Source organism: Cellvibrio sp. KY-GH-1, from assembly GCF_008806975.1.
Classification (GTDB): domain Bacteria; phylum Pseudomonadota; class Gammaproteobacteria; order Pseudomonadales; family Cellvibrionaceae; genus Cellvibrio.
Genome location: NZ_CP031728.1, coordinates 2,918,186 through 2,975,856, shown reverse-complemented (window position 1 = coordinate 2,975,856; position 57,671 = coordinate 2,918,186). Strand labels below are relative to the sequence as shown.

At 43.1% G+C, this 57,671-nt stretch carries 55 protein-coding genes and 1 tRNA gene (2 of these 56 running past the window's edge); 40 read left to right on the top strand and 16 right to left on the bottom strand.

What is annotated here, in order from left to right:
* From D0C16_RS12800 to D0C16_RS24030, 18 genes are all read left to right on the top strand, one after another.
* Positions 1-2,170 carry the 3' portion of a transglutaminase family protein gene (locus D0C16_RS12800; RefSeq protein WP_151032739.1) on the top strand. 806 nt of this gene lie to the left of the window's left edge, so only the last 2,170 of its 2,976 coding nucleotides appear in the window; its start codon lies off the left edge, out of view; it ends in the stop codon at positions 2,168-2,170.
* Between the two features lie 5 nt (positions 2,171-2,175).
* Entirely contained in the window at positions 2,176-2,376 is a 201-nt protein-coding gene (locus D0C16_RS12795) for a hypothetical protein (RefSeq protein WP_151032738.1), read from the top strand.
* 456 nt (positions 2,377-2,832) lie between these two features.
* Positions 2,833-3,006 (top strand): hypothetical protein, encoded by a 174-nt coding sequence (locus D0C16_RS24040; protein WP_191968477.1) that lies wholly within the window; start codon positions 2,833-2,835, stop codon positions 3,004-3,006.
* A gap of 56 nt (positions 3,007-3,062) precedes the next feature.
* Positions 3,063-3,728 (top strand): hypothetical protein, encoded by a 666-nt coding sequence (locus tag D0C16_RS12790; RefSeq protein ID WP_151032737.1) that lies wholly within the window; start codon positions 3,063-3,065, stop codon positions 3,726-3,728.
* Positions 3,729-3,964: 236 nt separating this feature from the next.
* Complete coding sequence (locus tag D0C16_RS12785; RefSeq protein ID WP_151032736.1) at positions 3,965-7,351, top strand: transglutaminase domain-containing protein; 3,387 nt, start codon at positions 3,965-3,967, stop codon at positions 7,349-7,351.
* Between the two features lie 10 nt (positions 7,352-7,361).
* On the top strand, positions 7,362-7,910 hold the full coding sequence (locus D0C16_RS12780; RefSeq protein WP_151032735.1) for a DUF6714 family protein: 549 nt from the start codon (positions 7,362-7,364) through the stop codon (positions 7,908-7,910).
* An 89-nt stretch (positions 7,911-7,999) separates the two neighbouring features.
* Entirely contained in the window at positions 8,000-9,832 is a 1,833-nt protein-coding gene (locus tag D0C16_RS12775) for a hypothetical protein (RefSeq protein WP_151032734.1), read from the top strand.
* Positions 9,833-10,236: 404 nt separating this feature from the next.
* A protein-coding gene (locus tag D0C16_RS12770; RefSeq protein ID WP_225318661.1) for an IS3 family transposase occupies positions 10,237-11,396 on the top strand; the annotation gives its coding sequence in 2 pieces (ribosomal slippage) (positions 10,237-10,492 and positions 10,492-11,396; 1,161 coding nt in all).
* A gap of 362 nt (positions 11,397-11,758) precedes the next feature.
* On the top strand, positions 11,759-11,932 hold the full coding sequence (locus D0C16_RS24035) for a hypothetical protein (protein WP_191968476.1): 174 nt from the start codon (positions 11,759-11,761) through the stop codon (positions 11,930-11,932).
* Between the two features lie 56 nt (positions 11,933-11,988).
* Entirely contained in the window at positions 11,989-12,714 is a 726-nt protein-coding gene (locus tag D0C16_RS12765) for a hypothetical protein (RefSeq protein ID WP_151032733.1), read from the top strand.
* Between the two features lie 639 nt (positions 12,715-13,353).
* A complete protein-coding gene (locus D0C16_RS12760) occupies positions 13,354-13,722 on the top strand; it encodes a glutaredoxin domain-containing protein (RefSeq protein WP_151032732.1) in 369 nt (122 codons plus the stop codon).
* A gap of 96 nt (positions 13,723-13,818) precedes the next feature.
* On the top strand, positions 13,819-14,637 hold the full coding sequence (locus D0C16_RS12755) for a hypothetical protein (protein ID WP_151032731.1): 819 nt from the start codon (positions 13,819-13,821) through the stop codon (positions 14,635-14,637).
* Positions 14,627-15,172 carry a hypothetical protein gene (locus D0C16_RS12750; protein ID WP_151032730.1) on the top strand — a complete coding sequence of 182 codons (546 nt, stop codon included), beginning with the start codon at positions 14,627-14,629 and terminating at the stop codon, positions 15,170-15,172. The genes D0C16_RS12755 and D0C16_RS12750 overlap by 11 nt, the downstream gene beginning before the upstream one ends.
* A gap of 66 nt (positions 15,173-15,238) precedes the next feature.
* On the top strand, positions 15,239-15,370 hold the full coding sequence (locus D0C16_RS24630) for a hypothetical protein (protein WP_255481916.1): 132 nt from the start codon (positions 15,239-15,241) through the stop codon (positions 15,368-15,370).
* Positions 15,371-15,549: 179 nt separating this feature from the next.
* Entirely contained in the window at positions 15,550-16,701 is a 1,152-nt protein-coding gene (locus D0C16_RS12745; protein ID WP_151032729.1) for a hypothetical protein, read from the top strand.
* A gap of 409 nt (positions 16,702-17,110) precedes the next feature.
* Complete coding sequence (locus tag D0C16_RS12740) at positions 17,111-17,488, top strand: hypothetical protein (protein WP_151032728.1); 378 nt, start codon at positions 17,111-17,113, stop codon at positions 17,486-17,488.
* 172 nt (positions 17,489-17,660) lie between these two features.
* The gene (locus D0C16_RS12735; RefSeq protein WP_151032727.1) at positions 17,661-18,347 is read left to right on the top strand and encodes a hypothetical protein; all 687 of its coding nucleotides are present in this window, start codon (positions 17,661-17,663) and stop codon (positions 18,345-18,347) included.
* A gap of 651 nt (positions 18,348-18,998) precedes the next feature.
* The gene (locus D0C16_RS24030; RefSeq protein WP_191968475.1) at positions 18,999-19,394 is read left to right on the top strand and encodes a hypothetical protein; all 396 of its coding nucleotides are present in this window, start codon (positions 18,999-19,001) and stop codon (positions 19,392-19,394) included.
* 22 nt (positions 19,395-19,416) lie between these two features.
* Here D0C16_RS24030 and D0C16_RS12725 read toward each other — a convergent pair whose 3' ends face one another.
* Complete coding sequence (locus D0C16_RS12725) at positions 19,417-20,625, bottom strand: IS256 family transposase (RefSeq protein WP_151031701.1); 1,209 nt, start codon at positions 20,623-20,625, stop codon at positions 19,417-19,419.
* Between the two features lie 594 nt (positions 20,626-21,219).
* Here D0C16_RS12725 and D0C16_RS12720 point away from each other — a divergent pair.
* The 6 genes from D0C16_RS12720 to D0C16_RS12695 all read left to right on the top strand — a co-directional run bounded on the left by D0C16_RS12720 (position 21,220) and on the right by D0C16_RS12695 (position 25,490).
* Entirely contained in the window at positions 21,220-21,720 is a 501-nt protein-coding gene (locus tag D0C16_RS12720) for a hypothetical protein (RefSeq protein ID WP_151032726.1), read from the top strand.
* Positions 21,721-21,871: 151 nt separating this feature from the next.
* Complete coding sequence (locus tag D0C16_RS12715; RefSeq protein ID WP_151032725.1) at positions 21,872-22,582, top strand: hypothetical protein; 711 nt, start codon at positions 21,872-21,874, stop codon at positions 22,580-22,582.
* Positions 22,579-23,010: a hypothetical protein gene (locus D0C16_RS12710; RefSeq protein ID WP_151032724.1), complete on the top strand. Its 432-nt coding sequence runs from the start codon at positions 22,579-22,581 to the stop codon at positions 23,008-23,010. Before D0C16_RS12715 ends, D0C16_RS12710 begins: the two co-directional genes overlap by 4 nt.
* Before the next feature lie 58 nt (positions 23,011-23,068).
* Entirely contained in the window at positions 23,069-23,323 is a 255-nt protein-coding gene (locus D0C16_RS12705) for a hypothetical protein (protein ID WP_151032723.1), read from the top strand.
* A 1,010-nt stretch (positions 23,324-24,333) separates the two neighbouring features.
* Positions 24,334-24,723 (top strand): hypothetical protein, encoded by a 390-nt coding sequence (locus D0C16_RS12700; RefSeq protein ID WP_151032722.1) that lies wholly within the window; start codon positions 24,334-24,336, stop codon positions 24,721-24,723.
* A gap of 308 nt (positions 24,724-25,031) precedes the next feature.
* A complete protein-coding gene (locus D0C16_RS12695; protein WP_151032721.1) occupies positions 25,032-25,490 on the top strand; it encodes a hypothetical protein in 459 nt (152 codons plus the stop codon).
* Between the two features lie 380 nt (positions 25,491-25,870).
* Here D0C16_RS12695 and D0C16_RS12690 read toward each other — a convergent pair whose 3' ends face one another.
* The 9 genes from D0C16_RS12690 to D0C16_RS12650 all read right to left on the bottom strand — a co-directional run bounded on the left by D0C16_RS12690 (position 25,871) and on the right by D0C16_RS12650 (position 37,734).
* Positions 25,871-27,109 carry a thiolase family protein gene (locus D0C16_RS12690; protein ID WP_151032720.1) on the bottom strand — a complete coding sequence of 413 codons (1,239 nt, stop codon included), beginning with the start codon at positions 27,107-27,109 and terminating at the stop codon, positions 25,871-25,873.
* Between the two features lie 8 nt (positions 27,110-27,117).
* Entirely contained in the window at positions 27,118-28,248 is a 1,131-nt protein-coding gene (locus D0C16_RS12685) for a radical SAM protein (protein WP_151032719.1), read from the bottom strand.
* Between the two features lie 150 nt (positions 28,249-28,398).
* The gene (locus D0C16_RS12680) at positions 28,399-29,145 is read right to left on the bottom strand and encodes a Phenylacetic acid catabolic protein (protein ID WP_225318662.1); all 747 of its coding nucleotides are present in this window, start codon (positions 29,143-29,145) and stop codon (positions 28,399-28,401) included.
* 64 nt (positions 29,146-29,209) lie between these two features.
* The gene (locus D0C16_RS12675; protein ID WP_151032718.1) at positions 29,210-30,043 is read right to left on the bottom strand and encodes a DUF1684 domain-containing protein; all 834 of its coding nucleotides are present in this window, start codon (positions 30,041-30,043) and stop codon (positions 29,210-29,212) included.
* Position 30,044: 1 nt separating this feature from the next.
* On the bottom strand, positions 30,045-31,421 hold the full coding sequence (locus D0C16_RS12670) for an MFS transporter (RefSeq protein ID WP_151032717.1): 1,377 nt from the start codon (positions 31,419-31,421) through the stop codon (positions 30,045-30,047).
* Positions 31,414-31,674, bottom strand: coding sequence for a hypothetical protein (locus D0C16_RS12665; RefSeq protein WP_151032716.1), 261 nt, complete (start codon positions 31,672-31,674; stop codon positions 31,414-31,416). Before D0C16_RS12665 ends, D0C16_RS12670 begins: the two co-directional genes overlap by 8 nt.
* On the bottom strand, positions 31,664-32,533 hold the full coding sequence (locus D0C16_RS12660) for a diiron oxygenase (protein ID WP_151032715.1): 870 nt from the start codon (positions 32,531-32,533) through the stop codon (positions 31,664-31,666). Before D0C16_RS12660 ends, D0C16_RS12665 begins: the two co-directional genes overlap by 11 nt.
* 3 nt (positions 32,534-32,536) lie before the next feature.
* A complete protein-coding gene (locus D0C16_RS12655; protein ID WP_151032714.1) occupies positions 32,537-33,478 on the bottom strand; it encodes a 3-oxoacyl-[acyl-carrier-protein] synthase III C-terminal domain-containing protein in 942 nt (313 codons plus the stop codon).
* On the bottom strand, positions 33,475-37,734 hold the full coding sequence (locus D0C16_RS12650; protein WP_151032713.1) for a non-ribosomal peptide synthetase: 4,260 nt from the start codon (positions 37,732-37,734) through the stop codon (positions 33,475-33,477). The genes D0C16_RS12655 and D0C16_RS12650 overlap by 4 nt, the downstream gene beginning before the upstream one ends.
* A gap of 601 nt (positions 37,735-38,335) precedes the next feature.
* On the opposite strand from D0C16_RS12650, the gene D0C16_RS12645 reads away from it, so the two are divergent.
* The 7 genes from D0C16_RS12645 to D0C16_RS12615 all read left to right on the top strand — a co-directional run bounded on the left by D0C16_RS12645 (position 38,336) and on the right by D0C16_RS12615 (position 46,698).
* Positions 38,336-38,695, top strand: a complete 360-nt coding sequence (locus D0C16_RS12645; protein ID WP_151032712.1) for a nuclear transport factor 2 family protein — start codon at positions 38,336-38,338, stop codon at positions 38,693-38,695.
* A 62-nt stretch (positions 38,696-38,757) separates the two neighbouring features.
* Positions 38,758-39,738 carry a 3-oxoacyl-[acyl-carrier-protein] synthase III C-terminal domain-containing protein gene (locus D0C16_RS12640; RefSeq protein WP_151032711.1) on the top strand — a complete coding sequence of 327 codons (981 nt, stop codon included), beginning with the start codon at positions 38,758-38,760 and terminating at the stop codon, positions 39,736-39,738.
* A gap of 22 nt (positions 39,739-39,760) precedes the next feature.
* Positions 39,761-40,966 carry a cytochrome P450 gene (locus D0C16_RS12635; RefSeq protein ID WP_191968474.1) on the top strand — a complete coding sequence of 402 codons (1,206 nt, stop codon included), beginning with the start codon at positions 39,761-39,763 and terminating at the stop codon, positions 40,964-40,966.
* Positions 40,966-41,769, top strand: a complete 804-nt coding sequence (locus tag D0C16_RS12630) for a hypothetical protein (RefSeq protein ID WP_151032709.1) — start codon at positions 40,966-40,968, stop codon at positions 41,767-41,769. Before D0C16_RS12635 ends, D0C16_RS12630 begins: the two co-directional genes overlap by 1 nt.
* 45 nt (positions 41,770-41,814) lie before the next feature.
* Positions 41,815-42,339 (top strand): DUF2938 family protein, encoded by a 525-nt coding sequence (locus D0C16_RS12625; RefSeq protein ID WP_151032708.1) that lies wholly within the window; start codon positions 41,815-41,817, stop codon positions 42,337-42,339.
* A complete protein-coding gene (locus tag D0C16_RS12620; RefSeq protein WP_151032707.1) occupies positions 42,336-43,493 on the top strand; it encodes an efflux RND transporter periplasmic adaptor subunit in 1,158 nt (385 codons plus the stop codon). The genes D0C16_RS12625 and D0C16_RS12620 overlap by 4 nt, the downstream gene beginning before the upstream one ends.
* 106 nt (positions 43,494-43,599) lie before the next feature.
* Positions 43,600-46,698: an efflux RND transporter permease subunit gene (locus D0C16_RS12615; RefSeq protein WP_255481914.1), complete on the top strand. Its 3,099-nt coding sequence runs from the start codon at positions 43,600-43,602 to the stop codon at positions 46,696-46,698.
* Between the two features lie 58 nt (positions 46,699-46,756).
* On the opposite strand, the gene D0C16_RS12610 is transcribed toward D0C16_RS12615, so the two are convergent.
* Entirely contained in the window at positions 46,757-47,110 is a 354-nt protein-coding gene (locus D0C16_RS12610) for a nuclear transport factor 2 family protein (protein WP_151032705.1), read from the bottom strand.
* 510 nt (positions 47,111-47,620) lie between these two features.
* On the opposite strand from D0C16_RS12610, the gene D0C16_RS12605 reads away from it, so the two are divergent.
* Both D0C16_RS12605 and D0C16_RS24780 read left to right on the top strand, forming a co-directional pair.
* Positions 47,621-47,989 (top strand): 4'-phosphopantetheinyl transferase superfamily protein, encoded by a 369-nt coding sequence (locus tag D0C16_RS12605; RefSeq protein ID WP_151032704.1) that lies wholly within the window; start codon positions 47,621-47,623, stop codon positions 47,987-47,989.
* Between the two features lie 11 nt (positions 47,990-48,000).
* Positions 48,001-48,270 (top strand): 4'-phosphopantetheinyl transferase superfamily protein, encoded by a 270-nt coding sequence (locus D0C16_RS24780; RefSeq protein WP_370458221.1) that lies wholly within the window; start codon positions 48,001-48,003, stop codon positions 48,268-48,270.
* A gap of 522 nt (positions 48,271-48,792) precedes the next feature.
* On the opposite strand, the gene D0C16_RS12595 is transcribed toward D0C16_RS24780, so the two are convergent.
* Positions 48,793-49,952, bottom strand: a protein-coding gene (locus tag D0C16_RS12595) for an IS3 family transposase (protein WP_225318661.1) whose coding sequence is annotated in 2 segments (ribosomal slippage) — positions 48,793-49,697 and positions 49,697-49,952 — 1,161 coding nt in all. Because the reading frame shifts where the segments join, the coding sequence is not laid out codon by codon here.
* A 203-nt stretch (positions 49,953-50,155) separates the two neighbouring features.
* Between D0C16_RS12595 and D0C16_RS12590 the strand changes: the two genes are divergently transcribed.
* The 5 genes from D0C16_RS12590 to D0C16_RS12575 all read left to right on the top strand — a co-directional run bounded on the left by D0C16_RS12590 (position 50,156) and on the right by D0C16_RS12575 (position 53,206).
* The gene (locus D0C16_RS12590; protein WP_151032702.1) at positions 50,156-50,524 is read left to right on the top strand and encodes a hypothetical protein; all 369 of its coding nucleotides are present in this window, start codon (positions 50,156-50,158) and stop codon (positions 50,522-50,524) included.
* Between the two features lie 129 nt (positions 50,525-50,653).
* Positions 50,654-51,334, top strand: a complete 681-nt coding sequence (locus D0C16_RS12585) for a hypothetical protein (RefSeq protein ID WP_151032701.1) — start codon at positions 50,654-50,656, stop codon at positions 51,332-51,334.
* Between the two features lie 86 nt (positions 51,335-51,420).
* Entirely contained in the window at positions 51,421-51,585 is a 165-nt protein-coding gene (locus tag D0C16_RS24025) for a hypothetical protein (protein ID WP_191968473.1), read from the top strand.
* 37 nt (positions 51,586-51,622) lie between these two features.
* Complete coding sequence (locus D0C16_RS12580) at positions 51,623-52,105, top strand: conjugal transfer nickase/helicase domain-containing protein (RefSeq protein WP_191968472.1); 483 nt, start codon at positions 51,623-51,625, stop codon at positions 52,103-52,105.
* A 156-nt stretch (positions 52,106-52,261) separates the two neighbouring features.
* Positions 52,262-53,206, top strand: coding sequence for a site-specific integrase (locus D0C16_RS12575; RefSeq protein WP_191968471.1), 945 nt, complete (start codon positions 52,262-52,264; stop codon positions 53,204-53,206).
* Positions 53,207-53,377: 171 nt separating this feature from the next.
* Here D0C16_RS12575 and D0C16_RS12570 read toward each other — a convergent pair.
* A tRNA-Met gene (locus D0C16_RS12570) sits at positions 53,378-53,454 on the bottom strand.
* Between the two features lie 179 nt (positions 53,455-53,633).
* On the opposite strand from D0C16_RS12570, the gene aroA reads away from it, so the two are divergent.
* On the top strand, positions 53,634-54,920 hold the full coding sequence (gene aroA / locus D0C16_RS12565; protein WP_151032698.1) for a 3-phosphoshikimate 1-carboxyvinyltransferase: 1,287 nt from the start codon (positions 53,634-53,636) through the stop codon (positions 54,918-54,920).
* A gap of 86 nt (positions 54,921-55,006) precedes the next feature.
* Here the strand turns inward: aroA and D0C16_RS12560 are convergent, their stop codons facing one another.
* Together D0C16_RS12560 and D0C16_RS12555 are read right to left on the bottom strand one after the other, a co-directional pair.
* A complete protein-coding gene (locus D0C16_RS12560) occupies positions 55,007-55,477 on the bottom strand; it encodes a nuclear transport factor 2 family protein (protein WP_151032697.1) in 471 nt (156 codons plus the stop codon).
* A 45-nt stretch (positions 55,478-55,522) separates the two neighbouring features.
* A complete protein-coding gene (locus D0C16_RS12555; protein WP_151032696.1) occupies positions 55,523-56,134 on the bottom strand; it encodes a glutathione S-transferase family protein in 612 nt (203 codons plus the stop codon).
* 212 nt (positions 56,135-56,346) lie between these two features.
* Between D0C16_RS12555 and D0C16_RS24020 the strand changes: the two genes are divergently transcribed.
* A complete protein-coding gene (locus D0C16_RS24020) occupies positions 56,347-56,487 on the top strand; it encodes a hypothetical protein (RefSeq protein WP_191968470.1) in 141 nt (46 codons plus the stop codon).
* Here D0C16_RS24020 and D0C16_RS12550 read toward each other — a convergent pair.
* A protein-coding gene (locus tag D0C16_RS12550; protein ID WP_151032695.1) for a M48 family metallopeptidase crosses the window boundary here: on the bottom strand, positions 56,480-57,671 show its 3' portion. The gene runs 1,139 nt beyond the window's last position; 1,192 of the gene's 2,331 nt are visible here — the last part of the coding sequence; its start codon lies beyond the right edge, outside the window — the gene reads right to left on this strand; its stop codon occupies positions 56,480-56,482. The two genes, D0C16_RS24020 and D0C16_RS12550, sit on opposite strands and share 8 nt — an antisense overlap.

Below are 57,671 nucleotides of genomic sequence, written 5' to 3'. Positions count from 1 at the left end.
GGTTCACAACAACATCCGATTTATTCCCAGCTACGGTTCCATCCAGGGCGCACAACACACATTGGAAACCAAACAAGGTAACGCGATTGATACCGCCAGTTTATTAATCGCCTTGTTGCGTGCTGCCAATATTCCAGCCCGTTACGCATACGGTACTGTAGAAATTCCGGCCACTAAAGTTATGAACTGGGTAGGTGATGCAAAAACCCCTGAAGCCGCACAAGCCATTCTGGGAATGGGTGGTGTGCCAACTATTGGCCGTGTTGAAGGCGGAAAAATTACCACGTTTAAGTTGGAGCACGTGTGGGTAGAAGCCTATGTGGATTACTTCCCCAGTCGCGGTATGAAAGAGCTGGCGGGTGATAGCTGGATTCCAATGGATGCTAGTTTTAAACAATACGAATTCACCGAAGGTATGAACTTAAAAGACCAAGTGCCGTTCAATGCAGAAGCATTAGCCAATACCATCCAAACCAAATCCATCGTTAATGAAACCGAAGGCTGGGTACAAAATGTGCCGCAAGCGGATATCGAGGCGCAGCTCACACAATTCCAGAATCAATTAAAAACCTATATTGAAAATCAGAATCCAGATTCCACCGTGGGTGAAGTGCTCGGCTTGCAGGAAATTAAAATATTACCTCCGCGTCCATTAGCCGCAGGCTTGCCCTACAACCGCATTATCACAAGCCAGACCTTTAATGAAGTCCCCAATAACCTGCGCCACAAATTTAAATATTCATTGGCGACAGAAAGCATGGGTTATGCGGATTCACCCTTCATCACCATTGAAGAACCCACCGCAAAGCTCGCTGGCAAATCCATCGCATTAAGTTTCAAGCCAGCCACCAAAGCCGACGAAGATATTATCGCCAGCCGTTTACCCGCACCGGAAGCGAATGGCTCGATTGACCCCAACAAACTGCCCAAAACATTACCCGGTTATTTAATTAACCTCACCGCAGAATTCACTATTAATGGTGAAACCATCAAGGCTGGTGCAGCCGGGAAAATGGGTGGGGAACTCTACGAAGAAATGGGCTTATGGAGCCCGAAAGAAGGTTGGGAGACCAGCATTAACCACCCAACTGCTGGCAGCTACAGAGCAATCGGATTAGACCTGCAAGGCGCCAGCCCGGAACAAGCCGCGCGTTTAAAACAACAACTCGAAGCGACAAAAGCAAAACTTGAAAGTGCAGATGATGTGCAGTTAGCCACACTCACCAAACACAGTCTGGTGGGTGATTTACTCTACGGCACGGTATTTAACTACTTCGCGCTAAATGATTTGCAAGATCAGATCGCTGCACAAAGCTCCGGCATTATCAGCTATCGTTTGCCCAGCTACGGAACCTTCAGCACCAATTTGCAAACACAGTATTGGTATGGTCTTCCGCGCAATGTGACTTTCGCTGGCTTGAGTATGGACATAGACCATATGAAACAGCATCGCGTCAGTAAAAGTAACAACAAGGATGAATCCTTTGCTTTCAGCCAATCCATCGGCGCACGTATGAGTGCAATGGAACACTTAGTGCCTGAGCAAATGTTCTCCACTGAAACAGAAAAAGCCCAAGGCATCTCAGCTGTAAAGGCATTAGCGATTGCATCACAACAAGGTCAAAAAATCTGGACAATCACCAACGATAATTTGAATCTTGCCCTCAGCCGAATTAATTTGGGTGCCGATGCAGAAAACGATATTCGTAATGCAGTAAATGCTGGCAAGATTGCGACTGCCCACGAAACTCGCATTAATTTTAATGGTTGGGTTGGTGAGGGTTATACGCTGATTGACCCGAATACTGGTGCTGGGGCGTATATGATTTCGGGTGGGGGGAATGGGGGACTAATTTTTTTAGGTTTATTGCTCGTTATGAGCTCAATTTTCTTAATGTCTTTTTTGGTTGTTGGGGCCCCAATTACAGCCACGATAGGATTGGTTGTTTTACAACAAATTGTGGCTACTATGGCTGTAGCTGGGGCTATGTTTATAGCAGCAGGTATTGCCGCTACAATGGGAGAAAAGTTTTTATGTAGTAAACTTGTTGGTGCAGCAATGGCACTGTTGACGTTTGGGCTAAATAAATTGCTGCCCTTTACGGGAGGGGCTATAGGCGTGGCTTTGTTAGGTGCTTTCTTTTCTGATGTAACTGGAGTCTGCGGGTAGTAACAATGAAACTATTCATTAATAAATTCATAAAGAAGGGTGGAGAAACCGCTTTTTTTGTGCTGATATTTCTTGCTATAACATTGGCTTTTTTCGGTGGCGAAGATGTTACAAAAGATGACCTTATTATAAGGATTAATGCTCTACATGGAGTGGTTTTAGCTTGGATTTTTTGGGTTTTTTTAAGTTGTCTTTTCGAAAAATGATGTTTTCAAAGACGAAGTTGCATTGCTTTTTCTTTTTTTTGCAAATTTTATAAATTAGTTAATCCTTTCCCGAAATCCAGCGATCAAGGGGGTGAAGACTCCTTGATAGTTGATCGTTAACTAAAAGCAACAATCCTCTGTATTTGTTGTTATCGCAAAGCCCAACAGGTGAAAGCTGGTTGGGCTTTTTTATGATGGGACGTTCATAGTAATAGCGCTAAAATTTAAGGCACAAAAATCTATATTCCAAGGAGAGGTATATGGCAAGGTTGCCGAGTTTGTACGACGCCTACTTTCTCACCGTCAGACGTTACATTGAACTGATTCTCGTGCGTGCCAACATGGTTGCAAGCCGAAGCGAATATGTTTTGTCGAGCTATCGAGGAAATGCGATGGGTAAAGATATTGAATCATTAGAGCGAGGTTGTCCTCCGGGCCAGCTAAAGCTGTCCAAAATTGCTCCCGGCAATTTTGTGGTTTGGTTTACCGCGCAATGTCACCTTCGGTGGTCTGAGTATGGATGTCGACCACATGAAACAACAGCGCAACAGCAAAACCAACAACAAACAGGAATCGATAGCCTTCGGCCAAAGTATTGGTGCACGTATGAGTGCGATGAAAAAACGGTAGGAAAACCGTTTTGCACAGCGAAGCTGCCCTAAGGGCGAGGTACATGGATGTACCGAGTGAACCATTTGGTACCAGAACAAATGTTCTCCACTGAAACAGAAAAAGCCCAAGGCATCTCAGCTGTAAAAGCGTTAGCGATTGCAAGCCAACAAGGACAAAAAATTTGGACAATAACCCAATCCAACCTTGACCTTGCGCTGAGCAGAATTAATTTAGGTGCGGATGCAGAAAACGATATTCGCAATGCAGTGTATGCTGGAAAGATAGCAACTGCTCACGAAGCCCGAATTAATTTTAATGGCTGGGTTGGCGAGGGGTATACGCTGATTGACCCGAATACGGGAGCTGGTGGGTATATGATTTCGGGTGGGGGGAATGGGGCAATATTTGTAATGCTTGGCCTAGCTGGGCTTCTAATGGTTGGTATCGGATTACTTGCATTTGGTTTTGTTGGGATTGCATTGGCTGCCCCACTTATATTTGCTGCAATTGCGATTTCACTTGCCAATCTATTTAGGGGATTAAGTTTATTGTCGGATTCACTGGGTTTTAGTGAATTAACAGAAGCGAAGCTGTGTAACTTGGCAACATATTCATATACCGCAGGACTTTTTGCTTTGTTGGGGAGAATACCTATACTAGGAAGGCTATTAAATAATATGTGGGCCGCATTTGTTGCTGGTGCTGGAGCAACGGTATTTCTGACACCTGTTTGTACTTAATAGAGGTTTACATGAAGAGCAGCCAGTTAGCATCTTTTTTAGCAGGGTGCACACTTATTTTTTTCGTAAAAGCTATGTTCTTTGATGATCAATCATTTTTTAGCTCGGTGCGTGAAACGCTACCATTAATAGCGTTGGGTATTTTTTTCATACTGCTCAATTATTTTTTAACTAGAAAACGGTGAATTAAGTTGGAAAATACAAGTGTGGCCACATGTTGTTGAGCAAACTCCGTAATGGCCTATTTTTACAATCTATTGCCATACTCAAGCTTTTTTACCTTTGTGTTTTACGCCAACCCAGCCGCTGCTGCTGTTGCCAATGAAATGAATAAAGACGACCAGCGCGAAGCGGCGCTGGAGGCTGCCATCGAAACCACACCCGAGAAAAAACTCAGCAATCGCCTTGCAAAACTGCGCGATAAAATCGTGTTGGAATTACCGCAAGCGATTGAGCAGCGCGAAGCCGATCAAAACTGGTTCCAAAGTGCCTTCGCCAGCGTATTTGGTGATGGGCCAATCACCGGTGAGGAGCTGGCTGAATTACAAACCCTGAGCAACAGCATCGATACGGCTTATCAGGAAGCGATTACCGAATTTGAAACCGAAGCAACGCAATTTGAGCAGGAGGCCGCAGCAGCTGGCAACGCGCTCAGCGACGATGTTAAAAAATTAATTAAAGAGCGCCACACACAAGCGCTGGATCACATCAAAACCCGCTACACGCAAACCAAAGAGCAACTCACCGCATTGGTTAGTGCCCAGTCGGCCAGCGCGCAAGAACAAGCGCTTGAGCAATTAAACGAAACACTTGAACAGGAACAATTTAAGCCAACCCATACTCCTGCCACACCGGATGATTTACCTTGGGGTGCGCCCGATGAAACGGTGCGTGAACCTGTCGATAACCCGCAAGATCTGCAAGCGACTTTAGGTTTAAACCCCTACGCCAAATACGCACAGTTTGCGCAGGCGGGTGATACCGATCCCGGTGTAATCGCGCAAGCAATGTCCAATGCTGCTAACGCAGAATTACAAGCCGCACTCAACGAATCGATTGAAGTCCAACTCACGCCAGAAATTAAAGCACTAGCGGCACAACTGCATAACAACAGCATCGACATTTATACCTGGGTTCACAACAACATCCGATTTATTCCCAGCTACGGTTCCATCCAGGGCGCACAACACACATTGGAAACCAAACAAGGTAACGCGATTGATACCGCCAGTTTATTAATCGCCTTGTTGCGTGCTGCCAATATTCCAGCCCGTTACGCATACGGTACTGTAGAAATTCCGGCCACTAAAGTTATGAACTGGGTAGGTGATGCAAAAACCCCTGAAGCCGCACAAGCCATTCTGGGAATGGGTGGTGTGCCAACTATTGGCCGTGTTGAAGGCGGAAAAATTACCACGTTTAAGTTGGAGCACGTGTGGGTAGAAGCCTATGTGGATTACTTCCCCAGTCGCGGTATGAAAGAGCTGGCGGGTGATAGCTGGATTCCAATGGATGCTAGTTTTAAACAATACGAATTCACCGAAGGTATGAACTTAAAAGACCAAGTGCCGTTCAATGCAGAAGCATTAGCCAATACCATCCAAACCAAATCCATCGTTAATGAAACCGAAGGCTGGGTACAAAATGTGCCGCAAGCGGATATCGAGGCGCAGCTCACACAATTCCAGAATCAATTAAAAACCTATATTGAAAATCAGAATCCAGATTCCACCGTGGGTGAAGTGCTCGGCTTGCAGGAAATTAAAATATTACCTCCGCGTCCATTAGCCGCAGGCTTGCCCTACAACCGCATAATCACCAGCCAAACCTTTAACGAAGTCCCCAATAACCTGCGCCATAAATTTAAATACACCCTGGCGACAGAAAATATGGGTTATGCGGATTCGCCCTTCATCACTATTGAAGAGCCCACCGCAAAACTCGCGGGCAAAACCATTGCACTCAGTTTTAAACCGGCAACCAAAGCCGATGAAGATATTATCGCCAGCCGTTTGCCTGCCCCTGAAGCAGATGGTTCTATTGACCCGGCAAAACTCCCCAAAACATTACCGGGTTATTTAATTAACCTCACCGCCGAATTCACCATCAACGGCGAAACCATTAAAGCAGGAGCCGCCGGAAAAATGGGTGGAGAACTCTACGAAGAAATGGGCCTATGGAGCCCGAAAGAAGGTTGGGAAACCAGTGTTAACCACCCGGCCGCTGGTAGCTATCGCGCAATTGGTTTAGACCTGCAAGGCGCAAGCCCGGAACAAGCAGCGCGTCTAAAACAACAACTCGAAGCCACCAAAGCGAAACTCGAAAGTAATAGTGAAGTGCAACTCGCTACACTCACCAAACACAACCTTGTAGGTGATTTGCTGTACGGCACAGTATTTAATTATTTCGCCTTAAACGACCTGCAGGACCAAATTGCCGCAAAAAGCGCCAATGTACTCAGTTATCGTTTACCGAGTTACGGAACATTCAGTACCAGCCTACAAATACAGTATTGGTACGGTCTTCCGCGCAATGTGACTTTCGCTGGCTTGAGTATGGACATAGACCATATGAAACAGCATCGCGTCAGTAAAAGTAACAACAAGGATGAATCCTTTGCTTTCAGCCAATCCATCGGCGCACGTATGAGTGCAATGGAGCACCAGGTCCCAGAGGAAATGTTCAGAAGTCCTGCCGGAACAGCTGAAGGTGTTAGTACGATAAAGGCTTTGGTCATCGCATCACAGGAAGGGCAAAAAATCTGGACAATTGATAAAAACAATTTAAATGTCGCGCTAAACAAAATTCAGTTGGGTGCAGAAGCAGAGCTGGATATTCGTAATTCGGTCAATGCAGGAAAAATAGTCACTACCCATGAGAACCGTATCAATTTTAACGGTTGGATCGGTGAGGGATATATGGTAATTGATCCGAACACGGGAGCTGGAGGCTATTTAATTTCAGGTGGGCGTAATGGTTTTGATGGTGATACACCAGAAGATGACTCTTCGGGTGTCAATATGGTTGCGGCTGTTGCGCCAGCTCTAGTAATGGCTACTTTACCTGGAACCTCTTTGCAAGCAACTGCAACTTTCTTTGGTTCCGTGAAATGTAATCTAACGGAAGTTGCTGTGACGGCGATTGTTGTAGTCGCGCTTGCAGCCACTGCATTTATGTTTGCTCGCATTATCAGGGCTGCCGCTTTGATTCCTGAAATCGGTATTAGGGGGGCGACAATCATAAAAACCGTAATTTTATCTGCGCTAACCTTGGCAGGGGTGGTGAATGCGGAAGCAACATATCAACGGGATTGTGAGTGTGAGAGTGGTATACGTTCAAAATACGAGCAATGCTGGTTGTGTTCCCAAGAAAAATATATTGAAATTCAGCAACGTCAAACAATTAACAAAGCTTTTGAGACGAATCATGGAGGCTGTCAGCTTCCTCCAATACATTCAAAGTCAGATATTGCTATTAGGCTATTGGGTTGGGGGGAAATAGTTGATCAAAGGGAAGAGGAGATAGCTTGCTGGACACCGGAACACAAACAACATATCGATAAACTTGAAGAAGCAAAAATAGTGTTACAAAAGTGCGCGCTTTATTATTTGTTGCCGGAGTAAATTCAGCACCATGAATTTAAAATATAGTTTAGAAAATGAATTCTCTAAGTATCGAATTTTAGGTTTCCATAATTCCTTGGCCGATGGCGTTTTTTTGGATGTCTACAAAGTTTACCCGGAGAGTTTTAATTCATCATTCAATGTACGTTTAAATGTTTCGATAAATGAAGCTCTTTTTGATAGATTTAAAGATGAGTGGGATCAAATTAAAAAAAGTGTTAGGTTAGAAAAAGCTATAGACAGGGATGTTTCCTGGGAAAATGTAACCCGCGAATACTTGGAGTTCTTTGCTGGTGGCTTATCTTTTTTGAACGATTATTCTATAAATTTTTATATGGCATCTTGGGTTAGCTTGTATATTAATAATCCTGCTGTAGAAGGAACTTTGTTTTCAGATTATTTATTTGCAATATTGGATCGAAGAATAATGAATGGAAGTGATCAGGGGTTGGAACTACATACGATATATTTGTTGTCAAAACTTATGAATGAGGCTTGGGGTTTTTCGTTTTTGTTTGATGATGCTTATAAAATTCTTGAGAAAAGGTTTTGTGATTGATTTCTTATATCGATTCCTATTCCCATAAGATTATTTGCTCAAATATGGGGCAAGGGAGATGTTTTTTAGATTGCTTCCCCAGTCGCGGTATGAAAGAGCTGGCGGGTGATAGCTGGATTCCAATGGATGCGAGTTTTAAACAATACGATTTCACCGACGGCATGAACCTGAAAGACCAAGTGCCGTTTGATGCAGAAGCACTGGCTAATACCATTCAAACCAAATCGATTGTGAATGAACAAGAAGGCTGGGTACAAAATGTGCCGCAAGCGGATATCGAGGCGCAGTTAACGCAATTTCAAAATCAATTAAAAACCTACATTGAAAATCAGTCACCCGCTGCAACTGTTGGTGAAGTGTTGGGTTTGCAAGAAATTAAAATCCTCCCCGCAAGACCGCTCGCTGCTGGTTTGCCTTACAACCGCATTATCACCAGCCAAACCTTTAACGAAGTCCCCAATAACCTGCGCCATAAATTTAAATACACCTTAGCGACAGAGAATATGGGTTATGCGGATACCCCGTTTATCACCATTGAAGAACCCACCGCAAAGCTCGCTGGCAAATCCATCGCATTAAGTTTCAAGCCAGCCACCAAAGCCGACGAAGATATTATTGCCAGCCGTTTACCCGCACCGGAAGCGAATGGCTCGATTGACCCCAACAAACTGCCCAAAACATTACCCGGTTATTTAATTAACCTCACCGCAGAATTCACTATTAATGGTGAAACCATCAAGGCTGGTGCCGCCGGGAAAATGGGCGGTGAGCTGTATGAAGAAATGGGCTTATGGAGCCCGAAAGAAGGTTGGGAAACCAGTGTTAACCACCCGGCCGCTGGTAGCTATCGCGCTATCGGTTTGGATTTACAAGGCGCAAGCCCTGAACAAGCCGCGCGTTTAAAACAACAACTCGAAGCCACCAAAGCGAAACTCGAAAGTAATAGTGAAGTGCAACTCGCTACACTCACCAAACACAACCTTGTAGGTGATTTGCTGTACGGCACAGTATTTAATTATTTCGCCTTAAACGACCTGCAAGACCAGATCGCTGCGCAAAGTTCCGCTATTATCAACTATCGCTTGCCCAGCTACGGAACATTCAGCACCAACCTGCAAACCCAATATTGGTTTGGTCTTCCAAGGAATGTCACTTTCGCTGGTCTGAGTATGGATGTTGACCACATGAAACAGCACCGCAACAGTAAAACCAACAACAAACAGGAATCGATAGCCTTCGGTCAAAGTATTGGTGCACGTATGAGTGCCATGGAACATTTGGTACCAGAACAAATGTTCTCTACGGAAACAGAAAAAGCGCAGGGAATATCAGCCGTAAAAGCATTGGCAATTGCATCACAACAAGGTCAAAAAATCTGGACAATCACCAACGACAATTTGAATCTCGCACTCAGCCGAATTAATTTAGGTGCAGATGCAGAAAACGATATTCGCAATGCAGTAAATGCCGGAAAGATTGCGACGACACATGAAGCTAGAATTAATTTTAATGGTTGGGTTGGTGAAGGTTATATGTTGATTGACCCGAATACGGGTGCTGGGGCGTATATGATTTCGGGTGGGGGGAATGGGGGCATTCTTCTAATTGGGATCGCAATTCTAGCCATATCATTGCTGTTATTCGCTTGTATGTTCGTTTGTGGGCCATTAATGGCAGGAGTGTTACTTGCAGGATCTTCATTAATTGGAACAATTGCCGCTGTGGGTACGTGGATTACAGTAGTAATGTCTGCAATCATTGCTATAAATGGTGAATGGTCTGAGACATGGAGTGAAATAAAGGGGCCGCTTAAAGATATTATTGGGTGGTTTTTATTTCCTATAGGTGGTTTAAGCAAAACGCTTTTTGCTTTTATGTCTGTAATAATTACGTTTGCTGTTTGGCTTTGGAGTAAATTTTGATGGATATGCACTATTTGCCCGTGGCTATTCTATTTTTAGTTTTTTCAATCAGGCTGGTGAAAGAAATAAAAGTAAATTTTGACTTTATTGCCTTTACAGCAATTTTTTTATATCTGATTTCAATTGTCTTTTGGGTAATAGATATTAAATGGACTTTACTCGCTGTAGTTTCATCTGGAGCGATAATTTTTAATTTTTGGTATTACGTGAAGAGACTAATAGTTAGTAAAAAACTAAAGAACTTAAATTAAAAAAGTGAAGTGTCATTGATGCTGGAGGAGATATGTGTCGCAGGAGATCAAGGGGCGAAGACTCCTTAATCTGTTGATCGCTTACTAAAAGTGATCCCCTCCGCGAATATCGGACACCTTAGAAACTGAGTAAACTTACTCCAGAGGTGATCCATGAGCAAGAAACCAACCCCAAAAGAGAATAAGAAGTATACAGCCGAGTTCAAAAGTGAGGCCATTAAACTGGCCGAACGATTGAGCGTAGCGGAAGCCGCCGAAAAACTGGGCATATATGCCAGTCAAATTTACAGTTGGCGTAGCGCACTCAACAATAGCCGTACTGATGTTGAAAGAGAATCGCTCCTCGCCGCTGAAAATGCACGCCTCAAGCGTCAGCTCGCCGAGCAAGCAGAGGAGCTTGAAATCCTAAAAAAGGCGGCTACCTACTTCGCGAAGCATCAAAAATAAAACGCTACGAATTTATGCTGACAAATAGCGCGCTATATTCAATCGCGATGATGGCGCGCGTTCTGTTGGTTTCGCGAAGTGGGTATTACAGCTGGCTTGATAATCGTGAAATGGTTAGTTGGCGCATGCAGCAAAGAGAAGCGATTGATGCGTTGGTAAAGGCAGCATTTGAGGCTGGAAAAGGCCGGTATGGCGCGGATCGGATTTTTTATGATTTGGCGGAGCAAGATAATCCGCTCGACATAAAAACCATTCGGAAAAGCCTGAAACGGCAGGGGTTAATTGCAAAAGCGGCCAAGCTGTTCAAGGTGACTACGGACAGCAATCATACACTACCTGTTGCGCCCAACCTGTTGGCTAGAGATTTTTCTGCGCAACAACCTAATGAAAAATGGGTGACCGATATTACTTATATTCAAACTACAGAAGGTTGGTTGTATCTGGCCGTGATGATTGATTTATATTCTCGAAAAGTTGTTGGTTGGTCGATGAGCAAACATATTGATGCGCAATTGGTTTGTGATTCATTGATGATGGCGTTGTGGCGACGAAAATTCCCAAAAAGCGTTATTGTTCACAGTGACCGTGGCAGCCAATATGTATCGCATGCGTTTAGGGATTTACTGGAAAAATATTCGCTAATACAGAGTATGAGTCGCAAGGGTGATTGCTGGGACAATGCGTGTGCGGAAAGCTTCTTTCATTCACTTAAGGTTGAGCTGGTTCACGGCGAGCCATTGCTAGATGGAAAGCACACGCGCGAGTCTATTTTTGAATATATCGAAGTGGATTACAATCGCTACCGCCGTCACAGCGCTATTGGCTTTGTTAGCCCCGAGCGCTTTGAGGCAAAAAATGTATGTTAGTTAACTGTCCGAAGTTGGCGGTAGGGATCAAAGCAACAATCCTCAGTATTTGTTGTTGTCGCAAAGCCCGATTGGTGAAAGCTGGTTGGGCTTTTTGATGATGGGAAGTTCATAGAAATAGAGCTGAAATTTGAGGCTCAAAAATCTAAATTACATGAAGAGGTATATGACAAGATTGCCGAGGTTGTACGATGCTTACTTTCTCACCGTCAGCCGTTACATTGAACTGAATCTCGTGCGCGCCAAAATGGTTGCAAGCCGAAGCGAATATGTTTTGTCGAGCTATCGAGGAAATGCGATGGGTAAAGATATTGAATCATTAGAGCGAGGTTGTCCTCCGGGCCAGCTAAAGCTGTCCAAAATTGCTCCCGGCAATTTTGTGGTTTGGTTTACCGCGCAATGTCACCTTCGGTGGTCTGAGTATGGATATCGACCACATGAAACAACAGCGCAACAGCAAAACCAACAACAAACAGGAATCGATAGCCTTCGGTCAAAGTATTGGTGCACGTATGAGTGCGATGAAAAAACGGTAGGAAAACCGTTTTGCACAGCGAAGCTGCCCTAAGGGCGAGGTACATGGATGTACCGAGTGAACCATTTGGTACCAGAACAAATGTTCTCTACCGAAACTGAAAAAGCACAAGGCATCAGTGCAGTAAAAGCCATCGCTATCGCAAGTCAACAAGGTCAAAAGATTTGGACAATTGATAAAACCAATGTTGATTTAGCGTTAAGTAAAATGAGTCTCGGGGCATCCGCTGAGAGTGACATTCGTAATGCTGTACATGCAGGCCAAATTGCAACAGCGCATGACAGCAGAATTAATTTCAATGGCTGGGTTGGTGAGGGCTATATTTTGATGGATCCGAATGCTGGTGCTGGCGGGTATATGATTTCGGGTGGAGGGAATGGGAGTAAGACAGACGTTCCAGATATGCTCGACCAAATAATGACAGATGTTAGTACCATAATTGATTTGTTGATTATTGGTCTTGAAAAATCTAAAGATATTGCGATAAAAACATTCAAGTTTATTTTAGAAGCCTTTAGCAAGGCACTATCTTTCATGTCTACAGCACTTTCAGTATTTACTACATTAAGTGATTATATTTCTGCGTGCCCTATCGAGGCAATTGCGTTGTTGGCACCGGCATTCTTGTTTCTTATAGCACTTTCTTTTTTGTTAATTACTTTCTTATTATCTGGGTTTATTGCAATTATTATCGGGTTATTAAATGGTCTATTGTTAAGCTATTTTGCAGATAAGACGGTCTCTGCCTGCAAGGGGGAATTAATTGATTTGTTTAAAGTGTAAAAATAAATTGAGTTTAAATTTTCATCTTTATGGAAAAGGTAATTGCGAATTTTGTAAAACGCAGCAACGAATTTTAACAGCGCATACAGCAATGGCAGTCTCTGTTGTTATGTTGGTTGGAATTGTTGGGCCGTTCCAAGTATGGATAAAAGTATTAATATCTACATTTGTAGGTGCTGTGTACCTGTTTTTTTCTAAAACAGAGGAAATAAATATTGAAAAATAGAGTTTGGGCAATACTTTTTTCTATTTTTTTTTATGATGTGGTGTCTTGTTGAGCTATTGTTAGGGCGGGCTGCATTCATGGGAAAGTATACTGGATTCTATTTTGTTGAGGCGGAGAAAGACTTCCTATACTTTTGTTTTTTAATCGGTTTAAAGCTCTGCTTTTCGTTGTTATCGTTCTTAATTTTTTTGAGTTATAGAAAAAATAAATAGCATTTTGTTTATTTTTTAGAGAGTCAGTGTTAATTCACTCAGTCGCTGGTTCTTATCGTGCATTCGGATTGAATTTAACAGGTGAAAGTCCCAAAAAGCGCGCAGTAACTTTGAGGCAAAATAGGCATTGGATATTTTTTGGTATAAGTACATATGACCATAAAAAATAGTTGGTATTAAAAGTATAGAGAGAATAATAAATTGAAAAAAGAATTACTATTTTCTTTATGGTGCTTATTGTTTAGTGCCATCGCTGTTTTTTCATATCATAAATACATTGGCGCTTTAATATTTGGGCCATCTATAGGTGATAAAAAAGTAATTATATTTGTTACATCTTGGTGTCCTTATTGTAAAAAGCTAAAACGACAACTTGACAGCTTAGGGGTCGCGTATGAAGAGCATGATATAGAGTCGTCAAAAAAATCATATTTCATCTACTATTCGTTAGGTGGTGGTGGGGTTCCCATAAGTATTGTTGGGGATAAAGTTATTTATGGATATCAACCAGACTTTATTCAGTCAGAGATAAACACGCAAAAAATTTTAACTGCTATTAAAAATCAGTAGCTGTACTTAAATTTCAAAAATTCGCGTAAATGCATGCGCTAAGCAGATTGCAACTAAAAGGTGGAAATAAAATGCCTGAGCATGGACATTGACCACATGAAGCAACATCGCATCAGCAACACCAATAACAAACAGGAAGCGATAGCCTTCAGCCAAAGTATTGGTGCACGCATGAGTGCCATAGAGCATCTGGTTCCAGAACAAATGGTTTCCACTGAAACTGAAAAAGCACAAGGCATATCAGCCGTAAAAGCATTGGCGGTTGCATCACAACAAGGCCAGAAAATTTGGACAATCACCAACGACAATGTGAATCTCGCACTCAGCCGAATTAATTTAGGTGCAGATGCAGAAAACGATATTCGCAATGCGGTGTATGCTGGGAAAGTCGCAACCGCCCACGAAACCAGAATTAATTTTAATGGTTGGGTTGGTGAGGGGTATACGCTGATTGACTCGAATACCGGGGCTGGTGCTTATATGATTTCTGGTGGGGGAAATGGTGGGGAGCTAATTTCAGTGCTAGGTGAGGTAGTGGGATATTTAGAATCCTTCCTTGATGTGATGCAAAAAGTGATTTCTGGGAAGGATAAACAGGCTATAGCATTTAGAGCTCTACTGAAGGTTATTGGAGAAAAAATAAAGCCTGTAGCTCCTATTGTTGGACTGATTGGTTCCATTTTAGAGGCTATAGGAAACTGCCCCTCTGCTCTGCCTGCTGTGATATCAGTAATTGGTGCTGCTGTAATAGCTTTGATAAGTATTGGTGTAGCTGCTTGGGCAGCTACGGTTGCAACTGGTGGCCTGGGCACCTACATCTTTATCAATGTTGTTGTCCCCATGATAGTAGATCAAATTTCAAATAGGTTGTTAGAAAATCTACCTATTCTTGAGGGTTGTAAAAATGATGATTGAACAGTGGATTGCTTTTGGTGCGATAGCTGTATTTACTTTGATTTTCTTTAAGGTGCGACTTAATCGGGTGAATTTTATTGAAGAAAAAGTAAAATATTGCTCATTGCTTGAGAAGGAAGTCGAAACATGTCTTGTTAATATTTTTTCTAATTATCCTCAGTCTCAGATGGCTCAACTACCTATTGATAACGGATTAATATATAAGCTTAGGAATGGTCTAAGTTGGCAGTATATTGAAGTTTCGAATGCAAGTTTTTCTCCAGTTAGATGTGACTCCGTTATTTTTACGGATAAGAAATATCCAAAATTTTGTTGGATGAAGTCGACTTATTTAAGAGCGCTTTTTAAATCTAATGAAAAAATTTCGAAAGAGGTCGAGACCTTCTTAAATAAATTTGAATTAGGGGTTGAGACTGGTCATTGGGGCGCTATTTTGATACGTGAAAGGAAGGCGATTCTATCTTCTGAAATAGATGAAATAATTAAGGAATTCGAGTCAATCGATTGGGAGTTTATTCGTAAAATTGGCAATTAGGCAATATTTGATGCAGGACATAGCCTCTGTCGTGTCAGGCGCTAGCAATACGATTTCACTGACGGCATGAATCTGAAAGATCAGGTTCCGTTTGATGCAGAAGCACTGGCTAACACCATTCAAACCAAATCGATAGCGAACGAAACGGAACTATTGAAGAACCCACCGCAAAGCTCGCGGGTAAAGCCATTGCACTGAGTTTCAAACCAGCCACCAAAGCCGACGAAGATATTATCGCCAGCCGTTTACCCGCACCGGAAGCGAATGGCTCGATTGATCCAGCAAAACTGCCCAAAACATTACCCGGTTATTTAATTAACCTCACCGCAGAATTCACTATTAATGGTGAAACCATCAAGGCTGGTGCAGCCGGGAAAATGGGTGGGGAACTCTACGAAGAAATGGGCTTATGGAGCCCGAGAGAAGGTTGGGAGACCAGCATTAACCACCCAACTGCTGGCAGCTACAGAGCAATCGGATTAGACCTGCAAGGCGCCAGCCCGGAACAAGCCGCGCGTTTAAAACAACAACTCGAAGCGACAAAAGCAAAACTTGAAAGTGCAGATGATGTGCAGTTAGCCACACTCACCAAACACAATCTGGTGGGTGATTTGCTCTATGGCACTGTATTTAATTATTTCGCCTTAAACGACCTGCAAGACCAGATCGCCGCGCAAAGTTCCGCTATTATCAGCTATCGTTTACCCAGCTACGGAACCTTCAGCACCAACCTGCAAACCCAATATTGGTATGGTCTACCACGCAATGTCACCTTCGGTGGTCTGAGTATGGATATCGACCACATGAAGCAACAGCGCAACAGTAAAACCAATAATAAAGATGAAACCATTGCTTTCAGCCAATCCATCGGCTCAAGAATGAGTGCGATGGAACACTTAGTGCCTGAACAAATGTTTTCAACAGAAACTGAAAAAGCACAAGGCATCTCAGCGGTAAAGGCATTAGCGATTGCATCACAACAAGGTCAAAAAATCTGGACAATCACCAACGACAATGTGAATCTCGCACTCAGCCGAATTAATTTGGGTGCCGATGCAGAAGACGATATTCGAAATGCAGTAAATGCCGGAAAGATCGCAACTGCCCACGAAACTCGCATTAATTTTAATGGTTGGGTTGGTGAAGGTTATACGCTGATTGACCCGAATACGGGTGCTGGGGCGTATATGATTTCGGGTGGGGGGAATGGGGGATTCCTTAAAAAGTTAGGAAATTTATTTATTAAGGGGCAGCTAATATTGGGTTTAATGAAAAGCACTTTACTTGGGAATTTTCTGCTCAAAGGCTTAGCTCAATTCGGCACTGCTATTTTCTTAGGAATTAAATTCTTTAACGAGTGCTCATCAAAAAGTAATGCCATTGCTTTAACGTTGATATTTACTATGATTTCTATTGCTATAGCTATTATGTTGCTATTTGCGGGTCCTTTTTCACTGATTTTGTCACTAGCGATTTCTTGGGTTGAAAACAAATTGGCAGAAATGATAATTAGAGACATAGGGTGCTAAATATGAACTGTTGGAACTGCGGAACCAAGCAACCTTTTTACAAAAGATTTACGTTAGGTATGGGCGAAAATGGATATTTACGCTGCAAGGTGTGTAAGCAGGAGCTAGTCAACGAAAACAGAATTTGGCAGCACTTTTTAACAACATCCGTATCTGGAGCAATTTTAGCTATCTTGATTCATGACGCCAATTTTCCCACAATGATTTTTTTCGTTGTCTTATTAACAGTGTATCTTTATGGGTTTATACCCATAAAAAAAACGTGAACCATCAACGATGAAACCATTAAATCCGGCGCCGCAGAAAAGATGGGTAGTGAGGTTTACGAAGAAATGGGCTTATGGGGCCCGAAAGAAGGTTGGGAAACCAGTGTTAACACCCAGCCGCTGGTTCCTATCGTGCAATTGGTTTGGATCTGCAAGGCGCAAGCCCGGAACAAGCCGCGCGTTTAAAACAACAACTCGAAGCGACCAAAGCGAAACTCGAAAGTGCAGATGATGTGCAGTTAGCCACACTCACCATACACAATCTGGTTGGTGATCTACTTTACGGAACTGTGTTTAACTACTTCGCACTAAATGATTTGCAAGATCAGATCGCTGCACAATGTTCCGCTATTATCAACTATCGCTTGCCCAGCTACGGAACTTTCAGCACCAACCTGGAAACCCAATATTGCAACCTCCATCCATGGAGGTTGTCCTCCGGACCAGCTAAAGCTGTCCAAAATTGCTCCCGGCAATTTTGTGGTTTGGTTTACCGCGCAATGTCACCTTCGGTGGTCTGAGTATGGATATCGACCACATGAAACAACAGCGCAACAGCAAAACCAACAACAAACAGGAATCGATAGCCTTCGGTCAAAGTATTGGTGCACGTATGAGTGCGATGAAAAAACGGTAGGAAAACCGTTTTGCACAGCGAAGCTGCCCGAAGGGTGAGGTACATGGATGTACCGAGTGAACCATTTGGTACCAGAACAAATGTTCTCCACTGAAACAGAAAAAGCACAAGGCATCAGTGCCGTTAAAGCTCTCGCAATTGCATCACAACAAGGTCAAAAAATCTGGACAATCACCAACGATAATTTGAATCTCGCACTCAGTCGAATTAATTTAGGTGCGGATTCTGAAAACGATATTCGCAATGCAATAAATGCCGGAAAGATCGCAACTGCCCACGAAACTCGCATTAATTTTAATGGTTGGGTTGGTGAAGGTTATACGCTGATTGACCCGAATACGGGTGCTGGGGCGTATATGATTTCGGGTGGGGGGAATGGTGCGGACCTATTTGCATTAGGCGCAGCGCTTGGCGCATTGATTCAAATAATTGTTACTGGCTTAACCGATTATGGCCCCTATGCAAGGTTGTTAGCGCTAGGGGGTGTTTCCCTGAGCGTATTATTAGGAGCTATTGCGCTAGTTACGTTGATTATTTTAAGTGTAGCAATCACAATGATCGCAATGTCGGATGACAAGGATAAAGCACTTACTTCCTTCAGAAATGGAATTTTATTCTCGCTTGGAGTTGCACAAGGACATGAAGGTATAACCAAGTGGGGTAAGTTAAATGGGAAAGGGCGGTTTGCTGTAGTTATAGGTGTTCTTAGTTTAATTTTTGCGCTTCAGGATGAATATTTTTAGAGACAAATAGCCATGATTTACATCTTCGCATTGGTGTTAATTTTTATTGGTTTTTTTTCTGATGAAGGAGCAATAAAGTTTTCCTTGCCTAGAAAAAGATTTCAAATTGCGTCGATTTTGATGGGGGGCGTGTTGTTGTGTTTTGAGCTTTTTAGAGGTGTCGTATGAGATGGCGCCAAAGATAAACTTGGACGATAGCGGGTCAGACTCCTTGATCTCTTGAGATTTAACTAAAAACAACAATCCTCAATATTTGTTGTTGCCGCAAAGCCCAACTAGTGAAAGCTGTTTGGGCTTTTTTATGATGGGAAGCTCAGAGTAGTCGAGCTAAAATTTAAGGCTCAAAAATCTACATTCCAATGAGGGGTATATGGCAACGTTGTCGAGGTTGTGCGTGGCAGGGTGCTCACATCACATAATTCAGCGAGGCAAGAACCGGGCTGCGAGTTCTTTTGATGAGAAATAAGCCGCATTTTATTTGCAACAATTGCAAATATCAGAAGAGCAATTTAGTGTTGCGGTTCATACCTTTTTCTTAATGAGCAATCATGTGTAATCGCTGGGTAGTAAATACGTCAAGTACATCAATCTAACGTATCGTCGAACCGCTAACCGTTTTTCTCCGCGAAGCTGCCCGAAGGGTGAGGTACTTTGAGTCTCGCTCTCAGCAGAATTAATTTAGGTACAGACGCTCAAAACGATATTCGCAATGCTGTGTATGCAGGGAAAGTCGCAACTGCTCACGAAGCCAGAATTAATTTTAATGGTTGGGTTGGTGAGGGTTATACGATGATAGATCCGCAGACGGGAGCGGGTGCTTATATGATTGCGGGTGGGGGGAATGGGGCAGTTTTAATGGTTATTGGGTTAGCCGGTATCCTTATGTTGGGTATTTTTGCGCTAGTCTCAGGAGGTGTTGGAGCGCTACTGGCATTTGGGTTGATTAGTGGGTATCTGTCAATTTTTTTTCAGGGATTGGCGATGGTCTTGGCTGGATTAGGCAAAACTGATTTGGCTTCAAAAGTTTACAGTGTAGGGAGCCTGTAAAAAATTCTGTGTAACTGCCAGCTCAACGATAATCCATCAATCGCTCATCAAACACAATCATAAAATGATTGAGCGCTGCTCTCCAATTGCGAATGGGCATAGTCCATTTTTTGGAGGCATCCTGGATTGCCAAGAAAATCACTTTCTTGGCTGATTCATCCGTTGGAAATAATTTGCGCTTTTTGATTGCCTGACGGATTACGCTATTCAGCGATTCAATCGCGTTGGTGGTGTAAATTGCGCGACGAATGTCTTCAGGGTAAGCAAACAAGGTGCGTATATTTTCCCAATGGGTATGCCAGCAGCGACTAATTTGCGGGTACTTTTCATCCCAGCGCGCACCGAGCTGCGCGAGCGCCAGCAGTGCCTCTTCTTCAGTGATGGATTGGTAAATTCGCTTCAGGTCTGCCGTAACGGCTTTGTAGTCCCTCCACGGCACGTATTTCACTGAGTTGCGTACCATGTGTACGATGCACAGTTGAATCTGCGTTTCGGGAAAGGCCGCGTTAATCGCCTCCGGAAACCCTTTTAGCCCGTCAACGCATGCGATCAAAATGTCTCGAACACCGCGATTCTGTAGCTCCGTCAGCACGCCCAGCCAAAATTTTGAGCCTTCATTTTCCGAGAGCCACATGCCTAATAATTCTTTCTGGCCCTCCATGGTAACGCCCAATGCAAGGTAAATGGATTTGTTGATAACCTGCTTATCCTGGCGAATCTTTACCACGATGCAGTCGAGATAAACAATAGGATAAACCGAATCCAGCGGGCGCGATTGCCATTCGACGACCTGCTCAATAACAGCATCTGTCACTTTGGAAATAAGAGTAGCAGAGACGTCTGCACCATACATGTCCTTGAAAGTGGCTACGATTTCGCGGGTGGTCATGCCCTTGGCGTAGAGGCTTAGTATTTTGTCATCCATCGACGTAAAGCGGGTTTGGTGTTTCTTCACCAACTGCGGCTCAAAGCTGCCTTCGCGATCACGCGGCGTTTTGAGCTCCATCTCACCGTCTTCCGTTTTCAGGGTTTTGGTGGTGTAGCCGTTGCGGCTATTGGCAGCACCTGATTTTTGGTGTTTCTCGTAGCCAAGATGGGCATCAAGTTCACCGTTGAGAGCTGCCTCAACGGTGATTTTGGTGAGCATTTGACTGAAGTCGCTCAGGTCTTTCTCAGTCTTCATGTGCTTTGCTGCTTCGCGCGCAAAGGCTTCAAGGTCTTTTTTGTTCATACTGTTTATCCTGCCTATATGAGGTTAATGATAAACAGTTACACAGATTTATTTACAGTCTCCAGTGTAGGATTTACTTTTTTCGGCGGCGCTATCGGGGCGGTGTTGGTCTGGCTTGCTGGATTATTCCCAATTTTGTCCTCGCTAGCAAATCCTGTCCCCTCCGGCATTATTGGTGAGGTGGTTGGTACAGTAACAGCCTTTGCAACTTGCGGAGTTCCGTAAAAATGAACGGTAATTGAAAATTAATTGTTTCTCTTTTTATTCAATATATCTTTGGATTCCTATCAATTTATTTGATTAACTTTTTCTTTCAAGGGAAATTAAGCAGCATTGAAGTGCTAGGTTATGCCACGTTTTCATGGCTCGTAATAATGCTGCCTTTAAATTTTGTCGCCACTAAAAAAAGATAATATACAGCTCAAGAGCTATAGTGTGATTCTGATGTCGTTAGAGGCTTAGATGGAGCTTTGAAATGATAGTCAAAAAATTGATCAAGCTGACGCACTTGAACACTATCGGGGTTATTTAATCGACATCGTCGGCAAATTCACTATTAATGGTGAAACCATCAAGGCTGGTGCCGCCGGGAAAATGGGCGGTGAGCTGTATGAAGAAATGGGCTTATGGAGCCCGAAAGAAGGTTGGGAAACCAGTGTTAACCATCCAACAGCTGGTAGCTATCGCGCTATCGGTTTGGATTTACAAGGCGCAAGCCCTGAACAAGCCGCGCGTTTAAAACAACAACTCGAAGCCACCAAAGCGAAACTCGAAAGTAATAGTGAAGTGCAACTCGCTACACTCATCAAACACAACCTTGTAGGTGATTTGCTGTACGGCACAGTATTTAATTATTTTGCGTTAAATGATTTGCAAGACCAGATCGCTGCGCAAAGTTCCGATATCATCAGCTATCGCTTGCCCAGTTACGGTACCTTCAGTACGAATCTGCACACGCAATATTGCAACTTCCATCCATGGAGGTTGTCCTCCGGACCAGCTAAAGCTGTCCAAAATTGCTCCCGGCAATTTTGTGGTTTGGCTTACCACGCAATGTCACCTTCGGTGGTTTATCGATGGACATCGACCACATGAAATAACAGCGCAACAGTAAAACCAACAACAAACAGGAATCGATAGCCTTCGGTCAAAGTATTGGTGCACGAATGAGTGCCATGAAAAAATAATATGGAAATTATTTTTCACGGCGAAGCTGCCCGAAGGGCGAGGTACATGGATGTACCGAGTGAACCATTTGGTACCAGAACAAATGTTCTCCACTGAAACAGAAAAGGCTCAAGGCATCAGTGCCGTTAAGGCATTGGCAATAGCTAGCCAGCAAGGCCAAAAAATCTGGACAATTACCAACGACAATGTGAATCTCGCCCTCAGTAGAATTAATTTGGGTGCGGAAGCTGAAAACGATATTCGCAATGCGGTGAATGCCGGAAAAATTGCAACTGCCCATGAAACCCGAATTAATTTTAATGGCTGGGTTGGTGAAGGCTATACGCTAATAGATCAGGATACTGGTGCTGGTGTCTACATGATTTCTGGCGGGGGGAATGGGGGAGTGTTGGTAGGTATTGCTCTCGCTCTAGTGCTTGCAATGTTCATCGGCTTTATGTTTATGCTAGGCCCAATTCTCGCTGCAGGTGCAGCTTCTATTGCGGGCTTGGCGTTTGTAACTATGATTGCAATTGCCTCGGTAGTGGGGCTACTCTTAAAGGGGTTCGGAATTATTTTTGAGTCAACGACAGCATGCAAAATTTCAGGCTACTCATATAATGCTGCAATAGGTGGCCTATTTGCGTATTTTTCAAGTTACCGATTAATAAAATCTTTAATTGCTAAAAAAATATCATCGGACGCAATTCTATCTGCATTTTTAACAGTTATTGGTTCTCCGACAGCAGCAAATTTATTAACAGATAGCGTTGTAGGGACGTGCCCATGAAATTAAGCCCTAATTACATTTGTATAGTATGCATTTTTTTAATATTCAAAATACTGAATGTAATTTCTTCAGTAGCCTTGTTCCATTTTTTTGATATTGAATGGAAGTTTTTTTATGGCTGGGAGGTGTTATTTGCATTAATTTTATACTTTTTATCAAGGGCAATCGACTTTAATAAAACTGATTCGATTGTTACAATAATAAACAGATGGCCGTTCAATAGTGTTTTATCTGCTATCCGAGTGGGCAGTGGTGGTGTAGAAGTGATTGGTGGACTCTATTACGGAATAATTGTTTTTCGAGATCGATCAGGTCCCAGAAATCATTTTGAGATTATTCCCTGTGTTTTTTACTCTTCTAATGAATTAAAAATACTGATTGAATTGGTGGGTAGAGTGGATCGAGAGGGAAGCTCCATCGATTCTTAACTAACATATTAGGTTTTCTGTTCTCTGAAGATGTAAAACGATGCAGAGTTGAAATCAAATGAATGAAGAATTTTCAAAAAAAATTAAGAATCCCGTCTATTTAATATGGCTTATAATTCGATCAATAATAGGTTTGAATTGTGCTTTTATTGGATATATTTCACTAAATGAAAGTGGTTTTATCAATTTTATTTTATGGATGTTGTTGGCTGCCCAGTTTTGGCTTGATGGAAGCGTGTTAAAAGGCATAGTTAAAGTTAATAGATTTATTGTCGTTGTCCTGTTGATGATTTTTATTCTCATAACTACATAGTTGGAAAATGTGGCATATAATATTTTAAATATGCAAGACAGAGGCATTTAACCATCCCGCGTCTGGTCGTTACAGAGTAATCGGCTTGGATCTGCAAGGCGTCGACCGGAACAAGCGGCACGTTTAAAACGACAACTCGAAGCGACCAAAGCGAAACTCGAAAGTAATAGTGAAGTGCAACTCGCTACACTCACCAAACACAACCTTGTAGGTGATTTGCTGTACGGCACAGTATTTAATTATTTCGCCTTAAACGACCTTCAAGACCAGATCGCTGCGCAAAGTTCCGATATCATCAACTATCGCTTGCCCAGTTACGGTACCTTCAGTACGAATCTGCACACGCAATATTGCAACTTCCATCCATGGAGGTTGTCCTCCGGACCAGCTAAAGCTGTCCAAAATTGCTCCCGGCAATTTTGTGGTATGGTCTTCCAAGGAATGTCACTTTCGCTGGTCTGAGTATGGATATTGACCACATGAAACAGCACCGCAACAGCAAAACCAACAACAAACAGGAATCGATAGCCTTCGGTCAAAGTATTGGTGCACGTATGAGTGCCATGAAAAAATAATATGGAAATTATTTTTCACGGCGAAGCTGCCCGAAGGGTGAGGTACATGGATGTGCCGAGTGAACCATTTGGTACCAGAACAAATTTTCTCCATTGAAACAGAAGAAGCACAAGGCATCTCAGCGGTAAAGGCATTAACGATTGCATCGGGGCTTTTTAATTCCTACAGTTGTATTAGTAGGCACAGGAAAGCCCGGGGGTGCAGATGGGTGCGGATTAACTTGTGACGATCACTTCACTAATTGTTTGAGTTCCAGCATTCAATCTCAGACTGGCCCGTTGTTTGGTAGTAGTGCTTGCGTTGCTTGTCGAAATCAGTGCGTCCAGAATGGCGGTGTTTGGCCAGACTTTGCGCGGCTGTTCACTGGTCCGGCAAAACGCTGTGACTACTGGGGATTTACTAAATAATTGCTAGCTAATAGCAAGGGGGGTAAATTGTTTGAAAAAAAATTTGACAGGTGGTTGTCGGATTACAAAATTAATTCTCTTTCAGGTGTTGCATTTGATGTGGGTGTAACAATCAAGGATCTTAATGGTTCACCTAATGCTGATGGGGTTAAAACTATTGAAAAATATATTAGAGATTTTTCAAGCTATTGGGATGGTGTGTATTCGAAATTCATTGAATTCAATTCGAAATATTCAAGTGAAGAAATAAAAAAATCGATAAACCCCAAGATTTTTATGTATGCTCCTGCATTAGTAGGAGCGACTACTTATGACTTGATGGTTCTATTTGAATTAAAATCAGATGTAATCCAACATCAAAATTGTACCTTTTGTTATTCTGATGGCAAGCTCGTGTTGAGCGAGCAGCACGTATAAATGAAAATAAAATTTCTAATTTAATTTGTTGTTATTTTCAAGATTTCGGTAGCAACTTTGATGTAGAACAGTTTTCATCTAAAATTGGAATGCCAAAGGGGGGTATTTTTTCCTAAATCGAAATATCCTAAGTCTCGCTCTCCCATTATTGAAGATGGCCATACTTACAAGGATAGTTATGGTGCAATGCCCAATTCTCGTTATGATATTTGTGCTTGCAAAGATGGTTCAATTGCCATTTTTAGAACAAAACAATGCGGCCAAATGAACGCTTTGTGAGAAGTTACTTTGGAAAGATGGAAATAGTCATGCCTAAGCTAATTTATTGCTACTTAAATATTTTTGGCAGCGATTTCGATGCCGCCAGTTTTTCGGTATTGGACGGTGTACCGAAAGGAGATATTGTTCATCAAAAATCCGCAGCTCCAAAGCTACGCTCTCCGATTAAGGCGATGCGGCAGGGAAATGTTGTATCTTGGAAAACGGATAAAAGATACTTCTCTACAAATGACATTGATAATTATGAAATTTTCCATGATTATCTCTATGAGGAGGATTTTTTAATTAGATTTTTAAATGATCATATGAAGTTAAAAGAATTGTTGAAACCCTTTGAAAATGAGACAACTGAAATCTGGCTTGTAGCTATATATGAAGCATCTCTAAACGAAAGGGCATCTGGTATTTATTTAGGAAGTAACTTAATTATGGCGTTGAGTAACTTAAATTGCGCATTTTCAACAGACATTCATTTTTTAGATAACTGATAGTCGCTGAATAGCTTGTTCTGGGTTTGCAGTTACCGGGATCAAGGTGATCAAGGGGGCAGACTCCTTGATTTCTTGATCGTTAACTAAAAGCAACAATCCTCAGTATTTGTTGTTGCCGCAAAGCCCAACTGGTGAAAGCTGTTTGGGCTTTTTTATGATGGTAAGTTTATAGTAATAGCACTAAAAATTAAGGCTCAAAAATCTACATTCCAAGGATATCCTGAGAATCAAGATCAACTTGTGCAATTCGGATATTCCTTCAGGTTTAGTTAATGCTCTATCTGTTTTTTTTAAGCAGTTAGCAGATCACCAATCCATCTAATTGCTTGATTGTTATACTAATGAGTTAGTCACTCTCTTAGTAGGCCAATCAATTATCAGGTTCGCTCTACCAGAGCTGCCATCCCCATGCCGCCACCGATACACATGCTAACTATCCCGAGTTGCATGTCCCGTCGGCGCAGTTCCCGCAAAATGTGGCCGACTTGACGTGCACCTGTCATTCCAAACGGATGCCCCATACTTATTGCTCCACCATTGACATTCAACTTGTCAGCATCTATGCCAAGCTTCAATTGGCAGTACAACGTAGTAGCAGCAAAAGCCTCGTTCATTTCTATTAAATCTATATCTGCCAGGGTCAACTTAAATTGCCGGAGTAACTTTTCTATCGCAAATATAGGACCTGTACCCATTTCTTCCGGAGGGCAACCTGAGGTGGCGTATCCATGAAAAACACCTAAGGTATTGAGAGCCATATCTGCGGCGAATTGATCTGAGGTTAACAGGCAGATAGCGGCACCATCGGTAATTTGTGAGGAGTTTCCCGCCGTAACAGATCCATTCTCTTCAAATGATGGTGCGAGCTCCGCTAAACCTTTTAATGTCGTATTGGGCCTATTACATTCATCCTGGGAAACAGTTTCGTATTTAATAACAGGATTGCCATCTACATCCAGTTTTTTTGACATCACAGGAACATTCACACTAATAATTTCTTGTTCAAATAAACCAAGCGCTTGCGCATTTGCAATTCTTTGTTGGCTCATTAAAGAATATTCATCTTGCATTGATCGTGATATGCCATATTTTCTTGCTACAACTTCTGCTGTTTTTCCCATTGACGTGAAAACATTTTTTATAAACTCACCCGTGTTTTCATCGGTGTCCATACCTAAATACATCCCGGGTGCGTCTTGCTTTATACGGGGATTGTATAGCTTTCGCGTATTAATATATTTCAGCGTCGTTGAAATAGATTCAACACCACCCGCAATAATAGATTGAGCGCCTCCTGCCGCTATCTGCGTTGCCGCAACCGAAACCGCTTGAAGCCCGGAGGCACAGTAGCGATTTACGGTCGTTCCGGCAACGCGATGGGACATTCGCGAAAGTACAGCGATATTTCTCCCTAAATTCATTCCCTGTGCCCCTTCAGGAAATGCGCACCCAATAATACAATCATCAATATGATGCGGATCTATATCAGGATTTCTGGCCAGAAGCATATCAATACAGTTCGCGGCCAAATCATCGGGACGAGTGTCTCGCAGCGCTCCGCGAAACGACTTTGTGATTCCTGTTCTTAGGCTGTCTACTATTACTGCCTTAGCCATAACGTCTCCTAAAAAACAGCATCAGATGTAATAAAGTTATTGTATGTGGGCGTAACCAATGCGCGATCTATATCATCGGCATCCGTATCAAATTTTTTAATCCAGGAAAACTGGGCCCAGTAGCTCTCTGCTATACCTATCCATGTTTTTAGCATCTCCGGTTCCCCACGAAATTTCGCCATGCTCATGAGTAACCAGCTGAACACCGCTTGACTGTCCTGGCAACTATCGCAATGCCCTGATGTACAACACAAGTTGATAGTTTCCAGATCGGCAGCCCACGCGTTAAATCCGGGCAGCACCGGATTGCCATTTTTGATCCTCTCCTGGTTATCAGGATGATCCACACTGATGCTAGGGCAAACCTCATAGGAAAATTTATCCCAATGGGTTTTTCCAGTGACAATGGAATTGATGTAATAGGGATGGCTTAATACCGTTTTTGGATACAGGTTTTTGACTCGTAGGGCTTCGTTTAGAAGCGCATCGCGATCTTTCTGGTACAAAGGGTCTGCGGAATCGTATTTACTGTAGAAGTTAAACGTGACGCGATTACCATTGTCGTGTATTTTTCTTACAGTTTCCTCAATGTAATCTATGCCATCCTCGGTTATTGCAAAAATAAAACAGGCGCGCGGATCATCACAATAGTTTTCGAGTGCTGTATCAAATAAGCCAGTGAAAGTAGATTTATTAGGTTTGATCGCCCGCAGTTCATCATCCAGCTTTCCACCTCCAAACAAACTGATCAACACTGCCACACTTTCAAATCCTTTAATGGGCATCTTTTTCAAACCATTTGTTGAAACAGTAACGTTGTCCATAATTTCGGTGAACAACTTTACCCGGTCTGGAAACAGGGTTGGCTCCCCTCCGATAATTAACGCAGAGTTGATCCCACGCGCTCTTTCTTTTAATAGAAATTGCTCCAGCCTCTGTAGATCTGTAACTTCTTTTGATTTTTTATCAAAATCATATTCAAAAAACCAACAGCCTTTACATCGAATATTGCATGCGTTGGTGATGAGATATTCAGATACCCGAACATTTTTCGATATATCTCGAATCCGCAGGTATCGTCTAAGGTAGTCGGTATCACCATCCAGGAGTTTGAGTATTGCCAAATCAGATTTTTTCATTTCACAATTCCTTTAGCGGGATTATTTTCTGGCAAGCAAGAGGTGAACGGACGGTTTGATGTAGCATATGTTGCCTGGTAATGCATAACACCAAAACGTCAAATAAACATTCACCATGAAAATTGAAATATTTTATCTATTAATATGAAATTACAAAAATTTCCTATCTTTAAAATCGTCCGGAATTTGCAATCCCAACTTCTCCAGTTTTGGCTTGGTAATATCCATGAAGCGTTGACGAGCCTCTTCATTAGAGTACTGTCTCAAACCCCATTTAATGTATTCTTTGGAACGTTTTGATTCTGACTTTCCAAACATATCCAAGGTGGTAGGCCACCAGCGCTCAAGTGCGATTTGAATCTCTCGCTTTCCTTCTTCTGTTGCACACATGTCCCTGGCAATTCGATATCCGTGTGCCACATGCACTTTTTCCTCCTTAATTACACCCACACACATTTCAGCGATAGGTTTGTAACTGCTTTGCTCCATTTCATAAAGCATTTCCAGAACAGCTGCCTCACCTAAAAAGGAGAACAATGCGCGCTCCGCCCAATTATTAATATGTTGAACGGCTTCGGTGGCGAACAAATTTCGCTCTTCTAATTTTTGATCCAGCATATAACTTGTGTCGACCCCTATATCTGACAACACTTTCGCGCCTTTTATGTAGTGATCCGCCTCTTCGGCAGCTCGCTCACAACACACTTTCTTTTCATTGGCATCATTGGTCATAGGGTAAAAAATATGAATATAATCATCAGCACCTGAAAGCTCGCCTTCCGTATGCACCATCATTTGACGAATCACCAAATTTTGATACTCCTCTGGCATATCGAAAAACTCTTTAGGGCCTGCAACGGAAATTTTTGTTAATTCAGGTTCAAGTGCGAAAGACATAGTTTTCTCCTTTTTGATTGAAATGAACGTTAATTGAGACAGGGTAATAAAGCGTAATGGATAATTATCCGAAGGAATTGTATGGCTTCAATTCACCGGCCTCTACTGCAAAGGGCAAGCTATTATTTGCCGGAGGAAGAGGGCAGGTAGCAGCTTCAGTAAATGCGCAAGGCGGAGAAATAGATCTATTAAAATCTATGGTAAGCGCCGAAACTTTTTCATCCCATAGGTCAAAGGGAATAAATAAAAATCGACCACCACCATAAGAATAATCCCCGTTGGTCTTATCCTTGAAAATAACAAATAGTTGGTTCGCATTGCCTTGTTTAATTACTTCCAATTGGTATTCGTTTCCATTGAAATTGAAACGCAGGTAACCAGGGTTGGATAGCTCATAAGTTCCGCCGAGCGCCAATGATATCGGCATAGTCTTGTCGTGCGGATGCGCAACAAATGTTGCCGGTAACCGAAAAGACTCAGTTTCCGGATACCACTGTAAGGGAGGAAATTGCGTAATTTTTTTTTGGCGACTATCTCGTACTCTCACCGCGAATTTTCCAGATCGACGCAGCAATTCGATACTGATTGAATCGATTCGAATAATACTCGGACTACCACTTTCATCCGAATAAAGCTCACCCTCGCTAAAAGGATGATTGTTTACTGTCACTGATGCGCACGATGTCTCGGCAAAAACTCTGGTTTCATTTGACAGATGAAAGGTTATGCAAAACTGGGTTGAGGACTCTATATGAATATCACATTCTGCAGTTGACCCAATGCGAGTTCTTTCATTTTCTAACCAATATAATCCAACCACGCTAAGCCAACCGTGAGGTGTTCGCAAGGAAGCTTCACGCTGTTGCCGGAAATTCATAAATTCATCGAATACAGTCATATCACTTTCCTCCGGCCAGTTCTGCCGAATTTGCGTACATAGAGTTGATGACTTTGAAAATCAACAATGCGAATAGAGGCATAATTGATAGGCCTATACCTATCATCACTATGCCGGTGATTTGATAACCGGACAGGAGAATCCCCCCCGCAATACTCGCGCAACCCGATGCAATATTTACCAGGACATCATTGAGCCCTTGCACTTTTCCTGGATTTGAAAGGCCTTTTGTAAAATCAGTGAGAATTACGTTGGAAGAAATAAAGCAGAAGTTCCATCCAAGCCCAAGCAAGAAAAGTGATGCAGTCACGACGGCCATTTGCGTACTTGCAGCGATTAACAAATAGGAGCCAGTCAGAATGCATGCGCCGGCGCTGATTACAAACCGACGCCCGACTTTGTCTGAGAGCCAGCCAGCGATATAAGAAGTGCCATACATGCCGACAAAGAAAATCGACAAAATAATTGATATCACTTCGTTAGAGAAACCGAGGTTCTTCATGTAAATAGGAGAAACCGCCATCAATAAAACACGCGACGCTTGTGTTGCTATCACGCATATCATTGCAATGCTGATATTCAGCGTGGAATTTTGTTGCGCGCCGACAGGTTGGCGCCCCCCGCCTTGTGTTACAGGTTGAAGCAACGGAGTAAAAAGGAGCGCGCGCGGGATACTAAACTTTAATAAAGGAAATCCGCTTATATAACAACAAAAGGCTACAATAAACGGAGCCGATAATTGCCCCTCCACTTTTTCAAATAGGTTGCTCATTGCACTGGCAATCAACGGTGCGGCAATTGCACCTATTGTTGCACCAGTCATTACGAACGAAAATGCTTTTCCACGTTCTTGTGGGGCAGTCATTTCGATCGCAGAAAACCGACTCATAAAAATTGCACAGGTGGCCGTACCTATCCCAAGTAAACCAAGGATCATGCAGGCAATTAATCCTGTATACAAAGAGGTAATACAGAGAATTGCCCCTACAAGGCCGGACCAGGATGCTAAATGGAGTAATTGCCCATAACCACATTTGTCCTTCCATACAGCGAAAGGAATGGAAGCTACCGCCGACACACCCAACACTAGTGCGACGGGAATCCCTGCCCAAGTAGAATTGCCGTCCGACAGATGAACGATTGCAATCGCACCTGCAGAAATCACAATGCCAGTACCCGCAGATGCTATAGCCTGGAAAATTGATAAGGAAAGATAAACTTTTCCAGGGATCGACTCCGCATCCTTTAATACTTGACATGATTCATTTCTACGATACCCCGTTCGATAGAGCTCGCGAATTGATTGCAATATCCATGGAATTATCATGAGTCTCAATAAGACAGTGATAAATGTGGATCCCACTTTAGAGTTATTCATCGAATGACTCACTCATTGCTGGCGAAAAGAATTGATTAATAATGGTGTCAATTGTTTTAAAGTTTTCAGGGACAATGAATTCCTGTTCAATACGATGGCCAACCAGCTTTTCAATAAGCATTAGAAAATTCACGAATTGCAATGAATCCAGAACGCCAGTTGCCAGGATGTCCTGATTATCTTCAACCGAAGTCACTGCGTTGTTTTTGTTCATAAGCCAGGTTTTAATTTGCGTTTTAATTTCATGCGACATAGTTATTCTCCTCGCTGTTATCTACCAGGGTCCATAAATTATTTAATTTTGATCTGGCGCGCTTGGTTATGATGTTGTGAATTTGAACTCTCCCCGGGTGGCAAATAAGCTTTTCCCGAAGCTCATAGGGCTCCGCGAATCCAACCCGTTGATAAACATCCGGGTTATAAAAGCCTTGCAGTGAGATTTGGATATAATTGTCGATATGTCTAATCATATTTTTAAGCGTGCAGGTATCAACAGTTTTCAAATTCACTAATAACTCTTCTGCTATTTTCCATCCAATCGCTATATGTCCAACTTCATCCAGATGATGCCGCTCGTGGATTGCTCGAACAAATGTTGGAATGCTATGATTTTTAATGGTGTTTGCGTTAAAAAAATCCCCGATCTCTTCAAATATCAATATCCGCAAGAATGCCAATAGTCGTTCCAGATCGGGCGAAAATTTAGAAGGCATCTCAAATTTCCGGCTAGGAAATACTCCACCGTCATAGCGACGGCAAAATTCTGAAAAGAACCACATGTGTTTATTTTCTTCATCTATAAAATGAATCAAATATTCTTTCATATGCGCAAGATCAGGACGAAAGCAATTTTTTAGGATGGTTTGCAGTAAATCGCTTTCACCATGCGCAAAGATCGAGAAAAGGTTTATCGTCTCTAATTGGCTTAGATGTATCTTTTGATGCTCGGATGCTTCATTGGAAATTTCTGTGTTATGTATAGTCAGGAGATCACCGCCCAACCAGAAATTGTCATTGGGTAGCGTTTCCGGCCATTCAAATATTTCGTAAACGTTATAGAAATTATCCTTAGACCTATCAGCTAGCTTATTAGCTAATTTAGCGCTGTTCATAATCTAAACCCGCATAAGGGTAACGGCGCTGAAGGTCACAAAGCCTCCAACGGCAGTAAGTAGATAACGATTTCCTTGTTGTGTTTTATTTGCCTTTTCCAGATGTTGCAATGCAATAAAGTGATCGCCTGAAAAACAATGCGAGTAGCGGGTGATATTGTCCCGGTAAACACGGTCTTCCGGAAATCCAGCAATTTCTGCAAGGTTTTTCACAACGGAAAAGTTGTAGTTTGGTGTAATCAGAAAATTGTATTCATTTGAGCTGGTCAGGTTATTTTTGTAGGATTGTTGACAAATTTCGCTGAAGCGCCTGGAGTATGCAGTAATGAAATGCAATGCATCTTCAGGGCGGTTGTATTGACTTATTTCCGGTGCATAGAGGTGATCTATCGAATCTATTCGATAGGAATCTTTGCGTACCTCTCTACTTACAATACAGCTAATAAAGGCATCACTATAAACAGATGTGCGGCTTGGCAATATGCGCGATATTTTATTGTCATCCAATGCGTCATAGCCAAAAACAGCGATATGGTTTGCCCGCCCCTCCGCACACAGGAGCTGTGCTAATTGAAGCGCCTGCGTATGATTAGTGCACTGGTTATAGAAAACACCGTATGGAATTGCCCGAGTGATTCCCAGGTCATGCAACGCCATAGGCACATCGCTATGCTGGATATAGGGGTCCAGTGTTGTCGAAAAGAAAATAGTCGCATCGATATCATCAGCCGAGAGTTTGGCTTGTCCTAATGAACGTTCCAGGTTCTCTGTAATTAGTGCGTTCAGTGATGTTTGCAATTTCGAAAAACGCTGTATTCCCAACCGACTCAATTGATGGATTGCGGCCTGATTGTCAATTGCATCTTGCATTTCTTCGATAGGGATCCAGTCACCACACCGATGAGAAAATGAATGAATATAAATTGGTTTTGCGGGAATGGTCATTGGTGCTCTCTATAAAATTCGACAACCATGGGTAGAAGATCTTGCAATGCCTCAGCTGAAATCACTTGAAAGTGGTTTGCATCAATCTCTCGCTTTGTCACATCGGGTAGTGCTTCGAGCCACACATCGCTATGAGATAGCGGCTCCAAATAATCAAGTAATGCGGAATCTCGACGAATAGCATCGATAAATAGAATTGGCGCCTTTGTGGTAAGCGGAATATGCGATGAAATCGCCATATGATTGCTTTTATAAATATTAAATAGTCGCGTTAACATGACGTCACTCAACGAAACATCAATGCCCCGCGCAAGTAACCATTCTTTACCACGCTTTATTAATACGTCATCAGCAGCGTTACCGTTTTCACTTAGGATATGAGGATGCTTCCCTTCGGTGATGTCTGAGAAAAATGCATTAACGAGGGATAAATTTGAAGTGCTTTTGAAATTGCCGGTAGCGGTGGGAACCCAGGTATCCAGAATGGCTACTTTAACCTCTCTTCCTTTTTTGCTGATAATCCGAGCCATTTCAAGGGCTATCAATCCGCCCATGGACCATCCCAAAATTAATATTGGCCCTGCCAATTGTTTGTCAAGAATGGCTTGGGTATATACATTAGCCATCTCCTTGATAGTGGTTAAAGGCGTTTCTTCGCTATCGAGGCCTATCGATTGGACACCAAAAACTTTTCCTTGCCACAATTGCGCAAAGTCCCGATAACAAAATACATTCCCCCCAACCGGATGCACGCAATACACTGTATTCTGGTTTGGTTTATTATTCAGCGCCACTAAATTGCTCGGTCCATTATCCACCAGGGCCTCAATCGCGACGGCGAGTTCTTTTGGTGTCGGCGCATCAAAGATCAAACCAAAAGGAAGTTCTTTCTTAAGTTTTTGACTCAGGATGGAGAGCATTCGAATTGCTGATATAGATGTTCCACCAAGTTCAAAGTAGTTTTGATTCGAGCGTATGGTTGCTACACTCAGTAGCTCCGCCCAGATATCCGTGATGAGCTTTTCCAGTGGTGTCGAGATAGTATCTGGCAATTCGCTAACGGTAGATTCGGCAAGCGAAGCCAGTGCAGACCGGTCTATTTTTTTATTAGCGGTAAGCGGCAGCGATTCCAGGATTATTACCTTGGTTGGTATCATATATTTAGGCAAGTATTCTGATACCTGCGCTAATAAGGAATCAGGTGTCGTGTCAATTTTTAATACCACAAATGACACCAGTTGTTGATTTTGGAGATTTACAATGCTGACGGAGTCCTTTACGGACGATAGTTTTCCGAAAGCTGCATCCAAATCGCCGAGCTCTATACGATGACCACGAATTTTTACTTGCGTGTCCCGCCGACCGAGAAATTCAAGCGTTCCATCCGGCCAATATCGAGCCCAATCTCCGGTTCTGTAAAGACACTGGTCGTTTCCAGCATGCCGAATAAACTGGAGGGACGTGCGCTCCGGGTCTGCATAATATTCTTTTGCAAGCCCCTTTCCGCCAATATAGAGCTCACCGGGTACCCAATCGGGGGCATCTTCCATTTGTGGGGTTAGCACACAGAAATACTGGTTCGTTAATGGCTTCCCGTACGGTATGCTCGTCCAATCCGCAGGGACGTCTTTCACAATATGATAGTTGGACCAAATCGATGCTTCTGTTGCTCCGCCCATACTGATCAATTCACTTTGCGGTGCAAGCTTTTTTATACGATCAGGTAAGCTAATAGGGATCCAATCACCGCTCAAAAAAATGTTCGTCAAATTTTGTAGTGCATCCAGCTCCCGCAATTCACAATATTCAACCAACATTTCAAAAAAGGCTGGTACACTATTCCAGACACTGACTTTAAATTCTTCGATCAACGTGCATAGATGAATGGGATTTTTTGACAATTTATGATCTGGCAATATTAACGTTGCACCAGAGCTAAACGTCCCGAAAATATCGTAAACCGACAAATCAAAATTCAACTCGGAAACGCCAATAATTTTGTCCTTGTCCGTTACATTGAATCGTTGATTGATATCGACGATTGTATTCATAGCGCTTTCATGGGTAATAGCCACACCCTTGGGTATACCAGTTGTTCCAGAGGTGAAGATAACGTAACCAAGATCGGACGGTACTTGAGAAAACCTTACGTCGAAGTTTGCTTCAAAGTGTTTATCGTAGGTTGGTACTTGAATTTTTGTAACACCTTCAAATTCCAGCGCTCCTATGCCATCAGAATTATCCAGAGTGTAAAGAAACCGGAGATTACATTTATCAACGATTTGCTTAACCCGCGTAACTGGAGTGTCTATAGCGATAGGCACATAAACACCTCCCGCCAAAAGAATTGCCAGGGTCGCGGTAATTTGCTCGGCACTCTTGGGAAGGAATACACCTACCAATTCATTCTTATGGAGCTGGCGTGCTGTTAACTCTCTGGCGCTCGCTTGAGCCCAGGCTAAAAGCTCAAGATAACTCCAGGAATAGTCGAGAGTCCGCAGGGCTTGCTGCTGGGGAAACTCGAGTGCACTAGCTACTAAAGCTTGGTGAAGTAGAATATTCGAGTTATTGTCTTTGCTAGTATTATTTACGAGTGTACGGATTTCTCGTTGTCTGGATGGTAACAAGTCAGGAAGTTGATGCGTCCAGGCTGATGAATTTTCAGATGAAAGATGGCCCAACAAATTTTGATAGGCTTCCAGCATACTGCTTATAAAATCCAGGGGAAGAATATCCTCGCGCGCGTCCCATTGCAGAATTAAATTTCCGTTATTTTCTAAAATTTGATGATCGAGCAGTACATGGGGAGTTTGCAATCCACTTTCTACTGGCTGCCAGCCAAATTTTTCCATGAAAAATGCTGTTTCATGATCGCTTTGGGGGCCTAAAGCGCTCGCAAAAACCACTGGCATTAGTGGTTGTCCATCCGTATAGCCTTTTTGCGCGGCTAATTTTCTCAGCACATCTGTTCCGGATACGGCTACATGCTCCATATCTGAAAACAGTTGCTGTTGCAAACTCAATGCATTCTTCGAAAAAACACCAGCGTCAAACTTTACTTCTAATAAAAGTGTATCGCTTAAACATCCAACCAATTTGTCGACGTCAGGATGAAATGGAAATCGATTTCCATGCATCATATTGAGCGTGAAATGATTTTGTCCGGTCCATCTGGACAGAATTTCAGAGAACACTGCACACACCGCTACAGTCGGAGTAATGCCGAACGCAGCGGCATTCCGCTTCAAATTTTCCCATTTAACTTTTGGCAACATGAATGCGTGACGCTTCATGATTACCGAGTCATTTGAATGCGATTTTGTGGCGCGATTTTTAGGAAGTTCCGGTGCGCCCGGCAACGTTTGCAAGCGCGCATCCCAGTAGGTTACCGCATTCATATAGCTCGTGTTGCTGCTACTGCGATATGCAGCCAAGTGCTGGAAATAATCTAGCGGAGTGCAATTTATTGGCTCAACACCCTTGCCGTTGTAGATAGCCCATAGATCATTGGCAAATACGTCAGCGGACATACCGTCCATGATAAGCAGGCGCCCCACTAATATAATCGAAACGCGCTCATGGTCTTCATAAATTCCTATGGCAAGATGAGGGCCATCGCTAAGGCTTCCCAGTTGTTTTTGAGTGTCTTCAACACTCTTACGTAGAATCTTCTCTTTTTCAGCTTGAGTGAAAGTCGATATATTTTCTCTGGTTATCGCAACCGCCGATTGTTCACCAAGGGAAAGCATCGCATTCTTGTCAAATCGAGCTCGAAATATCGGATGGCGATCAACAGCCTTAACCAAAGAGTCTATGAACTTCTGAACATCCAGAAAATCTGTCGCATAAATAGCACTCCAGGTCCCTGGGCCGCCCATCTCATAGTGGCGATATTCGCCATACCAGTAAGCTTGCTGTAACGGGCTCATCGCTGCCAGTGCGGAATCTGACGATGATGCTCCTATTAATGGTGATGTTCCTATTAATAAAGCCGAATTGGATTCCACGTTGGATTCAGATGCCCGAAGCTTTTCTGAAAGGTAATTCTGCAGGGATGATAATGTGCTGTGTTGCAAAACACAGGTTAACGGTAGCATCAACCCCAGTTTTTCCGACAGTTGCCTGGAAAATTCAATTCCACTAAGTGAGCTTCCCCCATATTCAAAAAACGTCGTCTCTGGACTTGCCTGGGAGATGTCCAGCTTCAAAAATTTACACCACAGGTCTATTAATGTTGACTCTATTGCATTAGCCACTCTCTAATCTCCGCAAACCATAGGTCCAAAGCCACATGCGCTAACCGCGAAATTATTCAAGCAAAAGTTATCCCAGAGCGCTAATCAGTGATTAGCGCCTCACGCTTGTAAAATAGGGAAAAAACTCTATCAAGAATCAAAACTTTCCAAGCAAGCAATCAACATCCAAATACTACTATTTGAAATTTTATTACGTGGCTTGCCACCTGGAATGTCACTGCTATCGGTCGCGCTTGTTATTTAAATTGCTCATGTATTTTCCTTATGCAGTAATTTGTTTTGCTGAAAAAAATCTGATCAGCCATTGTGGATTTCAAGAATTTTTAATTTGAAAGCTAACCCGGAATATCTTTATTTTTTATAAACATGAAGGCAATAACACTGTTACTTTTTACGCTAATATAAATTTGTTTTAATTGCAACACTGTTTATTTTGAAACATAAAAATAGCAAGTCATTGACACCTAAATTTGTTTACTTTTATGTTTTATGTGTCAAGATCTAATAAATATTTACGTTTTTGCTGCTAACTAAACACTTAAAGCCAAAAAAATAATAATTCATTGGCGTTAAATTCTTTAATTTTTAAGGAGAAGAAACCGTGAAGTTTATTTCGAAGCAAGAAGCAAAGGAAATTGCCGAGCATCATGTTTCTGTTTGGAATACCCATGATCTTGAAAAAATTATGAGCTTATATTCCGAGTCTATTGTTCTTGCGTCCCCACTAGCAGAAAAGATAACTGGCACACCAAGCGTTAATGGTAAAGCCGCTGTTAGAGATTATTTTGGCGCCGGAATAAAAAAATATCCGGACCTGCATTTTTCCCTTATGGGCATTTATGTTTGTGTAAATACCATCGTTCTTCATATGACAGGTGCCAACAACAACTCATTATGTGAGGTGCTTCACTTTAATTCTGACGGCCAAATCGAAAAGGTAATGGCGCATTACGAATGCTAATTCCGCATAGGCTATCAAGCATCGAGTGTTCTTCGTGTGTGGCATGATTTTTCGAGGGAATTATGGGTAACCGTGAGCGTAATGAGCCCCCTATATACATAGGATCAATGGCTTACCAGCTGGGCGAGATTGCTTGTGACATCCGCAAGGATGTTCAATGTGCCACCGGGGAGGAGCAGCGGTGGTTGGAGCTTCTCATTGAAAATGGCATGGTCCATTATTTTAAGTCTCGTCATTGCAGCCTGGATAACGCAGGCGATGTAGTTGAGTCAGTTTTGAGTCAATTTCAATGCAGTCCTGATGAGGTGGATGCAATTATTTTTACCAGTTACAGTTACAGAAGTGCCTACCTCCATGCCGATTTAAAAAAAGACAAACTGAATTTTTCTCGCTATATCAATTCCTGTTTGCAGCGAAAAGTAAAATTGAAAAATGCTACATTCTTCGGAACGTTTTTGGCTGAATCAGGCAATTTTGTGAGTCTCTTGCGTGCAGCACGAAACCTGATTCGCGCTGAAGGGAAGAAAAATGTTCTCTGCGTTAATGTTGATCAGATTCCGCATCATCCCACCCAGCGACGTGGCGCATTATCGGGTGTTATGACCAATTCGGATGTTGCTATGGCCTTCATGGTATCGTCAGAAAAGGGAGATTTTAACCTTGAGTCGCTTCATCAGGTTTTCAATCCTTATCTCAATACCTTGGGGCGAGGGGATGGCTTAAAAAAACAAATGGAAATTATGCGCGGTATTACTGACTCGGCCGCCAGTACACTGAACCAGGCGGACTGCAAGCCGGATGATTATCAGTATCTTATCATCAATAATTATTCTTTGAATTTAATGCAGCAATTCGCCAGTTATATGGGATTTTCATCAAATAAACTAATGGTAGAAAATTTACCCAAATTTGCCCATGCATTCACTGCCGATAACATTATTAATCTAACCACTATAGCTCCCAAATTAACATCAGGTGACAGGGTGTTTATGTTATCTGGAGGTACGACTAACTGGGGCTCCTGTAGCGTTCAAAAAATATGACTCTGATCAGGATATGAGAGATATGAAAATAACACCAGAATTTATTAATGATCCGTTCCCTGTGTACAGAACATTGCGCCAAACGGGGCGAATGCATTGGAGCGAAGCGAATGGCGGAACCTGGATCTTCCCTTGTTATGAAGATGTAAGGGAATTTCTAAAATGTGAGCGCTTCTCGGCACAAATGAAGGCTGAGCATTTTGTTAACCAGTTTCCTGAAGAAATCAGGCCCGACTATTCGGAGTTCAGTCGTTTTGTAAAAATGTGGATTGTTCTACTTGATGGGGCAAAACACGACAAATTGCGGCGTCTGATGAATCGGGGTTTTACGCCTAGATTTATCGATATCATGCGCCCCAAAATACAGGCAATAGCAGATGAACTTGTTGCGAATATGCAAGGTAAGCAAGAAGTTGATTTCATGGAAGTATTTGCCAAGCCATTCCCTGCAAAAGTTATTGCAGCAATGCTGGGTGTTGGTGATGAAAATTATCGCGATTTCACCGAATGGGCTGATGCTATCGTAGAGTTCACCGGGTCATTGGGGCCAACTGTTGAAATGTTAGACAAAGCAAACCACGGTTTGTTTTCAATGATGGAATTTTTCAGAGCAGAAATTCCCTTTCGCAGAAACCTCGATACCGCAGACCTGATAGGTTTGCTTATTCAAATTGAGGAAAATGGAGATTTATTAACAGAGGAAGAAGTGATTTCCAATTGTGGCCAATTGGTTTTTGCAGGCCATGAAACTACCCGTAACCTGGTTTCTACGGGGCTTTATGCGCTACTTCAGAATCAGGAGCAGTTTGCCAAGCTAAAGGCACAGCCAGAGTTGATGCGCAACGCCACACGGGAAATGATGCGCTTCACCAGCCCTCTCCAAATGGTGAAACGTGTTGCACAGGAAGATTGTGAAATCTATGGTAACAACGTTAAGAAGAATCAGGGCATCATTTTGTTATTACAATCTGCTAATCGCGATGAACAAAAATTTGCAGATCCTGATCGTTTTGATATCGAGCGCGACAATGCTAAAGATAACCTCGCATTAGGATTTGGTCCTCATGTGTGCCTGGGCGCAACCTTGGCTTATCTCGAAGCAGAAATTGCATTCGCTACGCTCTTTCGGGCTTTTCCCAATATGCGCCTCACCGATACGCCACCTGTTTATAATGCAAATCCGTTTTTACGTGGATTTTCTAGTCTTCAACTTCGACTGGTCGATTAATGCTTGCTATGAAAAATTCATGTTACTTACGGGATATTATTTTTTGGGAGGCCAATCCTTGTGGGCCAGACAACACTGATTCCAATGCTTCAGGGTCACTTGATCGGGCAGCGCTCTGCGTGAAAGAGTTCTTTCAAACCTCGTCAGTGCACCAGAACGAAGTCGATCTGGTTGTTTTGGCTACACAGGCATTCACCAGCGATGGGCCACTGAAGCAGGCCCATAACATCATTATGGATAATCACTACAATGTGAAATTTAATCAACGTGTGTTGTTTGAAAATGGATTAGTGAATATTCAGCTTCATGGCTGTTATACGTTGGTCTCCGGTGACTGGTTGTCTGCGTTACGTATTGCACGTAATTTTAGTTTTGCTGAAAACTTAAATAATATCTTAGTAATTGTTATTGATGATCCATATGAGGACGATGAAAGCCAATCGAGCGATATGCATATTGCTGTGTTTTGTATTTCTCAAGAATCAATAAAAGGGTGGCAGCTTGTTGACCTTAAACAGTATGAAATTGATGATGATATACCTCCGGAACTGACGGCAAATGTTGATAAGCAATTTGCTTTAGGCCAGACGGGCATGGAACAGTGCAAAATCCACCATTTTCTTTTGGATACCGGAAACAGCTTCATCCACCCTGGCGAAAACGGAATTCTGTTACGGGAAGGTAACCTATTGAGCAGTTTGAGGGCTCTCACTGAATCAAATACGACCTCTCGTTCGGTTACACAAGTGTCTCATCGTTGTTACTCTCAAATGACCATCGCGTCGTTTTTAAATATATCTTAACGTTATCTGGTGATTGGTTATTTGCGGTTTTCCTAGAGATTTTCCATGAATATATTTTTTTATCGCTCATTTAGTGCGTTAACTTTTATGAAAGTCTTTTTCTGCGGGTTAGGTGCCACGTTGGTGATGGATTTTCTTAATAAGGTTGGGGCTCTTCTGGGATGGGTTTATCGAATGGATTTAAACTTCCTCGGATGCGTATTTAATGGTTGGATTAACGGTGTGTACGAATTTAAAACCCCGGCAGAATTGCTAGCCTCCGGAGGTACAAAATTACAAGGGATGGTAGGGCACTATTTAATAGGCGTTTTTTTTGCAATTCTTCTGTTTATTGTGTCCCGTATATTTTTGTTGAATAAAAGAGAAGTAGCTGCGGCGGCATTAGTACTTGGGCTTTCGGCAGCCGTATTTTCACTTATTATTATTTTCCCCTCCACCGGGTTAGGTATTTACGGTTGGAAAGGGGGAGTGGGATTGTTTGGTACCAGTTTGTACAACCATTTGGCCTATGGCTTTGGTTTGGCAATCTTTTTTCATTTTACCCATTTAGTAGATGTGAATAAATCGTGAAAAATATATCTTTCGATCTCGGTGTAAGGAATAGGTTTTTTTACATATCCCTGATGATTCTTTCTGTAATCATAGGGTTTTATTTTTTTTGTTTCATGTTCATCGCCAAAACCGAAGCTGAGCCGCGCAAAGTGCCTGAGCTTATTGTTGATGTGGAGGAAATAATTCCACAGAATGTAGTCAGGGAAAGGGAGTTCGACGCTCAACTTGCTCCGGTAAAAAGTGCAGAAATACGCCCTCAGCTCGCCGGAATAATCACAGATATCCTGTTCGAGGAGGGGTCCGTTGTCAAAGAGGGGCAACGACTCTTTATTGTTGATCCTGATCTTCAAAAATCTTCGTTAAGCGTCGCTGAAGCACGCCTTGCTGCTGCTTTGTCTAAAGCAGAAATGGAATCCAATTCATTGATGCGAGCCAAGGCACTTTTGGAAAAGAAACTGATTTCTCCCAGTGCTTATGATTCCTCCCAAACCTCACATGCGGTTGCTGTTGCCGAGGTAGACCAGGCGAAGGCTTTGTTGACGCAAGCAAAAAAGGGGCTTGAGTACGCTTACATAACAGCGCCGATTGATGGCCGGATTGGCCGAGCTGAATTAACGGTAGGAAATGTCGTATCTATTGGAGCGTCGGCGCCCTTATTGACAACGATTGTTGAAAACAACGAATTTTATGCGGATTTTCATCTGGATGAACAGACTTACATGGACATCACTCGTGATAGTGCGCCGCTTAATACCCATTTTGTTCGAATCACCCGTCTCGGTGCTAACGCAGTTTCTTATAGCGGTGAGTTGGTTGCGTTAGACAATCAATTTGATCGCCAAAATGGCACCATTCGGGCACGGGCAAAGTTTAGGAATATTGACGGGGTGCTGAGAATGGGCATGCACGTTACGGTTTTATTAGGGATTTCACAGGAACAAGCACTACTCGTTCCCAATAAATCTATCGGAACCAGCCTGAATAAAAAATATGTTTATCTCATCAGTAGCGAAAGCCGGGCAGTTTATCGGGAAGTTGTTCTTGGTGATCCCCTAAATAACCACCACATTGTTGTAAAAGGTATTCGGCCTGGCGATAAGATAATCAAGGGCGGATTACCCAGAATTCGTCCTAATTCCAAAGTCATAATTGCAGCCAATGAAAGGCGTTAACCATTATTAAATTCACTGATTCTCTCAATTCCACTATTAATAAATAGAATTTACATACGCTATGACTATTTTGCGATTTTTGATCGGTAGGCCGGTGTTATCGATAGTGTTATCTTTAGCTATATTTATTCTGGGCTTGATATCATTTTTTGAACTGCCAATCTCCGAATATCCCAATCTCACGCCTCCGACCATTATAGTCACCGCCCAATTTCCAGGAGCCAATCCTTCAACGTTGTCTGAAGTTGTTGCTGCCCCGTTGGAAGAGCAGTTAGTTGGTTTGGAAAAATTGTCTTACATGTCTTCACAAGCAACAGCAGATGGCCGTCTCACTACAACACTGACTTTTTCCTACGATACTGATTTGAATGTCGCGTTACAGCTGGTTCAAAATCGCGTTTCCAGTGCTTTATCTCGCTTGCCTGAAATTACACAGAAGCTTGGTGTAAAGGTTTTAAAGAATACCCAAGAGTTAACCATGGCAGTTCACTTAATCTCGCCAAATAAGACCTATGACGAATTATATCTTCGAAACTTCGCGATGATGCATGTTAAAAAGGAACTGGCCAAAATCAAGGGCGTAGATTCTGTTGCACTTTTCGGCTCGGGCGAATATGCGATGCGAATTTGGCTTAACCCGGAGCGGTTAGCCCAGAGAAACTTATCCCCCAATGATGTTGTAACAGCCCTGCAAGAACAAAATGTCCAGGTTTCCAGTGGGCTGATTGGTGAAGCACCAGATAATGATTATTCTGTTTTACAGAAACCATTTGACATTCGAGGGCAGTTATCAACGCCTGAGGCATTTGGTGAAGTTGTTATTCGCACAGATAGGGATGGCCAATCCATTTTCTTAAAGGACATAGCCCGGATCGAACTGGGTGCCAATAATTATGGATTGAAGGCGCTGTTAAATAATCAACTGGCAGTGGCCATGTTCATCTTTCAGGCGCCACAGTCCAATGCAATTGATATTTCAGATGCTGCTCGTGCAACTATGCAGGAGTTGTCTAAAACATTTCCCGAGGACATTGAGTTTCGTGTTGTTTATGATCCTACCGTTTTTGTTAAGAGCTCAATGCGCTCTGTTTTCTTTACCCTCATAGAGGCGCTATTGCTTGTTTTTATCGTTGTGATTTTATTTTTGCAGCAATGGCGTTCATCGCTCATCGTTTTGTTGACAATTCCTGTCTCTGTTGTCGGTACATTTTTTTTCATCTACTGGTGCGGTTTTTCCATCAACACCCTTACTCTTTTTGGCCTTATTTTGGCTATCGGAATCGTGGTTGATGATGCGATTGTCGTAGTGGAAAACGTGGCGCGACACCTTGATCGGGGGTTACCACCCGCGCAAGCCGTTGACAAATCCATGAGTGAAGTAGGAGGTGCTATTTTCGCTATTTCTGCAACCCTGGCGATTATTTTTGTTCCTGTATCATTTGTTGATGGGCTTGCAGGAAAGTTTTATAGCCAGTTTGCATTGACAATCGCAATTGCGGCAACGATCTCTGCATTTTGCGCGCTAACCCTGACTCCAACTCTGGCTGCAATATTGTTACGCCCCCAGTCTCAAGGTATTGATCGAGTTGATAGGGCTTTGCATCGTTTTTTGGGCCGCTTTTTTGACGGGTTTAACAGGCTATCCAATTCATATTCATCGCAGTATGGACGACACGTGCAAACTATTATGGAGAAACGAGGAAAATTTATTGCTATCTACCTGGTTTTGGTCGGTGTGATGTTGGGGCTCGTCTATCTCGTACCCAAAGGATATCTTCCAAGCCAGGATAAGCAATACTTGATTTCAGTTGTTCAGCTTAATGAAGGTGCCACGCTTGCACAAACAACCGAAGTGGTGAAGGAGATGGCAGCTATTGGATTGAAAGAACCTGGCGTGGTTGATGCGGTTCAGTTTCCAGGGCTAAGCATTAATGGATTCACCAATAGTTCCAGCCAGGGAGTTGTTTTCTTTGTGCTGGATTCGTTTTCCCAACGTCGATCTCAACTGCTTTCTGCTGAGACAATCGCGCGTAAATTGCAAAAGAAATTCATGAATGTGGAGGAAGCGTTTGTTGCAATATTTCCTCCACCTGTCATCTTGGGTTTAGGCAATACCGGGGGCTTCAAATTACAGTTGGAAGACCGCGGTGGAGTGGGTAATGAAACTTTGCGCAACACAGTAAAAGCTATTCAGCGCTCATCTATGAGCTATGAAGAATTGTTTGGGGTTTATTCCAATTTTAATATTAATTACCCACAATTGAGCGTCGATATTGATCGCAAGAAATTAAAAAAACTGGGGTTGACCTATAAAAATGTGATAGATGCTATACAAATTTATTTTGGCTCTTTATACGTAAACGATTTTCGTCAGTTTGGACATGTGTATCAGGTTATCCTCCAGGCCGACCCGACATTTCGAAGCAGTCCGCCCGATCTGTTAAATATTAAAATACCAAACCAGGATGGGGAAATGGTTCCACTATCCGCAGTATTGCAAATCAACGACACTTTTGGCCCTGAGAGTTCTACCCGTTACAACACTTATTTATCTGCAGATATTAATGGCTTTGCAGGTATGGGTTATACATTGGGCCAGGCGGAAGAGAAAATGGTTTCGTTATTGGAGCAAATATTACCTGATGGTTTAACGTATGAATGGACAGATTTAAGTTACCAGGATAGAACTTCTTCCAATTCTCTTGTGTATGTCTTGCTCATCAGCATATTGTTTGTCTTTTTATTACTAGCGGCTTACTACGAGAGCTGGTCGCTGCCCTCTGTTGTCATTCTACTTGTCCCCTTGTCTGTGTTATCCGCCATGGTCGGTGTCATTATGTGTGACAGTGATAATAATGTTTTTACCCAGATAAGCTTGTTCGTATTGGCAGGCTTGTCCTGTAAAAATGTCATTTTGATTGTTGACTTTGCTCGCACGCTCGAAAAACAAGGCAAGTCCCATTACCAGGCAGCGTTGATATCCTGTCAGCTTCGCTTACGCCCTGTGCTCATGACTTCTGTTGCATTTATTGCAGGAGTGTTACCAATGGTTTTTTCATCGGGAGCAGGATCTGAAATGCGCAACGTTATGGGAGCCACCGTTTTCTATGGTATGGTCGGTGTAACCGTATTTAGTTTGTTTTTTACACCTATTTTTTATTCTCTTGTGCGACAACTTGAACAACCGGGATTCTCCCGTCCTTGAACTGCAGCATTTATGGAAGCCTAATTTATAGGCGTGAAAAAAAGCCGGCCTTTTTCAATTATTTGTAATTTGCTGCAGCCCTGATAACTAAGCCGCTTGAATCAAAGAAAAATACTTCTAATGCAGGTCCGCTAACACTCTTATAAAGGATTGCGACACTATCAACGCCAACAAAATAGTCAATCAACTCGAATTTTAGATTCGGAAATAGATTTAATGCCTTAGACCAATACTCCCTTATTTTTGATTTACCATCTAGAAGGCCGTTGTCCAAGTTCATAATTTTAATGATTTTCGGTGATGACATTCTAAAATCATCATGATAATGAGAAAGTACGTCTTCTAAACTATGTGAATTCCAAGAGTCAATCCACGCTCTGGCAAATTTTTCTGCAAACTCTTTTGTAATCATTACTAATTAAATCTCCACGGTTTTTATGAAATTTTACGTATGTTGGTGTGCTTGGATACTTTTGTTTTTAAAAAGCCATTTTATTAGAGTGTGCTAAAATTGACTAATGACTGAAAATGTCGAGATTCCATTTATTTGTAGTGCATGTGTACTCGGCAATTATGTTACTGTCAAAGGGCTCACTAAATTTAGGATTATATTGTTTTCTTACCTTACTGTAAAAGCGCTATCTCGAGTGACTTTAGAAAGGCATTCTGCCTAATATACGTGTTAACGCAATTTCAAAGTCATGCGCCTGAGAACAGATTTTAAAACCATTGTCTAATTTTAATGCATCAGTAATCTTCAAGTATCCGTTGACCTTATCGAAAGGTAATATATAAGATTAAAAATAACTAAGCTGAAAGCAGTTGTAATGTAGATGATAACGGGATTCTACAATAAAGCTCTTTTAAAATAAAAATAAAAATAAAAATAAAAATAAAAATAAATTAATTTTTTGGAAAATCTTTGGAATCAGATATTGATTTAAACGAAAATGAAATTCATTGTTGGTTAGTCAAAACTGATCAATTTTCTCCCTCGCTATTAGTAGAAGATCTGAAGTTTTTGCCGTGTAATGAAAGGCAAAGAATAGATAAATGCGAATGCTTAAATAATAAAAACGAAATGATTTTAGCTAGGGTTATGCTCAGATATGCACTTTCACTTTATGAAGATGTGCCGCCAGAACAATGGCAATTTGATTTTGGCAGGAATGGTAAACCAAGAGCATCTACCGAACAATTACGGATACAGTTTAATATTAGCCACAGTGGGGGGGGGTTGCAATTGCTATTTGCCGCAATCATGAAATTGGAATTGATGTTGAGAAAATAGTGGATGATAAAATGCTGTTGGATTTGGCATTTAGGTATTTTTCACCTTCTGAGTATGCGGATATATGTGCCCACGGCCAATCTCAAATTGTACGCTTTTTTGAGTATTGGACACTTAAGGAATCTTTCAGTAAGGCCAACGGTGCTGGTTTATATATTCCATTAAATCTATTTAATTTCTCCATTGGAGTTTCAAGTTACGATAATAGGATTAACCGCAATATACAGACAACTCAAAAGGGTAGCAATATTGCTTTCAGAGTTGGGCGAATTGGTTGGTAAACATTAATAACATGCATTGTATGGCTATGACCGTACATAAACACAAAATTTCTGCGAAAATACGTTTCTTTTCTTGCGCACCTTTTATCACGTATGAGGAAATAACATTACCCTTCTATTGATCGTAGAATCTACATTTTCAACTTTTGTCGATTGTTGTTTAGTCTAGTATTTTAAACAGACAACACAGGATGCTAACTTAAATGGGAGTTTTGGTTATAGATGCATAGCTAGGTTTAAACTAGTCGCGCGAAAATTTGTGAGCTGAAATAAATCCGGAAGCTTCGCTCGTGTTGGCGTATTTGACAAAGTACATTCAGTATCATTAATTATTGTCACGAAATTTTAATTTTTCGATAAACCCCTTACTGTAGTATCACTAATTATTGTCATGCGACACCCACAGAAATTCGATCAGATTATCGATATCGCTAATTATCTAGCTAATACAGGTGTCGTTTATAGCAACCATAGTGGTACAGAATGTTCGGTTGATCCCTACCGCCAACTTCGGACAGTTAACTAACATACATTTTTTGCCTCAAAGCGCTCGGGGCTAACAAAGCCAATAGCGCTGTGACGGCGGTAGCGATTGTAATCCACTTCGATATATTCAAAAATAGACTCGCGCGTGTGCTTTCCATCTAGCAATGGCTCGCCGTGAACCAGCTCAACCTTAAGTGAATGAAAGAAGCTTTCCGCACACGCATTGTCCCAGCAATCACCCTTGCGACTCATACTCTGTATTAGCGAATATTTTTCCAGTAAATCCCTAAACGCATGCGATACATATTGGCTGCCACGGTCACTGTGAACAATAACGCTTTTTGGGAATTTTCGTCGCCACAACGCCATCATCAATGAATCACAAACCAATTGCGCATCAATATGTTTGCTCATCGACCAACCAACAACTTTTCGAGAATATAAATCAATCATCACGGCCAGATACAACCAACCTTCTGTAGTTTGAATATAAGTAATATCGGTCACCCATTTTTCATTAGGTTGTTGCGCAGAAAAATCTCTAGCCAACAGGTTGGGCGCAACAGGTAGTGTATGATTGCTGTCCGTAGTCACCTTGAACAGCTTGGCCGCTTTTGCAATTAACCCCTGCCGTTTCAGGCTTTTCCGAATGGTTTTTATGTCGAGCGGATTATCTTGCTCCGCCAAATCATAAAAAATCCGATCCGCGCCATACCGGCCTTTTCCAGCCTCAAATGCTGCCTTTACCAACGCATCAATCGCTTCTCTTTGCTGCATGCGCCAACTAACCATTTCACGATTATCAAGCCAGCTGTAATACCCACTTCGCGAAACCAACAGAACGCGCGCCATCATCGCGATTGAATATAGCGCGCTATTTGTCAGCATAAATTCGTAGCGTTTTATTTTTGATGCTTCGCGAAGTAGGTAGCCGCCTTTTTTAGGATTTCAAGCTCCTCTGCTTGCTCGGCGAGCTGACGCTTGAGGCGTGCATTTTCAGCGGCGAGGAGCGATTCTCTTTCAACATCAGTACGGCTATTGTTGAGTGCGCTACGCCAACTGTAAATTTGACTGGCATATATGCCCAGTTTTTCGGCGGCTTCCGCTACGCTCAATCGTTCGGCCAGTTTAATGGCCTCACTTTTGAACTCGGCTGTATACTTCTTATTCTCTTTTGGGGTTGGTTTCTTGCTCATGGATCACCTCTGGAGTAAGTTTACTCAGTTTCTAAGGTGTCCGATATTCGCGGAGGGGATCAGATTGCATTTATGGAGGGACTTGCAAAACAGAGGGGGCATGATAGATTTTTTTCGATAAGTTTGTCATATCTCATAAATCGGTTGAAAAAACAAATGAGAAACCGGCTCATTCTCAGACTCTCGAAGTGAAGGAATTGAAAATGGATCAAATCCCTTTTAATCCAAAAGTAATTCAACTAACAGCAGGAGCTATAGGTCTTTCAGCTGCGTTGGTAGCTTACCAGTCATTTTCGACAGGAATAGAAGTATACAAATATCTGCCATACATTTGGGGTGCAGTAGTTACAGTGGGTATAAAGTTCACCGCTCCAAGAGTGCCTTTTTCAGAAGCAATATTGTGCATAGTATCTGCTCTCGCACTTAATTTCCTATGTGGCTTCCTTTTTTCTGCGGTATCCCCGTTTTTCTATTTTGTAGAAGGGGCAGCGATCGAAGCACTGTGCGTTCTTGGCTTCGGAGCAAGATGGGTCCGAAAGGGCTACATTCCTCCATGGGCAAATCGCTGGTAATACCGGAGTAATTGGAAAATGGGATTACACTCCATTGAGTATAGATTGAAGACTGTGAGTTATTTCAAATAGAGCTCGCTGTTGTACAGTGAGTCTCTTAAAAATTTACGCGAATTAAAAGGAATTCCCATGAGCTCGTCCGAAGCCCCTTTCTCTGAATTCACTGATATAGAAACGCCATTGAGTCGACTGGCCCATTTCGCGGGGCGGTATCAGAAAATACTGTCATCTATCAGTATCGATTTCCTGACCCAGGAGACGAAGGCAACGCAACGCAATCTTCTGTTAGTATCAGTCGCTACCGCACTCATAATCAATGGTCAGCTTGCTATAAAGGCTGATGATATCAAAGGACCATATAACGTAACACTTGGCTTCAGTGGTAACGGACTGCCTGAAGTTTTCGCCTGTCTAATCATCTACTTGCTCTTTTCGTACGTTGTTCGCATTCACACAGACTGGATTCAGTATTCGCTTACAACGGAGGCGTCAAATCTTCTATTGAAGGATCTTGAGGAAAAGTTCCTTCCGCTGCCTGCTCAAATGCCAAGTCCCGGTGAATCGGCAAGCGCCATTCAGGCAAATATGAACAAGGCGTGGGGCGAACCGGAGCTAAATGTCGATGTTGCAGAATTTCAAAAACTTCGCCTAGCCGAACAGAAATTAGAGCAATCAATCTTGAATCGAGACTGGCTAGAGAAACACGTACGACGAATTCGTTCTAATCTATTTTTGCGGGCCATTATTGATTTTATCTTTCCTGTGCTACTCGGCATCTATGCAGCGGTGACGTCTATTATTCAGCTCTAGCTCTATCTTGAGCTCAATAATAAAAAATGTGACCTAACGACCTATCAAGCTAACTGGCTTAGTGGTTCTCAACTACCGCTTTTGGTGTGCGCCGTGATAAGGCGGGGAACCAAAAATACGAAACTGCCGCCGACACAGCCGACACTGACGCGAATACCGATGATTTGCCATCGGATGCTGAAATCATGGCCGCGATCGCGGCCAGCGAGATCGCATTAGAAACTGCGCCCACTCATATTCGACACTATTGAGGAAACTCTGGAGTCTGCAGAGGCATCGCCAGAGGCTGTGAAAGACACCACTGACACTGCAACTTCAAACACACCGGAAACTGGTGCAGTGGCTGAGAATGTAGGATTGGTTCGGAATCTGGATTTTGAAGCACCGGATACTGCACAGAAGTTTTTAGCCTGGCTGCAACGCGGTTTATTGGAAAAAACCATTCTGATCAATAACAACGCTGCAGAAGTGCATGTGGTGGAAGAGGGTGTTTTTTTACTGGCCCCGGCAATCTTTAAGACATTTCTACGTCTGCATAATCTACCCGAAGACAAACACAAGAATCTGTCAAAGCGATTTGGGAATCTGCGCAAACACATTCGCAATGGTGATGTAAATATTCACCCGTACTGGGTTAGTTCAACGAATAGAGCCACCAAAATAAATGGTTGGTTACTGCCCTACAACGTCATCTATGAGAATGACTACCCGGTACCGAAACCCAACAAATACGTAAAAAAAGAGCTGGGCAGGGAGGTGAAAAATGGTTGACGCTTAAAAACATATGCTCAAATGATATGAGAAATTAGTCACATAATTTTGGCGTTGAAATTATCAAATTTATATTTCTGAGTATATTTCGCCGCCGTAAATCTAGCCACGGTTATGAGGTTTTCTCATAAGGGCTGTAGAAGCATGGAGATCTTCATGATGAGGAAAATTTTAGAAGTTGCAAATGAATTTGCGGAGATCAATATTTTTAATGATCACACTCACAGAACAATTCAGGACAAAGTGAAGGTATTTTGTGAGCGAAGCGGGGCGGTGTATTTGAGTGATGTGAGTTTAGCCAGTATCACTCGCTTCAAAAAATCTACACTTGAAGTTGCTAAACCTGTTACTTACAACGGCTATATACGGTACATGAGACTGATCATGGACTATGCCAAATCTCAAGGATATATCGATCAAAATTTATTTAAGTCCATCCGTTTGGCGCCTGTTGGAGTGGCACCACGAAAAGTAATGGAGCTGGAGTTAATTGATAGGGCCTGTTTGCAAATTGTCCAGAAACCGCATGAATACCGCCCGCATTGGTTTTGGTTGGCTGTGATTTACACCCTGTACTATTCGGGAATGCGAAGGCGTCAGCTAGTCACGCTGAAGCTGAAAGATATTGATTTTGAGAACTCATTGATTTCGCTTAGTTACGAGGGTTCGAAGACGCACCGAAGCTGGGTTATACCTATGCACGAGAATGTATCTGCCAGGCTCCATGATTTGATTTTGAGATCTGAAGCTGCCCTGGGGCGCAAACTTAAAGATGATGATTTCCTTTTTTCGGCCGGCCGCTTTTATCCTCGTTACAAAGTTATTCGTGGAGGTGGTATGAAAGGGGGGGCGATAACTGGTTTTTTTAAACGCCTTGGAAAAAAGCTCGATCTTCCGATTGGTGCACACCGTTTTCGCCATACTTTGGCGACAGAATTGTGCAATCCACCAGGAATAGATTCACCGGATATATTTGCGGTGCAAGCGTTACTAGGTCATACGAGTATCCAGACAACCCGGAGCTACACCGAAACGAGTAGTGCGCGTATGGAATCTTTGATGAACAAAATGCGTGAGCCCTTTTCTAAAAGTTATGTTTGACTTTTAGAATTTTGGCGGCAATCATAGAAGGGTTCTTCGCGTTTTTCCGCACGGCGAAACGCTATTTTCCGCTGTACAGAGGCAGATCTGTACCTGATAGAGGTGCATGACTGGCTTGCATGACTTGAAAAACCCACCCCACAACGGTAGCGGGGCAGGTTCTCTAATGTATGGTAGCTAGAGGCGGACTTGAACCGCCGACCCCAGCATTATGAGTGCTGTGCTCTAACCGGCTGAGCTATCTAGCCATAATTGAGAGGCGCGCATTTTGGCGATAGCGGGGCTTGCTGTCAACCCCAAAATTGAAGGTTTGCAATGGTTTAGGGGTGCGAGCCCGGGCTGATGCGGGTATGATGCGCACTTTCTTTTTCGGGCCGGTGTGGATGGCCCTGATTTCGTTATAAACCTCTCGATAAACAGGCTCACGATGGAATTTCTCGATCTCGCTCCCGTTACCCGTGCCCAGGGCAGTGTGCATTTGCCCGGTTCCAAAAGTATCTCCAACCGTACTCTGCTGCTGGCGGCTTTGGCCCAGGGTGAGACCGAGATTCGCGATCTACTCAAGTCGGATGATACCGACCGCATGCTGGAGGCGCTGACGGCGCTGGGCGTTGGTCTGACCAGGATTGGTGAAAATGATTACCGGGTGCAGGGCACTGGCGGCAGCTTTCCGAACAAAGAAGCGGACCTGTTTCTGGGCAATGCCGGCACGGCGTTTCGCCCCTTAACGGCGGCGCTGGCACTGAGTGGCGGTACTTACAAGTTGCACGGCGTAGCGCGTATGCATGAGCGGCCGATTGGCGACCTGGTGGATGCGCTGCGTCAAATCGGCGCGGACATTACCTACCTTGGGCAGGAAGGCTTTCCGCCGCTGCTGATCAAGCCGGCGCAAATCGCTGCTAAAGGCACTATCAAGATTCGCGGCGATGTGTCCAGTCAGTTCCTGACGGCGCTGCTGATGGCGCTGCCGATGACCGGCAAAGAGACGCAAATCGAGTTGGTGAGCGAGCTGATCTCCAAGCCTTATATCGAAATTACCCTCAAGTTAATGGCGCAGTTCGGTGTGAATGTAGTGCGCGATGGCTGGGAGCGTTTCACTGTGCCAGCGGCAACTGGCTACAACAGCCCGGGCCGTTTGTTTGTTGAGGGCGATGCGTCCTCTGCGTCCTATTTTCTCGCGGCCGGTGCACTGGGCGGTGGCCCGCTGCGCGTGCAGGGCGTGGGTGCCAATAGTATTCAGGGCGATGTGGCCTTTGCCGATGCGTTGGCTGACATAGGTGTGACTATTACCAAGGGCGAAAACTGGATTGAGGCCTCTGCGCCTTCCTTGCCGCTGAAAGCCTTTGATCGCGATTTTAACCACATCCCCGATGCCGCCATGACGCTCGCGGTGGTTGCGCTCTTCTGCGATGGCCCCTCGCGTTTGACCAATATCGCCAGCTGGCGTGTGAAGGAAACTGATCGCATTGCTGCAATGGCAACCGAGCTGCGCAAGTTGGGTGCGATTGTGGAAGAGGGTGAAGATTGGTTGCGCGTAACGCCAGTGAAAGAATTAATAGCCAATGCGGCGATTGATACCTACGACGATCACCGCATGGCCATGTGTTTCTCGCTGGCCACTTTTGGTGGAGTACCTGTGCGTATCAACGATCCAAAATGCACCGCAAAAACTTTCCCAACCTATTTCGATGTATTTGGTTCAGTAGTTAAATAATTCATTAACTCAATGACCACATAATAAAAATGCCGCAACCGCGGCATTTTTTGTGTGCGAAATTTAGTTTTCTAACTAAGTCAATGTTAAAGCCCTAAATCACTCAGGCTTGGATGATCATCCGGGCGACGGCCCTGGGCCCAAAAAAACTTGCGTTCACTCGCATCAATCGCTAAATCATTGATGCTCGCGTAGCGCTTTTGCATTAAACCATTTTCATCGAATTCCCAGTTCTCATTGCCGTAGGAGCGAAACCATTGGCCGTCTTCGTCGTGCCATTCGTAGGCAAAACGTACAGCAATGCGATTGCCTTCAAATGCCCACAGCTCTTTAATCAGGCGGTACTCTTTTTCCCTGGCCCATTTGCGCGTTAAAAATTCCACAATTTGTGCGCGCCCCTGGGGAAACTCGCTGCGGTTACGCCATTGGCTATCGGCGGTATAGGCGAGTGATACTTTGTGTGGGTCGCGATTGTTCCAGCCATCTTCCGCGGCGCGAACTTTTTGGGTGGCCGTTTCACGGGTAAACGGTGGCAGGGGCGGGCGAGCTTCAGTCATAAATTAAATCCGCTAAATGAAAAATGAAAAGGAAAATAACCCTAATTAATCCGCAATGCGTTGTATGCCCGGCATGGTGATATAACCGGTTAAATGTTCAATTCGGCCCATCCAATTTTGCACGTACAAATAAGGCTCAAGGGAAAAATGGCCTTCATTTACCAGCGCGATGTAAGGGTAGAGCGCTATATCGGCAATGGTCAGCGTGTTATTCGCGAGCCAGGGGCGAGTTTGAAGATGCAAATTCAATACCGATAAAACCTGAGTGGTAATTTTGGTAGCTTCTTCCAGATTAATCGCGCGACCAAACTTGTGGTGCAAGCGCAACGCATTGGGGCCACGAGCAATTTCATTGGCGGCAACTGCCAGCCAACTCACCACTTCTGCCATGCGCGCGGGTTCGTGTGGAAACCATTCGTCAGCACCATAGGTGCGCGCGAGGTAAACCAAAATCGCTTGGCTATCGCGCACTACAGTGTCGCCATCCACCAATACCGGAGTCTGCCCAAAAGGGTTTAGCGTTAAAAATTCTTCGCTTTTGTGTTCGCCGGCGGCCCCGTTTAGTAACTTGCTTTCATAGTGCAAGCCTAACAGTGACAGCAGTAAACGAACTTTGTGGCAATTGCCCGATAAACCAAATTCGTAGAGCGTGATCATCGCCGGTATCTCCTTCAATAAAATTGCTATTTTGTTTAGAGGCAGTAATTTGCCCCAAAAATATTTCTACCGCTCAAGTAACCGAGAATTCGGGCTTCTGAATCGCTTTTTTGGACAAGGATACTGCCGGCGATGGGTTCGATATGGTTAACCTCTTCACCAAGCTGAGTGTCAGTTCTGAGTAGGATGAAGCCAGTCTGCCCGTAATGATCATGCTCAAGAAGCCTCAGGATCGGCAATTAATTATTTCTAAAGCGGGAATAATCGCTGGCATCGACAACGAAGGTGCAGATTCTTGTCGTGATGAGTTAAAGCCGGCAATCGCCGGCTCTCTACCGGCGGGAACTATTTAAAAAAATACCCCGTTTCCGGTGCGATGGTCATAAATAATGCGCCGCCGATAATAGCGGCCGCAATGATCAGACGTAGTGCGCCGGCCGCAATGCCATCTGCCGTTTGGAACCTATCCCAAAGGCCGAGGCGCTTTTGCAATTCCCGTTCTTCGCCGGGTGTTAGTGTCGGATATTCGCTCGGAATCGTTGCTGCTACAGGAGCCTCTTCAGACGCATCACCCTTGTTAATCCAAACTGCCACGCGAGTTTCTGTTTGCAGCAAGTGTTCGAGCGTGATTTGGCGTAAGGCTCCAAGCCAACCTAGCGAAGAATTAATCCAGCTATCGACCGCGTTGAGCCAACTACTTATGTTCTCGCGCGTTGGAGGTACAAACGTAAATTCGCCGAGTGTTTCATGCCAATTGGCGATGGCTAATTTCTCCAGTATATAGGGTGGCAAATTCACCTGGTGAGCACCGTTGTAAACCGCGTGTAATGCGGTAAATACTTCTTGCCCTGCATTGATCAAACGATCCAGTTCGCGCTTGCTAACATTACGGTCAGCGGTGATAACGGCATAGGTGTTATTCATTAATGCGCGGCTATCAATAATGTTGGCGTGTTGGTGATCGGCGTAATGCAGTAGCGCCAGCAGGCCATTTAAATATTTATCCCAGCCTTTACCCAATGTGCGGGCCGCCAACAAATGCGCCGTGCGACACTCCATATCGTGCTTGAGTACTTCCTGGTGTGCCGCGGAGCATTCGTCGGTCAAGGATTCAATCAATGCGGGCAATTCACGCTTCTTCACTTCCTTGCTGCGGAAACGAATGACGCCATCCGGTGGGGTATAAATTCCATCGCGTAACGCAATTAGCAAGTTGCGCTCTTTTTCCAATACCCGCAAATTATCCAGCTTGGCAACTAATGCTTGGGGATAAAGTTCGCGTAAGCTGTTTTGAACGGAGCTAATTTTAATTTCGTACAATTCATGGTGTTTTTGCGATGAGCGAACAATCGAGCGGCCGAGATAGGCGCCGCGGTAGCGTCCATTTAAATATTCGCGGGTGTAACGCTTATCCAATTCTGCAAAAATTTCTGCATCGGGTTTGAATTCCAGTTGAAAGCGCTCAAGCAGTTTTTGCGTAAAGGTTTCTTTAAGGGCGGCAGCGTTATCGAAAATAATCCAGCTGCTGCGATTGTCC

Bases quoted from the DNA above. Each gene is read 5' to 3' on its own strand.
- D0C16_RS12585 (WP_151032701.1), top strand. From the start codon at position 50,654: ATGAGCTCGTCCGAAGCCCCTTTCTCTGAATTCACTGATATAGAAACG.
- D0C16_RS12625 (WP_151032708.1), top strand. From the start codon at position 41,815: ATGAATATATTTTTTTATCGCTCATTTAGTGCGTTAACTTTTATGAAA.
- D0C16_RS12660 (WP_151032715.1), bottom strand. From the start codon at position 32,533: ATGAACAGCGCTAAATTAGCTAATAAGCTAGCTGATAGGTCTAAGGAT.
- D0C16_RS12690 (WP_151032720.1), bottom strand. From the start codon at position 27,109: ATGGCTAAGGCAGTAATAGTAGACAGCCTAAGAACAGGAATCACAAAG.
- D0C16_RS12655 (WP_151032714.1), bottom strand. From the start codon at position 33,478: ATGACCATTCCCGCAAAACCAATTTATATTCATTCATTTTCTCATCGG.
- D0C16_RS12575 (WP_191968471.1), top strand. From the start codon at position 52,262: ATGATGAGGAAAATTTTAGAAGTTGCAAATGAATTTGCGGAGATCAAT.
- D0C16_RS12640 (WP_151032711.1), top strand. From the start codon at position 38,758: ATGGGTAACCGTGAGCGTAATGAGCCCCCTATATACATAGGATCAATG.
- aroA (WP_151032698.1), top strand. From the start codon at position 53,634: ATGGAATTTCTCGATCTCGCTCCCGTTACCCGTGCCCAGGGCAGTGTG.
- D0C16_RS12695 (WP_151032721.1), top strand. From the start codon at position 25,032: ATGCCTAAGCTAATTTATTGCTACTTAAATATTTTTGGCAGCGATTTC.
- D0C16_RS12675 (WP_151032718.1), bottom strand. From the start codon at position 30,043: ATGACTGTATTCGATGAATTTATGAATTTCCGGCAACAGCGTGAAGCT.
- D0C16_RS12755 (WP_151032731.1), top strand. From the start codon at position 13,819: ATGAAGCAACATCGCATCAGCAACACCAATAACAAACAGGAAGCGATA.
- D0C16_RS12725 (WP_151031701.1), bottom strand. From the start codon at position 20,625: ATGAACAAAAAAGACCTTGAAGCCTTTGCGCGCGAAGCAGCAAAGCAC.
- D0C16_RS24630 (WP_255481916.1), top strand. From the start codon at position 15,239: ATGAATCTGAAAGATCAGGTTCCGTTTGATGCAGAAGCACTGGCTAAC.
- D0C16_RS12635 (WP_191968474.1), top strand. From the start codon at position 39,761: ATGAAAATAACACCAGAATTTATTAATGATCCGTTCCCTGTGTACAGA.
- D0C16_RS12795 (WP_151032738.1), top strand. From the start codon at position 2,176: ATGAAACTATTCATTAATAAATTCATAAAGAAGGGTGGAGAAACCGCT.
- D0C16_RS12685 (WP_151032719.1), bottom strand. From the start codon at position 28,248: ATGAAAAAATCTGATTTGGCAATACTCAAACTCCTGGATGGTGATACC.
- D0C16_RS12745 (WP_151032729.1), top strand. From the start codon at position 15,550: ATGGGTGGGGAACTCTACGAAGAAATGGGCTTATGGAGCCCGAGAGAA.
- D0C16_RS12560 (WP_151032697.1), bottom strand. From the start codon at position 55,477: ATGACTGAAGCTCGCCCGCCCCTGCCACCGTTTACCCGTGAAACGGCC.
- D0C16_RS12710 (WP_151032724.1), top strand. From the start codon at position 22,579: ATGAAATTAAGCCCTAATTACATTTGTATAGTATGCATTTTTTTAATA.
- D0C16_RS12610 (WP_151032705.1), bottom strand. From the start codon at position 47,110: ATGATTACAAAAGAGTTTGCAGAAAAATTTGCCAGAGCGTGGATTGAC.
- D0C16_RS12750 (WP_151032730.1), top strand. From the start codon at position 14,627: ATGATGATTGAACAGTGGATTGCTTTTGGTGCGATAGCTGTATTTACT.
- D0C16_RS12780 (WP_151032735.1), top strand. From the start codon at position 7,362: ATGAATTTAAAATATAGTTTAGAAAATGAATTCTCTAAGTATCGAATT.
- D0C16_RS12555 (WP_151032696.1), bottom strand. From the start codon at position 56,134: ATGATCACGCTCTACGAATTTGGTTTATCGGGCAATTGCCACAAAGTT.
- D0C16_RS12590 (WP_151032702.1), top strand. From the start codon at position 50,156: ATGGATCAAATCCCTTTTAATCCAAAAGTAATTCAACTAACAGCAGGA.
- D0C16_RS12720 (WP_151032726.1), top strand. From the start codon at position 21,220: ATGGGCGGTGAGCTGTATGAAGAAATGGGCTTATGGAGCCCGAAAGAA.
- D0C16_RS12680 (WP_225318662.1), bottom strand. From the start codon at position 29,145: ATGTCTTTCGCACTTGAACCTGAATTAACAAAAATTTCCGTTGCAGGC.
- D0C16_RS12785 (WP_151032736.1), top strand. From the start codon at position 3,965: ATGGCCTATTTTTACAATCTATTGCCATACTCAAGCTTTTTTACCTTT.
- D0C16_RS24780 (WP_370458221.1), top strand. From the start codon at position 48,001: ATGCTGTTGGATTTGGCATTTAGGTATTTTTCACCTTCTGAGTATGCG.
- D0C16_RS12630 (WP_151032709.1), top strand. From the start codon at position 40,966: ATGCTTGCTATGAAAAATTCATGTTACTTACGGGATATTATTTTTTGG.
- D0C16_RS12665 (WP_151032716.1), bottom strand. From the start codon at position 31,674: ATGTCGCATGAAATTAAAACGCAAATTAAAACCTGGCTTATGAACAAA.
- D0C16_RS24020 (WP_191968470.1), top strand. From the start codon at position 56,347: ATGCTCAAGAAGCCTCAGGATCGGCAATTAATTATTTCTAAAGCGGGA.
- D0C16_RS12705 (WP_151032723.1), top strand. From the start codon at position 23,069: ATGAATGAAGAATTTTCAAAAAAAATTAAGAATCCCGTCTATTTAATA.
- D0C16_RS12775 (WP_151032734.1), top strand. From the start codon at position 8,000: ATGAAAGAGCTGGCGGGTGATAGCTGGATTCCAATGGATGCGAGTTTT.
- D0C16_RS12670 (WP_151032717.1), bottom strand. From the start codon at position 31,421: ATGAATAACTCTAAAGTGGGATCCACATTTATCACTGTCTTATTGAGA.